Raw genomic sequence first — 57,671 nt, 5'->3', positions numbered from 1 at the left:
CAATCATTTAGCTTATCATGGTACTTTCCCCAGAACTTATCCAAAAATTTGGTTTCTGTATCCTCTTGAGTTTATTCATTAATCCATCACCATAAATAAATCATGATTAGTACATCCTGCAAATCGAAAAGGCTAAATTGTAAAACATATTATATTCCATTCATAGTAACCATTGCATTTCCGGCAGCAGCTACAGAACTATTAATTATATTGGGCAAAATACATAATATCTGCAGAATAAGAAGAATTGCAAACACATACTAATTCTCTTGTTCTATTAATCACCTCCCGAAATATAAATTAATTTATAAAAAGCTAGAACCACACTTATATCAATTACTGTTAGTTTAAACTTATGGCTAGGTTAAAAGCTAAAGCTTCCTTTAATGAACAATAACTTAAAGCCAAAACCAACTTGAAAAGCATGTTATTCAAGCTAATCTCCATTTACCCATACACAAATAATAATTTAAAAGTGTATAGTCATTGCTTGATTGCTTAAAATGCCAAGCAAACAATGCTAAATTAAGTGTAAACTTGGCATATTCAAGCAATGTTCAAACATAGTCTTCAAACAGTAATTGACCTCTGTTATCCCCCCAGTTAACATAGTGCAGTTCTAGCTATTTATTAAAGTAAAGCTTTCTTTAGCAATGCGAAATCAATTGCGTCAATATTTCCATCACTATTCATGTCTGCATTTTCTAATTTGATACTTGTAGCATCTTGGGTTAAAAGATACTTTTTCATTGTAGCCAAATCAATTGCATCCACACTGCCGTCACCATTGCAATCACCTATTTTAATATCAGGGTCCTCTGGATCCTCTGGGTCTTCTGGATTCTCAGGCATCGCTCCCCCAAAAAGCTTATATGCACCTGCTAATGCTCCTACAAGTCCTGCGTTGTAGTCAATTGCAACCTCTGTATATTGGAACTGATTTGCATCGTCTAAAAATCTATCATTTTGATCAGGTCCACCAACTAAAGCTCCTGTCAATAAATGTTTTGCAGGCTTAGCATTATCCCCATTTGCATATGTATAACCATTTGCCGCTCTATGATGAGGATGTATGCACCAATTACTTCCATATCCAATTATGTAGGACATTTTTGCTGGGTTTTCACCTAATATATAATCAATCTGTTTTTTTGCCATATTAAGCAGCTCTGTATTTTGATTTTCTTTGCAATATACGAAAATAAGCATAGATTCAGCTGCTGCATATCTTAAAACACCCCAGTTTGCAAGGTACTTTAATCCACCTGGTGTAGTTGTCAATTCATTTTTCCAATAATTAAAATTAAACATCACAGCGTCTTTATAAATCTGTTTACCTGTTATCTGTGCAAGTCTCAATGCTGCAGGAACATACATATCATCCCAGCACATTGTCCATTTATCTTTTAGCTTATCTTCATTCATAGTGTTGCCTAAAACAATGAATTTTTCAGCATCTGCAATATATGCTTCATCCTTTGTAGCAGTATATAGCCATGTAGCTGCCCATGCTAAATCATCTCCATAGCTAGTTGCCATATAAAAGGACTGTCCTTGTCCAACACCTTGATTTGCTTTTCCCAGTTCATAAAGTTCCTTAGCTGCCTTTAAGCAAGAGTTTGCATATGCAGCATCTTTGTTTTTATAGTTTAAATACATCAAAGCTAATGCTGCAGAAGTTTCCCCTAAAATATCAGATGCTGGATGACTTGGGTCTGCCTTATATAATGCTGGCCTTGGATTTGGCTGAACTTCTGGAGCCCCCCAATAGGTATGATCATCATTACCTTCTCCAATTTGATAATAGAAGGTATTAGCATCTGGATGTGATTTTAGAAAATAATCAGTAAAATACTTTAACTGTTCATACATCTTCGCTGTATTTCCAGTAGCATCAAATGAGTCCTTAAATTCATATAGTGCCCATCCCAATACAGCCGCTGTATAGCCCTGAGGTAATCCAAACTTTACATGGTCACCAGCATCATGGTAACCACCTGTTAAATCCAACCCAACATCTGCACCGTCATTTACATGACAAGCACTTCTCCAATCGAAGAAATTATTATTAGCAACATCTTTTCCGCATTTATTTGCATCGTAAAATACAATGGAATCTTTCAAAGCAATTGAGTAGTCATTTGCACTAGCAGCAAATGCACTTCCTGCTGGTACAAGCGAGGTAGTAAACAATACTCCGCTGAGTAATACAACTCCAATTCTTTTAGCTAACTTTTTCATTTTGCAGTCATCCCCCTTATGATTTTTTTAACTCATTGATAAAAACAAAAATTTAGATGTAAAATTTTCATATTTATCAATATTTTTACTTATCATAGCAAGCAATTTCTAAGATTCATATGGATTTATATAAATCTCAATGAATCTTAGAAATCCGCTTATTCTTAGATATTGATATGATAAAGTAAACTCTAACTACATTTGCTTCCTTGAAAAATAATATAATTATTATTCATGTACGGCTTTTTTAGCCATCAAGTAATATCTTCTTTAATGCAACTAAGTCTAAAACATTAACTTCTCCATCTTTATTCATATCAGCTATTTCAATGTCAATACCTGTAGATGGATCCAGCAAATACTTTTTCATTGCTGCAAAGTCTATAGCATCAATGTTTCCATCCCCATTTAAGTCACCTAAAAGCTTATCAGAAGCACCTTTTGCAGGCTCCTCTCCATAAACTAACTTACCATTTCTGTAAACAGTAATCTTTTTAGTTATTGAATATTCTTTACTAATACCTTCTCTACTCCAGTCATTAGTAGGATCCCAATGTGGTTTCCAATCCTTGTCTAGGTTTGCAACTAGGCCAAAGTGGAACTCTCTGTCACCATAGAATGCATTTCCAGACCAGTCAGCTTCAAAGTATGCAATATTATTTTCTTCATCCCACATATATGGGCCTTTAACTGCTACTGGCTTGTTCTCATTTGCTTTTGCTTCATCGTACATTACATCCACACGAACATCCTCTAATGTTTGTCCTGCTTCAATAAGTTCTGAAATATCAAAGAAATACTTAAATGATAATCCATCAACAAATTGAGGAGGTCTTGAAGTTTCATTATGGATATTTACTGTTATCTGCGTTCTTTCTTTGTTTTCCTGCTCTAGCTTTGCTTCTGCATAGAATTCATCCTCATAAGGCTCTTTTGGAGGGAAATTTTCAAGAGGCTCCATACCTTCACCAAAGTACTTGTACATTCCCGCTAATGCACCTACAAAACCTGCATTGTAGTCAACTGCAACCTCATTGGAAATATAGTCTGTTGTTTCATCATTATGCGAATCATCCGAATCAGGTCCACCAACCAAAGCTCCCCAAAGTGTATGTCTGTGCTGTTCAGGAACATCCATGTTAAGAGTCTTTGATCCATGTGCAGCACGGTGGTGTGGGTGTAAAGCATAATTATCAGAATAACCAACCTCATAGCTTCTGCCTAATGGATTATCTCCTAATATATAATCCATCTGTGTTTTTGCCCAATCAGTGACATCCATATTGCCAGTATATTTTGTATATACTACTGCACATAACTGAGCTGCTGAATTGTAACGAGCAGAACCATAATTGTTAAGCATACTGAAACCTGCAGGGGTCTTTGCTAAGAATGTATTATCCGTTTTGTCAGCATGCGGTATCCCTGACCAATACTCAAGATTCCATCTAAATAAATACCAATCTCTCTCTGTATTTGTTATAGGAGCTAATTTAGCAAAAACTCCTCCCCATACTGTATCCCAGCAATGTACCCAGATATTCTGCCATGTATTCTGTGTGTTCTTAATAATTCTTCCCATATACCCAGTATAAACGCCGTCATCACTAGTAGAAATTATATCATCAATATATGACTGTTCACCTGTAGCAATATTGAGCCATACAGCTGCCCATGATAATTCATCTTCATCAAAACTCGAACCATAGAAACCACCAGAATAACCTAAACCACGATTTTCAACTGCAAACTTGTAAAGTGCTTTTGCAGCTGTAAGGAATGGTGCTGCATACTCTGGTTCAGTATCCTTAAAATTCAAATAATGAATAGCCATAGATGCTGCTGCGCCTGCACATTGGTCACTAGCAGGTGTTTCTTCAGTAGCAAAATAAGCAGGACGTGGAACTAATTCTTTAACATTTAATTCAGGTGGCTGCCACCAGTTATGATCCTCGTTTCCTTCTCCAACCTGATAACAGAAGGCAACAACTTCACCTTTATCATCTAGGAAAGTTGAACGTAGTAAATAATCATTTCCCCATTTTAGAAGATCTATCATGTGATCTTCTTCATTAATTTTTTGATAGGATTCTCTGAACTCATAGAATCCCCATCCTATTGTAGATATTGCATAAGTCTGCGGCAATCCAAATTTAACATGGTCTCCTGCATCATGGTATCCCCCACGTAAATCCAAGGTTCCATTTCCATCTGGATCTAAGAACTTTTTATTTTTGTCTATAAAGGACTGCGACATATTTGTTCCAGTTTTCTTCGCAGTCATTGGAGTAAGTGGTACTTCACAATCCTCAACATGACAATCACCTCTCCACTCAAGCCTTCCTCCTGTTATTCCAGGACCGCACTTATTTGCATCATAAAAATACATTGATTTTTGAAGTGCTTCGGCATAATTGATATATGGAGTTCCTGTTGAAGCAGCTGTTGCAGTATCAATATTTATACCAGTAAACAATGTTGATATAACAGATACTGCGGTAAGAAAAGCTATCGTTTTTCCAATATACCTTTTCATTTTCAAAATTAATTCCCCCTTTTCAATAAATCTATAGATGCAGTGGTACCTACTATTTATTTATAATGAGTAGGTACACACCAAATCTAATAGAAAAAATTATACATATTGCTACATAATGATTTATAAGCCTTAGATAAACAAATAAATATATTCGTTAATATTGGTTAGTTTAAAAGCTTCTTTTTCAATAATGCAAAGTCAATTGCATCTATATTTCCATCACTGTTCATGTCTGCATACATGTGTTTTATTTCAACATTATTATCCAGTAAATATTTCTTTAAGAGAGCAAAATCTATTGCATCAACACTTTTATCATTATTGATATCTCCAATTTCAAAGCCAGTGCTAAATTTGCCCATAACTCTGCCTTCAGATAATGCTGCCTGGTAACTATCAGTACCAGCAAAATTTGCAGTTATATAGCTATCCACACTAACTTCATTATTAAGCATGGTATCTGGTATATTTATATTTACTTTTGCAATACCTTCTCCATCAGTATAAGAAGATCTCATATGAATTACAAAACCAGGCTCAACATCTTTTGAAGACCAATGTATCTGCATTCCCTTAAGTGGACTTCCTGATGCATCAGTAAGCTTGAATTTTGCTTCACAAGATCCCTGTGAAATATCAAAATAGTTTTTCCCTTCAGGGTACACTGGCTTTAATATTGTTTGTGTAACTGAAGCTCCACCTGCTGGTTCTTTTCCAGCTAGTCTTATGAAGTTATCACCTTCATACACTACAAAATTTGGAGCATAGCTTCTAGTTCCACTTACGTAAGTCTTATCCCAATTCATATATGACCAGTCGTTAGTTACATCCCATTGATTAGATGCAGAACTTACAGTAAAGTCTACTTCAGGACCTCCCACTTCCCAGCCATAGCCTGGATAAATGTCTGTACCTGATAAATCGATTGTAAAATAATATACTTTATTTTCTTTATCCCATACAGTAGGTCCAGTTACCTTAGACCATTTTTGAGACTTTATACTTACATCGCTGATGTCATTTGTATCGAGTGTAAAGAAATAGCGTAATTTTAAATTATTCTTAGCACGAGCAGGCCATGCAGAGCGGTTTTCAACTGTCAATGAAAACTGAGTTCCTGATGTACCGTTAAAATATGTCTTTGCAAATACAGGGAATTCATCCTTTTCACTATAAGGCTTATCTGGCAATGGGAAACTGCTGTCTGGAATAGGATTTCCGCCGAATTCTGCATACATTCTAGCAAGAGCTCCTGTTATACCTGCATTATAATCTATTGCAACCTCATTACATATGTAATCGCTTACTAAATCATTAAAGCCATCTGTTGCAGTTGGGCTTCCAACAAGGGCTCCATATAGTATATGACGGTGTTCAGATGGAACATCCATTGTTTGTCCCCATGAACTGTGTGCTGTACGATGATGTGGATGTTGAGGATAATTTTCACCAAAACCAACCATATAGCTTGCTTTACGTGGATTATCTCCTAGTATGTAATTTATTTGCTTTACAGCAAAGTCATGATAGCGAGCCTTTTTAGTAGCATCAGCTAATTTGTCTGAATAAGTAAATGCAAACAATGCTGTAGTTGATGCATATCTAAATGAACCCCAATCGTCTAGTTTTGCATGCCCACCAGGAGTATATGTAATTTTTGTTCCGTCTGCATTATGCTCTGTACCGCCAACTGTCCACCAATTTAACCAGCGTTCAGCGTCCTGTGAATATTCTGCATTAGTAGGGTCTATCTGAGACATCAATACATAACATCCAAAGGATTGATCATCCCAGCAATGTGCCCATTTATATTTATGTACCGATTGATTTGCTTCTTTACCAATTCCGTTATAATACTCTTTTGCCTTATTTAAATAGCTAGCTCCGCTTCCTGCCTTCTGAGCTTCCATTCCTTTATAAAGCCATATAGATCCCCAAACCAATTCATCATTATAACCACTATGAGAGGTATATGCTGCTGCTCCCTGTGGATCAGTTTTTTTGATAACATCGGAGAACTTTCCTCTGTATTTATCACCAAAATCATATAGTTGCTTTGCATGAGTTAAAAGCTTGTCTGCATAAGTGGGATCTGAATCTCTGAAAACTATTGATGATGCAGCCATAGCAGCAGCTGTTCCCATTGCTACTTCTGTTCCAGGATTGTCTTTATCCAGCTTTATTGCAGTTCTGTCATTGGTAATATGTGTAACTTCTATTGGCATCCAGTTATTATGATCCATTGCAGTCATACCAACCTGTGCCCAAAAAACATTTTCACTTGTATGACACTTAATGAAATAATCATTTACCCATCTTAACTGGTTTTGAAGCCATTTCATTTGTCCACTTTTAACATACGCATCCTTATATTCTATAGCACCATATGCAAGTAAGCTGGCAGTATAAGCACAAGTTATACCAAACTTAATATTATCACCTGCATCAACCCATCCACCAGTTAAATCAATACCTTCCTTTTGTCCATCAGTTAACTGAGAATCTCCACGCCATGGAAGTCTTGTTGGAATATCTGATGTTGATATAGCTCCAGAACGTTGAGCCTCATAGAATAAAATTGATTTCTGTAAAGCTTCTCCATAGTTAAATAAAGGAGCAGCTGACGTTGTAGATTGAATTCCAAATTGAGTTACTATCAATGATGCAGCAAGGATAAGGGCATAGATTCTACTTTTTTTTACTTTAGCCATTGTACACCCTCCACTCATTTTACTTTTTAAAACTATATTAAAATCATTATTAAGTTAGCAATTACCTATTGTACATTTATTTCGCCTCTAGTGAATGTAGCAGTAATCTTATTTAAGGAGTTATCTCCAAACGCGCCTGCAGTACCGTTTGTTATTGTTGTTGTACCTTTTTGTGCATCTTTTTTAATTTTGAACTTTATATTCGAAATTATACCAGGCTTAGTTATTGTATCCTTACCATTACTACTACTTGTATATAAGTAACTTACCATACCTGTTGTTTCAATAACTGAATATTCTAAACTTGAATCTATATTTTCTGTAATATCTCCTGGCAATACTTCTACTACCTCAAGTACATTAGTATCATATTTAATATTAAAATTACAACTTCCTATACCAGCTTCAGGAACAGTCTCTACCTTCACAGGGATTATTACTGTTTCTTCTGCTGAAGCAGTAGCAGAACCTATAGTTATCTCTACGTCACCTTTTACTACTTCATTGCTTGCTGCATCTGTGCTACTAGTTGATGCATCATTTGTATCCTTCGTATCTGATTCAGAATTTGATGCTGTAGTTTGATCATCTACAGTAATTGTTGCAGCTGCATTATCAGCTACTGATGAATTATCAGAATTAGATGTTAGCTTCACTATCCCAAATATCGCTAATCCACAAACAATAATAATTGATACGATTAATATAGTTTTTTTCATGTCCTTATCTCCTCATTTGATGATTTTTTTAATTAACAGAATAGACTTTGGTTATATAACCATTTAATCCTTCTGATGTAACTACACATTATATATAGAATAAAATAACTAGTTTTTCTTTCTGCTTATATTCCTATATATTAATTGCTATCTCATAGCGCCTGCTTAATCAGAGCCAGTTCTACAATATGAAATAATACTTTAGCTATTATGCAAATTAAGATAATAAATTCATATTTTAAATGTCGTCGGCGTATATGGAGTTAGCCTTTTAACACCAAAATATATGATTATTATTTTGAAATCAGACTGCCTTTTTCTACAAACTTTTAGGCAGATTGTATACTCATAAATTTTCCATTTGTATTGGAGAATAGCTTAAAACATTAAAAAATAAGATTATGCAAACATAGTGCATTTAAAACACTAAAAAGCAATATACGTTTTATTACATTTTTGAATATGTATGATAAGCTTAAAAAATGCGATGTATAGATTTTGGTGCATTAATCATTCTTATCGCATTTTGAATAAGTTAAGCAATGACCATACACTATTATTATTTTGTGTGTCACTGTCGATACCAGTGAGATATAGATTATTTAGATTTATCTTAAAACCCGACATTCTTTATGCAGAATTCGCACACGTTATTTCATACTTTTTTGAAAAATCAACTTAGAAATGATTTGAAACAAACTACAATGCTTCTAAATTTATACAGATAGGAACTATAGAAATGCATGAAGCATTTCTATAGTTCCATTTTTAAAATCCTAGAATCTTAGAAGCTAGTAATAGCACCTAATAAATACTGCTTAATTCTTGCGAAGTCAAGAGCATTTACATCGCCATCACCGTTAACATCTGCATTCTTCATATTTATTTCTTTACCTGTTAACATGTACTGTTTAACAGCGGCAAAGTCTAATGCATCTACATTGCCATCACCATTAGCATCACCTAATAATCCACCTGGATTTGATCCACCTTCATCGTTTGCTTTTTCATCAAGGTAAGATGTTATCCAAGCTAAAGGAGCATTCCAGTTAATTGTTACTTCGTTTGTTGACCATGATTCGATATGATCCATGAAGCATTTTTGTGGTGGTCTTGAACCTGCAGACCAACCTGATCCCTTAACCCAAGGATCTTGTAATCCAGAGTTAGGTCCACCTGATAAACATCCAGCAGGTGCTGTTGGGAATGAATTATCTGCTTGATAAGCCCAGAAACGGTGATGTGGGTTTTCAAGTGGATTATCACCATAACCTGTTACATAGCTCTGAACATTAGGGTTACGTCCTAAGATATAGTCCATAGCTGTAACTGCACCGTTTAGATATTTTGCATCGTTACTGAATTCATATGCATATGCCATAACAATTGCTTCGTTAACAATAAATGAGTTTGAACCCCATGGATAACCAATTATTTCTATTCCGTTAACAGCAACTCTGCTCTCTTCAATTGGTGCTCCATAACCTTGTTTATTAGATATAGCTATAAAATCATCTGCTGCTTTCTTTATATTAGCCTTAGCTGTAGCAACATCAGCTGCTGGTAAACCATTTGGAACAAGTGCAAGTGAAATTGTTCCAAGACCTGCAGTATTACCCCAGTCAAAACATCCTGTAACTCCAAGAGCTTCTCCACCAGTTAATGAACTTGGTTCTTCAAGATAATGCTTTGAAGTCTTAATATAATCTAAATATTTAGCTTTTCCAGTAGTAACATATAATTCACAAGCTGCCCAGTAGAAATCATCTAGAACATAATCGTCACCGTATGCTCCACCACCGGAACTCTGCTCCATAGGAGCTAATATATTAGGATTCTTAACTGCTGCATCCCATGCTGTTTCTGCTGCTGTTAAGCATGTATTAGCAAAGGAAGCATCAAATTCTTTCCATAGACGTGAACCCTGTGCAGCTATTGCAGCAAGATTCAATGTAGCTGCTGTACTTGGTGGTTGTAACCAACGTGGTTGTTCATCCTGGTCAGGACGTACAGCAAGTGCTGTCCACTTTTCGTCATGTGCTTTATGGTGAACCATACCAGCTAAAGTATTACCAGCTGGAACTTGCATCTTCAATAAAGTCTTTAAGTTGTAACGTGATTCATCGAGAATGTCAGGTAAGCCATTTCCACTCTCAGGAATATTCATTGTATCATCTGCATAAGGAGCTATAGATACATCTCCTAAATACTTTGCGCGCTCATATTGATTTTGTACTGTCCATGTTGAAATACCGCCATTAACAACATATTTACCATGGTCACCAGCGTCGTACCAACCACCAGTTATATCCAATGAATAATTAGCTTGATAATTCTTTGTTGGGTCTGGCTTAAGTACATCGTTTGGATGTCCTGCAGGACGTGTTAAATCTTGACGGTCAGCATATGGCATCTCAATCTTTATACCACTTCTGTTATGATAGAAATATTTAATTGCATCATATTTCAATTTAGTATATAAATCTGTTCCGATATCAAAAGGTAAACTCTCATCAGAACCTACAACCAATTTATAATTTTTGCCTTCAACATTATATGTTGAGAAGTCAATAATATGAACATCATCACCAGATGATTTATCAAAGCCCTTTACAGTTGTTTTTCCTGTAGCAACAACTGTTCCAGAACTGTTCTTTAATGACCAGTTTTGTGGAGTTGTTGAACTTGATACTAAAGTTGCAACTTTAGCTAAGTTAGTGAAATATCCTACCTGATTTACACGAATTGCATTTGTTGGTTCTGGCACTGGCTCAGGATATCCCTTGAACTGAGGATCTGACAAATAAATGTCATCGAATTTTAATGTGTATGGAGTTGCTGAAGTAACACAATCTCCACCTAAATGGAAAGCAAATTCGATAGTATCCTTAGTAGTATTAGCTGTGAAAGTTTCTGTTACAGTCTTCTTAACGCCTGCCTGTAAATCTACTTTAGCCCAGCTTCTGTTATTGTAGTTCCAATATTCCTCATAAGGTTCACCTTGGTCACCTATTTTAGGATATATTTGGCAATTTGCTGTTGAAGTTACTGAGAACTTAACAGTATATCTGTGACCGCTTTCTAGTCTTAGACCTCTATGACGTAACTGAACATCCCATCTGTTAACACCTTTGTTCTTGATTGTTACGTTGTATGTTCCACCTGAAATGTCAAAATCAGCCTTACCTTGGTCTGATTCAACAACGTGCCATGGAAGGCCTTTTCCTGAATCAAATGTGTTTTCTTGAATTAGTTCACCAACACTGAAGTAGTTACCAGTGTACTCTACTGCAAATACTGCTGAACTAAATGCACTTGTTAGTAGCATAACTACTGCTACTAATAATGAAATTCTTTTGCATAGCCTTTTTTTCATACTTACCTCCTATAATTTTTGGTTTTATTTAAAGCCTGATGCTGTTGCAATTCATCACGTAACCACATTCGTTGTGAGATATTCAGCGCATTAACATGCCAAGTTTTGTGGTTGGAATATGTATCGCAACAGTATCATACTTTATAACTGGATAATGTGCTATTTTACTAGCTTACATATTCAATATCAGTCCCTCATTCCTATATGTAAATAGCTAAATTTAAGAAAATAATTTTTGCTATGAAAGGCGGATATTAAGCAATATCTTTTATAAATTTGGATAGCATTAATCCATAGTGGGTTTGAAAATACAGATTTTCTATCCGCTTTTATAAACAGTTACATAACCTTTACTAAGGGACTATAACAATTAACTTTTATCATTTCTACTAATCTAAATTATTATCAAGCTTTTACAGGCAACTCTGTAGTAGTGCCTAGCAAATACTTCTTTAAAGTAGCAAAGTCTAGTGAATCAATGCTACCATCTTTGTATGTATCAGCAGCTTTTAAATTGATTGTTGTACTATTATCTAGCAAGTATTTCTTTAATACTGCTAAATCAATTGAATCAACGCTCTTATCGTCATTAACATCACCATATAAAACATCTTCTACAGGTGGTGTACCTCCTGCTGGCTCTGTACCGAATACTTTAACGCCATTATCATAAACAGGAATGTATTGAGTTAATTCTACTGTACTACCAGCTTTGATTCCCTTATATGAGAAATCATTTGTTGGATCCCAATAATTTGTTCCATCAGGTGCTGATATCCTGAATTGTACTTCTCTTCTATGTGCAGATTGTCCACCTGGATAAATATTCTCACCTGTCATATCTATATTGACATAGTAAATATTTTTTGAAGTATCCCAAGGTAATACTTTGGATATTGTAATTCCTTTACCTTCTGAATAATTCATTCTAACTGCAAGGCTTAATGGGTCAACATTAGCATTTACAACTTCTGTAAGATCCATAAAGTATTTGAATGAAAGCTTGTCTGTCACTCTTGCAGGCCATCCTGTCTGGTTATATACAACAGCCTTTATCTCAGTATAAGTAGGACCAGTTGAATTTAAGCTTGCTTTAATAATTATTTCGTCGTTTGTTATCTCTTCAATTGCCTTAAAGTTTGGAATTGGATCTCCACCGTATTTTTCATACAATTTTGCCAATGCTCCAGTAAAACCAGCATTGTAATCATCTGCTATTTCATTATCTACAAAATTATCTATTTTATCAGAATAAGCATCCTTACTGTCAGGTCCTCCAACTAGTGCACCATATATTGTATGGCGATGATAATCTGGATTAGTCATTTGATCAGTCCATGAACTATGTGCTGTTCTGTGATGTGGATGCTTAGGTGGATTTACACCATATCCTACCACAAAACTTCTTCCTGTACTTCCAAGGGCATAATCAACTTGACTCTTAAGGAAGTCATTATATATGGAAACCTTTGATGGTGTACATAATTCACTTTCTGCCCAAACTCCAGCAAGAAAAGCTGTTGTTGTAGCATGTCTTAGTGAACCCCATTGGAATAACCATGCTAATCCTTTTGGAGTGTATGTAATTCTCTGTCCATCAACTCCAGTTGTCCAATAATCTAAATGTCTTTCAATGCTTTCAATATAAATTGGTTTTTTTGTAATTCTCGCTAGCAGTAATTCAGCACCATAGTGTACATCATCCCAGCATTGTCCCCACTTGTATGCTATAGTTTCTGACTGCTGCTCTCTTCCCCAATTATCCACATAGGATTCTGCTTTAGTTAAGTAAGTGCTATCGTTTGTTGCCATATAAATCCAGGTTGCTGCCCAAGATAATTCATCCCAAAATGCAGAAGAACTATAGAAATTAGCAGCTGCCTTTTGATATCCAGTATCGCTTCTTGTTGCATCAGCAAAAGCAAATAGTTCTTTTGCATGTTTTAAGCATGTAGCAGAATATTCTGGATCACTGTCTTTAAATACTATTGCCGCTGCTGCTAATGATGCAGCTGTTCCAGCTGATACAGCTGTTCCAGGGTTTGAACTGTCTAGCTTATATGCAGGCCTGTCCATCTGCATTACTTCCGCAGGGCCCCACCATGCATGGTCAACTGTACCATTTCCAACCTGATAATAGTATACATTTGGTGAAGGATGACATTTTATAAAATAGTCATTAGCCCATTTTATAGCATCCTTTATGTATTTCAATTGGCCGCTTTTTTCATATGCCTCTTTATCTTCATATAATGACCAAGCTAACATTGTTGATGTATAAGACATTGGTAAATTAAATTTTACGTGATCTCCAGCATCATACCATCCACCAGTTAGATCAAGTCCTACATCTGAACCATCTTTTAATCCAGAGTCACCTCTCCAGTTATCGCGTTTATCAGCTGGGAGAGCTCCAGAACGCTGGAATTCATAAAACATAATTGATTTTTGCAATGCTTCACCATAATTAAAGGTAGGAGCAGCAGTTGCTTGTGGTTTTGGAATCAGTGTTAAAATCAGTGCAGCTGCTACTGTAACAGCCATAATTTTCTTCACTGCATTATTAACTTTGCGCATTATTTTATTACCTCCCTTAAACTCTTACTAGCATTTTTATTTGCTAAGCAAAAATATTTTTAAGTTAGCAAAATCAACAGCATCTATGTTTCCATCTTCATTCATATCTGCTGCTTTTGTGTCTATTTCATTGAATGATTGTGACAAAAGAGCTTTCTTTAATGCTGCAAAATCTAGTGCATCTACTGATCCGTCTTTATTAACATCACCTTTTGTAAATGTAGGAATTTCTACTTTGTAGTTATATAGATTTGGAAAGTTTCCGGTTGTATATAGTAGTACAAGCATTCTTAGTGAATTTCCAAAATATACATAAGAACCTTGATCTTTTACTTTTACATTTTCATTATAAGCACTTTTTGCATATTCACTGTCTGTACCTGTCATAGCTGCTGCAGCTCCGCAAGATACAAATGTAGCTGTGTGATTTGAATTTATCTGATTTCCTGTTATTGTATATCCATCTTTAATATTTGTGATACCTATTTTCTTAAAGAAATTAGATATTTGATCGCAGTTTGTTTTCGCTTTTGCAGTACCGTACCAACTGTAGTCTATTGCTGTTCTCCATTGATAACGGATTGCATCGTATAAGAAGTCGTAACCCATTCCGTTTGCTGGTCCACCTGCTGCAGTACACCAGTCTGGAACAAGACCTGTATTTGGATTTTTAGCTCTGTCTATTATCTCATAGCACTTATCAGCAACTTTAAGCCATTCTGAATTTCCTGTGAAATCTGCGTAAATCCTATACCATGCTGGCGCAAAATATGATGGATTTACACAACTAGTTCCTCCCCAAGTATCACCGTTTTTAATTATATATGTACCTCTTTCAACCATGTGGTTGTAAATCTTACTGATATATGACTTCGCTTCTGATTCATAGTTAACTGAACCGTTTGAACCCCATTTTTTATGAGCAAATACTAGCGCAACTGCAATATCTTCATCAGCATCAGTTGCTGCACCTATTCCATCATTGCCTATTATATTTCCATTTGCATCAATATGCCAAGACATTAATCCATTTGAATTAAAATAACATTTTACATATCCATATAAGTCATTAAATAGTTGCTGCTCTCCGAAATATACTGCAAGTAACATACCATATCCAAGACCTTCTGATACGGTATCATAGTTAGTAGCAGCATCTCTCTGAACTCTTTTAAAACCTCTTGCTCCATTACTTGTTATGTGTGCGCTCTTCCAAGATTCCCACTCTGCTTTTACAAGCTGGTTAGCTGATGATTGGTCATCTGCCAACGAACTGAACGCACCATATGGATACTTTGCATTATATGGGAATGGAGCTGCATCTGCTGCATTTACAAGAATAGTTGGCAATATCAAAGATATTAAAAGTACTACTGTCATTACGAACGTCTTAGCGCTTTTAAATTTCATGCTACTCATCATACTTTTACCCTTATCCTTTATTTTATTTTTAGTAGCCATATAGTCATTTAATTCAATGAATATAAAACTAAAGTCCGGATAGTACCGGGATGGAAATCATTCCAAATACTTATCCGGACTATAATTATTTCTTAAATAAAGACTATATTATCTTAAAGACAATTATAATTATTGGTTAAGAAAGTAATATCTTCTTTATTGCTGCAAAATCGATAGCATCAATTGATCCATCATCATTTACATCTGCATTAGCAGCATTCCATGATGCAACATTATTTCCTAATAGATACATCTTCATTGCTGCAAGGTCTAATGCATCAACTGAACCATCATCGTTAACATCACCTTTTAGTGATGGACCATCAGTTGGGAATAACATTGCATAAACACCACAAGCAACAGCATACTCAGCTTGAGCCCAGAATCTGTGATATGTGATTGTTGGAGCATCTTCATCTCTTCCTGTTTGCAAGTATCTTTCAACCTGAGGCCAGTTAGGATCCTGCTTGTATTTTGAACGAATGTCTATAAACTTAATACCTGGTTGAATCTTGTCACCATTAGGCATTGTTCCTGACCAACCTGCAGGAACATATACTTCCTGATTGAAACGGCTATAGTCTAAGCGTGTTTCTGGTGCTCCTATACCCTTTTCATCTGCATAGTTAACCCATATAGTATCAAGAAGTTTCTTAGCAGTTTCTTTTGCTGCTTGATTTCCTGATGCAGCAGCATAGTAAGTTAATGCATTGATAATTGAAGAAGCAACACCTAAGTCTCTTCCACGAGCTGTTACTATTACATGTAAGTTTGGATTACCAGTGAATGATGAGAATCCATTCCATGTATCAGGTTGTCCTTCCCAATCTATTGTTGTAGGAATTGTAAATGTTCCATCTTCAAATTTAATTTCTGAGATAATCCATGCTGCCCATTTATCAGCTAAGTTCTTAAGTCTTGAATCGCCAGTCTCGTAATATAATTGCATTATACGCTGCATTGACCATGCTTGCATACCAGGCCATGTATTACTACCTGGGTCAGCATATACAGGATTTTCTACATAACCCATACCATAGAATGTAGATGTTCCTGCTGGCCATGTCTCGTAACGACCATTGTATGAGTTACTAGCTCCACCTGCTATAGCACCTTCAGCAGACTGTAACCATTGATAGAATTCAATTTGTCTATCTAAACTCTTAGCCCAGTCAGCTGAACTGTTAGCTGCCTTTGGTTTAAAGTCAGCATCTGCTGATAGAACATAAGCTGCAAATGGATTCTGATATCCGAAGTGGTTGTGGCTTGATCCAATAATCCATGACCATTGTGAAGTAACTCCACCACCCCATGCATAATACCATGAGAGCAAGTACATACAAGCATCATATCCTGTACCTGCTTGTTTTGAATCTCCTACTTTTCTAAAATACTTATCGAACATTGCATATCTTAAATAGTCACCCATCTTAGATGCTTTTTGTACATAAGTGCTTATATTTATACCTTTTGCCTTTGCTACTTGATTTGCAAGGTAAGTAGCTTGAACGGCACGAGCATCTGCATCCGGAGCATTTGTATACTTAAATTGTTGTGCATATGAACTGTCACCTGTAAACAGGTCGAGGAATCCATTTCTACCACCAAACTTCATTGCATCCCAGCATGGTTGTGGTATTGTTTCCCAAGTTGACTCCTGCTCACCTCTTTGGAATGTGTTGATGTATGAATTCTTAGAAGTTCCATCTCCTCTGTTACCAAATCCATACCAGTTATCAACGTCTAGGAGCCAGTGCATACCATATATCATGCTAGTTCCATAAGCTGATTTTAATCCACTATTTATTGGGTCTCTTCCAACAGGAGCACTGGTGTCTAGCTGTGCTGGATACTTGCTTGGGTCCTGCCATTCTGGAGCATATGTAGCTGGTTTGTTAGGATCATATCTGCTCATACTAGTTTCAGGCTGATCCAATTCTGATGGGATTATATACTTTTCAGCTATCTCCCATGATTTTTTAAATCCGGAGAAATCTCCATTTAATCTTCCGTTCATAGCTTCTAACCACATGTAATAACTGAAAGCTTCACTTGTAGTTACGTGACCATAATCAGGAGCTTCTACGTTCATTGTTTCAATTGTATGGTATGGAACTCCATCTGGACTGAAATATCCGCTATTTGGAGCCATTATTTTACTATACATAGTGTTAAAACGTTCAGCATATATTGGGTTCACTGGACCTGTGATTTCATCACCAGGTGCTGCTAATACAGCTGAAGGAACCATTACTGATAATGACATTGAAGCTGCAACGGCCATTGCACTAATTCTCTTAATACCTTTTCTCATCTTTGCATTTCCCCTTTTCTATAATTTTTTGTTGTAACTTATTTAACAATATTCCTTCGCCTTCATGGTTGAAAACAACCATGAAGGCAAGAAATATATTAAATCAGAACTATTAGTTTAGTTTCACACTACCGTTTGTAAATGAAACATCCTTAATTTTTGCCATATTGCCATCACCGAAAGCTCCGCCTTCTGTGAAGGAAACAGCAGCAGTTTTACCTGTTCCCAATACTGTAAATGTAATATTTGCTAATACTCCATCAGTAGTGATAAGCTCATCTCCTATAGTGTTGTCAAGGAATACAAAGCTTATTGTACCAGCTGTAGCGTTTATCTTAGTTGAGAAGTTAACTGGTGCATTTACAACTATGTCTCCAGCAGTTACTTTTGTTGCTGTTAGTAATGTAGGATCATAGTTCATGTAGAAATTGAAAGTACCAACATTTCCAACCTTTGATACGTTCTTCATTGTTACAGGTACTGTAACTGTAGTACCAGCAGTTCCTTGTGCTGTTCCTATTTCTAATGCTAATCCAGTAGGAACTGGTGTTGATGCATCTATAGCAACACTACCATTCTTTAATTCAACATCAGCTATCTTTGCCATGTTACCATTTCCGAAAGCTCCGCCATCGTTGAATTTAACAACTGTTGTTGTCTTTGCAGTTCCAACTACTTCAAAAGTAATATTTGCTAATACACCATCAGTAGTAATTAGTTCGTCACCTATTGTATTGTCTAGGAATACGAAGCTAACTGTTCCCTTAGCTGTATCAATCTTTGTTGAGAAGTTTACAGGTGCATTTACAACTATATCACCTGCTGTTACTTTTGTTGCTTTTAATTGTGCAACGTCATATCCAACATAGAAGTTGAATGTTCCAACGTTGCCTGCTTTTGCAACATTCTTCATTGTTACAGGTACTGTAATAACGTCTCCAGCTTTTCCTGATGCTGTTCCTATTTCAACGCTAAGCTTTGCAGCTGGTGTTGTATCTTTTATAGTTATAGTTAATACAGGGTTTTTATCTGCTGTACCAAAATCAAATGTAAGTGCTTTTGTACCAACTGCTAATGTTGATAAGTAGTTCTTTGATATTGTTACTGTGTTTCCTGATACTGTGTAATCAGTTCCACTTACTAAACCAGTAATACCTTTGAAAGTATTTCCGTTAGCTGTATAAGTAACTACTACATCTGCAGGAGTAAACTTATCAAAGTTTGCAGTTGTTGCGCTTAATGTTGCTGGTACTATTACAGGAGCTCCTTTTATAGCAACACTACCATTATTTAATTCAACATCAGCTATCTTTGCCATGTTACCATTTCCGAAAGCTCCGCCTTCGTTGAATTTAACAGTTGTTTCTCCTTCTTCAGTTCCTATTACTTCAAAAGTAATATTTGCTAATACACCATCAGTAGTAATTAGTTCGTCACCTATTGTATTGTCTAGGAATACGAAGCTAACTGTTCCCTTAGCTGTATCAATCTTTGTTGAGAAGTTTACAGGTGCATTTACAACTATATCACCTGCTGTTACTTTTGTTGCTTTTAATTGTGCAACGTCATATCCAACATAGAAGTTGAATGTTCCAACGTTACCTACTTTTGCAACATTCTTCATTGTTACAGGTACTACAACAGTATCTCCAGCTTTACCTGTAGCTGTTCCTAATTCAACGATAAGGTTTTCAGTAGGAACTGGTGTTGTATCTTTTACAGTTATAGTTAATACAGGGTTTCTACTTGAACCAAAATCAAATGTTAATGAAGTAGTTCCTAAGCTTAATGTTGAAAGGTAAGCCTTTGATATTGTTACTGTGTTTCCTGATACTGTGTAATCAGTTCCGCTTACTAAACCAGTAATACCTTTGAAAGTATTTCCGTTAGCTGAATAAGTAACTTTGATATCATCTGGAGCATACTTATCAAATGTTGCTGATGTAGGATTTATTTCTGATATTGGATCTGCTACACTTTCTTTAATTGTTACACTACCATTTTCAAAATTAACTACAGATATCTTCTTCATGTTGCCATCACCAAAAGCTCCGCCTTCAGTGAAAACTACAGGTGTTGTTACTTCTTGTGTTCCTAATACTTTGAATTTGATGTTTGCTAATACACCATCAGCTGTAATTAACTCATCACCTATTGTATTGTCTAGGAACACAAAGCTGATCTTACCGTCTTTAATCTGTGTTGAGAAGTTTACAGCTGCATTCTTAACGATTTCACCAGCTGTTACTGATACTGCTTCTAATAGATTCTTATCATATCCAACATAGAAGTTGAATGTTCCAACATTACCTACTTTTGCTACGTCTGCAAGAGTTACTGGTACTGTTATTTCATTACCAGCTGATCCTATAGCTGTTCCTATCTTAACGTTAAGTGCTACAACAGGACCTTCTGTTATAGTTACACTACCATTTGTGAAGTTAACTGTTGAGATTTTAGTCATGTTGCCATCACCAAAAGCTCCGCCTTCAGTAAACTTAACTGTTGTAGTTGTAGCTTTAGTTCCTACTATTTTAAATTTGATGTTTGCTAATACACCATCAGCTGTAATTAACTCATCACCTATTGTGTTGTCTAGAAATACAAAGCTGATTTTACCGTCTTTAATCTGTGTTGAGAAGTTTACAGCTGCATTCTTAACGATTTCACCAGCTGTTACTGATACTGCCTCTAATTGAGCAACATCATATCCAACATAGAAGTTGAATGTTCCAACATTACCTACTTTTGCTACGTCTGCAAAAGTTACTGGTATTGTTACTATGTCACCAGCTGTTCCAGCTGCTTTTCCTAATGCTACATTAAGAGCTACAACAGGACCTTCTGTTATAGTTACGCTACCATCTTTGAAGTTAATAGCTGATATTTTAGCCATGTTGCCATCGCCAAAAGCTCCGCCATCAGTGAACTTAACTGCTGTTGTTCCTGCTGTCTTTGATAATACCTTAAACTTGATGTTTGCTAATACTCCATCAGCAGTAATTAGCTCATCACCTATTGTGTTGTCTAGGAATACAAAGCTGATTTTACCGTCTTTAATCTGTGTTGAGAAGTTTACAGCTGCATTCTTAACGATTTCACCAGCTGTTACTGATACTGCTTCTAATTTAGTAGCATCATATCCAACATAGAAGTTGAATGTTCCAACATTACCTACCTTTGCAACATTTCCAAAAGTTACTGGTACTGTTATTACATCACCAGCTGTTCCAGAAGCTGTTCCAATTGTTACATCAAGACCTTCAACTGGTTTTGAATCCTTAATTGAGATAGTTAATGTAGGATTGCTTGTTGTTCCAAAGTCAAATGTTAATGTCTTTGTAGTATTTGTAGTTAAAGTAGCAAGATAACTGCTCTTAATTGTTACAGTGTTTCCTGATACTGTGTATTGTGTACCATTTGTTAAACCAGTAATACCTGCAAATGTATTTCCGTTAGGAGTCATAGTAACTACTACATCCTTAGGAGCATACTTATCAAATGTTGCAGTTGTAGGAGTTATTGATGCTGGCTTAATTTCTGGAGTTGATGTTGGCTCTTTACCAAATACAAGTGTTCCATTTTTGTAAGCTGTAATTGTTTCCCACTCTGTATATGAACCAGCAGCTTTATATGAGTAGTCATTTGCCATGTTGTAGTTGCTCCAGTCAGTCTTAGCTACTCTTGCCTGTAATTCTACTGATCCACCTGCTGGAATACTACCTGAAGAGAAGCTAATTTCAAGGTAAGTATCTGCATTTGAAGTAGTTGTGCTCATCTTAACGAATGAACCCTTTACAGCACTTGTTAATGCAGTGTAGTTTCCACCGTTTGCATCAGTTGCTGCTGCATGGTCACAGTAGAATACGTTTTCTGCTGCAGAATCTGAAGTAAAGTAGTATCTTACTTTAACATCTGCTAGGTTAATTGTGCTTGTACCTTTATTTACTATCTTGTAGCTTCCAGTAATAGTGTTGCCTGTTGCTGCCATGTTGTTGTTGTGGAACATAACAACTAGGTCTTTGCTCTGTTGTGGAGTTGTATCAACATATGTCACTATTAATACTGGGTTGCTTGTTGTACCAAAGTCAAATGTAAGTGATTGTGAACCAATAGCTTGTTTAGCTAAGTAGCTCTTTAAGAGTGTTACAGTGTCTCCTGATACTGTGTAATCAGTACCCTTTGTTAAACCAGTGATACCTACGAAAGTATTTCCATTAGGTGTCAATGTTATTTTGATATCAGCTGGAGCGTACTTATCAAATATTACAGCTGTAGGAGCTATTGTTGCTGGTTTAGAAGGAAGCTCTTCACCATCTATAGCCACGCTACCAGATTCAAATTTGATCTTAGTAATCTTAGCCATGTTGCCATCGCCAAATGCTCCACCTTCTTTAAATGCTACAGGTGTAGTCTGTTTGTAAGCGCCTAATACTTCAAATGTAATGTATGCTACTACGCCATCTTCAGTAATAAGCTCGTCACCTATTGTGTTATCAAGGAATACGAAGCTGATTGTTCCTTCTTTAATCTGTGTTGAGAAGTTAACAGCTGCATTCTTAACAATCTCTCCTGCTTCTACTTTAGTAGCCTTTAGAAGAGCCTTATCATATCCAACATAGAAGTTGAATGTTCCAACATTACCTACTTTAGCTACGTTTGCCATAGTTACAGGTACTGTTATTACATCACCTTTTTTACCTGCTCCATCACCTATTGTTACATAGAGATCTGAACCTAAATCAACTTTAGTAGCATTGATTGTCAATACAGGATTTGAATCCATACCAAAGTCAAATTCAAGTGATGTCTTACCTACTGGAAGAGTTGCAATGTAACTCTTTAATAAAGTAACTGTATTTCCAGATACTTTATAGTTAGCACTTGCTAAGCCTTTGATACCAGCGAATGTGTTTCCGTTAGGAGTAAGTGTTACAACAACATCTGCTGGATTATTTAAATTAACGTTTACAGTTGTAGGAGCTATTGTTGCTGGAAGTTTTCCATCACCATCTATAGCTACACTACCATTTACAAATTCAATCTTAGTTATTTTTGCCATGTTGCCATCGCCGAAAGCTCCGCCTTCGTTGAATTTAACAACTGTTGTAGTATCAATATTTCCTATTATCTTGAAGTTGATGTTAGCTAATACGCCATCAGCAGTAATAAGCTCATCACCTATTGTGTTATCTAGGAATACGAAACTAATTGTTCCATCCTTAATCTGTGTTGAGAAGTTTACAGCTGCATTCTTAACGATTTCACCAGCTGTTACTGATACTGCTTGTAACTGAGCCTTATCATATCCAACATAGAAGTTGAATGTTCCAACATTACCTACTTTAGCTACGTTTGCCATAGTTATAGGTACTGTTACTGTTTCACCAGTTTTACCTGCTGCTGTTCCGATTTCAACTTTTAAATCATCTGTTGGGATTACATCTCCCTTTATTGTTACACTACCATTTGTAAATGTAACGTCGGATATTTTAGCCATGTTTCCATCGCCAAATGCTCCGCCTTCGTTGAACTTAACTGTTGTTACTGTGTCTTTTGTTCCTATTATCTTAAACTTAATGTAAGCTACTACTCCATCAGCAGTAATAAGCTCATCACCTATTGTGTTGTCTAGGAATACGAAGCTGATTGTTCCATCCTTAATCTGTGTTGAGAAGTTTACAGCTGCATTCTTAACGATTTCACCAGCTGTTACTGATACTGCTTGTAACAAAGCCTTATCATATCCAACATAGAAGTTGAATGTTCCAACATTACCTGCACCTGCTACATCTGCGAAAGTTACAGGTACTGTTACTGTATCACCAGTATTACCTGATGCTGTTCCGATTTCTACTTTTAATCCTTTTGTTGGGATTGTATCTCCCTTTATTGTTACACTACCATTTGTAAATGTAACGTCGGATATTTTAGCCATGTTGCCATCGCCAAATGCTCCGCCTTCGTTGAACTTAACTGTTGTTACTGTATCTTTTGTTCCTATTATCTTGAACTTAATGTAAGCTACTACTCCATCAGCAGTAATAAGTTCATCACCTATTGTGTTGTCTAGGAATACGAAGCTAATTGTTCCATCTTTAATCTGTGTTGAGAAGTTTACAGCTGCATTCTTAACGATTTCACCAGCTGTTACTGATACTGCTTGTAATTGAGCCTTATCATATCCAACATAGAAGTTGAATGTTCCAACATTACCTGCACCTGCTACATCTGCGAAAGTTACAGGTACTGTTACTGTATCACCAGTATTACCTGCTGCTGTTCCAATTGCTACTTTAAGTCCTTTTGTTGGGATTACATCTCCCTTTATTGTTACACTACCATTTGTAAATGTAACGTCGGATATTTTAGCCATGTTGCCATCGCCAAATGCTCCGCCTTCGTTGAACTTAACTGTTGTTACTGTGTCTTTTGTTCCTATTATCTTAAACTTAATGTAAGCTACTACTCCATCAGCAGTAATAAGCTCATCACCTATTGTGTTGTCTAGGAATACGAAGCTAATTGTTCCATCCTTAATCTGTGTTGAGAAGTTTACAGCTGCATTCTTAACGATTTCACCAGCTGTTACTGATACTGCTTGTAATTGAGCCTTATCATATCCAACATAGAAGTTGAATGTTCCAACATTACCTGCACCTGCTACATCTGCGAAAGTTACAGGTACTGTTACTGTATCACCAGTATTACCTGCTGCTGTTCCAATTGCTACTTTAAGTCCTTTTGTTGGGATTACATCTCCCTTTATTGTTACACTACCATTTGTAAATGTAACGTCGGATATTTTAGCCATGTTGCCATCGCCAAATGCTCCGCCTTCGTTGAACTTAACTGTTGTTACTGTATCTTTTGTTCCTATTATCTTGAACTTAATGTAAGCTACTACTCCATCAGCAGTAATAAGCTCATCACCTATTGTGTTGTCTAGGAATACGAAGCTGATTGTTCCATCCTTAATCTGTGTTGAGAAGTTTACAGCTGCATTCTTAACGATTTCTCCAGCTGTTACTGATACTGCTTGTAATTGAGCCTTATCATATCCAACATAGAAATTGAATGTTCCAACATTACCTGCTTTTGCTACATCTGCAAAAGTAATTGGCACTGTTACTGTATCACCAGTATTACCTGATGCTGTTCCGATTTCTACTTTTAATGCATCTGTTGGGATAACATCTGCTTTAATTGTTACACTACCATTTGTAAATGCAACGTCAGAAATTTTAGCCATGTTTCCATCGCCAAAAGCTCCGCCTTCGTTGAACTTAACTGTTGTTACTGTATCTTTTGTTCCTATTATCTTGAACTTAATGTAAGCTACTACTCCATCAGCAGTAATAAGTTCATCACCTATTGTGTTGTCTAGGAATACGAAGCTAATTGTTCCATCTTTAATCTGTGTTGAGAAGTTTACAGCTGCATTCTTAACGATTTCACCAGCTGTTACTGATACTGCTTGTAATTGAGCCTTATCATATCCAACATAGAAATTGAATGTTCCAACATTACCAGCCTTTGCTACATCTGCAAAAGTGATTGGCACTGTTACTGTATCACCAGTTTTACCTGATGCTGTTCCGATTTCTACTTTTAATCCTTGTGTTGGGATTGTATCTCCCTTTATTGTTACGCTACCGTTAATTAAGTCAACGCTGTTTATTTTTGACATGTTGCCATTACCAAAAGCTCCGCCTTCGTTGAACTTAACTGTTGTTACTGTATCTTTTGTTCCTATTATCTTGAACTGAATGTTAGCTAATACTCCATCAGAAGTAATAAGCTCATCACCTATTGTGTTGTCTAGGAATACGAAACTAATTGTTCCATCTTTAATCTGTGTTGAGAAATTAACAGCTGCATTTTTAACTATATTACCAGCTGTTACTGATACTGCTTGTAACTGAGCCTTATCATATCCAACATAGAAATTGAATGTTCCAACATTACCTACTTTAGCTACGTTTGCCATAGTTATAGGTACTGTTACAGTTTCACCTGTTTTACCAGTTACTTTTCCTATTTCTACTTTAAGTCCATCTGTTACTACATCACCTTTAACAGTTAATGTATATACAGGATTTTTTGATGCACCAAAATCAAATGTTAAGTTATATGTACCATTTGAAAGTTTTGACATATAACTCTTTAAGATTTTAACTGTGTTGCCTGATACTGTGTAGTCAGTACCATTAATTAAACCTGTGATGCCTTTGAATGTATTTCCATTAGGTGTCAAAGTTATTGATAAGTCAGCAGGAGCTGTCTTGTCAAAAGTTCCAGATGTTGGAGCTATTGCAGGATCCTGTGTTTGTGTTCCGCCTGGCTCTTTACCTGATACAAGGCTACCGCCTAAATAAGCAGTAACTTTCTCATTAGCTACAAATGAACCTGAAGAAAGGTATGAATAGTCGTTAGCTAAATTAAAGTTTGTCCAATCGGTTCTAGAAGTTCTAGTCTGAACTGTTAATGTTCCTCCAGCTGGAAGACTACCGGATGTAAAGCCAACTTCAATGTATGTATCAGCATTTGAAGTAGGTGAGCTCATTTGTACAAACTTACCTGTTACATTGCTTGTAATACCAGTATAATCACTTCCATTAGGACCCATTGTTGCTGCATGGTCGCAGTAGAAATTTAATGCAGTGTCATTGTCCTTAGTAAAGTAATACCTTAATTTGAGATCTGCCAAATTAACAGCTGAGCTACCATTATTAGTCACTTGGAAGTTCGCGTTTATTGTATTTGCTGAAGTTTCTGAACTTCCATTGTTACTAAATTTGACATCTAGACTTGAAGCCGCAAAAGCAGTAAGTCCGGATGCAAATAATGTTACCAACATTGATAGTACCAATAAGATAGACGTTGCCTTTTTACGCATTCGCATTAATAAATACCTCCTGTTATATTATTTTTTTATGAAAACCATCTTTTCCACAAAGCCTGTCGGGGTAACACGCACATTCAGTCACATTATCGAAACAGCACAGTCATTATTATTTGTTCGTGCATGGTTTAAATAATAATTTATCCCCTTTTGCCGTAACGAACTAACTGAATTATTTATTTCACCCCCTTTTTTTATTTTTATTGGCTGAGTGGGTTATCTAAACTCACCAAATTTAATGGTTTTCACAGATACTATTTTGAAGAAATAATCCTAAAAAAGTATAAGAGTATTTCCCAATATAGACATGCGTTAAAATACCCCTCATTTACGCTGGTCAAATAAAAATAAGCTTACCCAATATTTAAAATGAATAGCTTATTTTTATTTCCTAAAAATCATAACATTTTCATAAGTTTTTAAGTCTATTATTATCTTTAGTTTACGCTGGTACCTATGATTTCATATTTTTTTGTCTTTTTTTCTATGTTTATTGAAGATACATTCCCTTTTCATCAGTATTTGTAAAAAAATCTTTAATTCCCTCAAGATTGCTTTTTAAAATTATTGTAACTGCAATGATATATTTTCTATTTCTTTCAACTGTCCGTTTATGTACATTAACTAGTTTCATTAAATCTGATAAAGGTAACATTCTCTTTCTTACCAATTTATCATTTAATATCTCATTCTCAGCTATTATTTTTGCAATTTGAATGCACAAACCACGTGAGTCTTTATGTCTAGGAGAGCATTCGACTAATTCCTCTAAAGTGATTCCGTATTCTCTTAACTGCTGTTCAAATAGCAATATTTCTTCTCTAATTTCAATCTTTTCATATTGATTAAAAGAATCACATATCAGGTATCTTTCTTCGAACCCTTCATCATCCTCAAAATATGAAAATGGAACGTCTTTTAAATACTTTTTGTTGAATCTGATGTAATCTATTATTCTATGTCTTATAACCATCTCTGCATATTTAAAGAAGTTTGAGTTCTTCTTTATATCATAAAGATCAATTGCCTCATTAAACGCTAATAAGCCAATGCTATATTCCTCATTGTTTTCGTCTACATATCTCCCAACCAAATGGGATAATGTTTTCAATATGTATGGCTTATAGTCATTAATGAATTTATTTTTAAGCACATTATCACCATTTTTTATCTTCTCAAAAATAGTGTTAATATTATTTGAATAGTTAACATTTTGATTCAAATATTCTACTTTCAAGCGTTTGTATCCCTCCTAAACTACAAATAATAAAAAATTAATAATAGATTTATGACAAACTAAGTAATTGAAATCAAAGATATTCTATGAGTTAAAGCCCTCTGCTAAAAAACTCATATACCCTGAAGGCGAAGTAGCTTTAGTTTAACGAATATAAGTTAGAATAGAAGAATAGTTGTAGGTAAGGTATATGTTGTTTAATATTAAACTTTCACTGAATCAAATTGAATTCAAATAATCGAAGACAATGAATTTATACTAACACGCAACGATAAATTTGCCTCCTTTATTGAATACATTTAATCCCATATAAGACTATAAGTGCATACTACCATAAGTAGAATATTTTGTATATGTTTTTGTTTTAATCGCCAACAAATTACACATTATAGCAATTTTTTGCACCATAATGGGACAGTTCCATATTTTTTTCTTTATATATTACAGTTTTTATGACAAAATTTTGTGCAATTCTAAAAACAATTTACACCCAAAGTCTTAATACATAGTTAACTTGATTCACTAGTTTATTAATACTACATAAAAGTATCTATCAATATAAGATTATAGCTATTTGTACCGCTTTCAAGGCAATTAACCAGCATAAGCATCCTCTCTTTTCACTTTTAATATTTTAACATACAAAACCCAGTACTATATTTTACCATAATACACGTCCAAATGCCATAGTTTTTGCAAATTCTTTTCATATTTCTCTATATTTTTACATTTTTTACATATAGTCAAAATTATACGCGAAATTAGCGCTCTTTTCAAGCTTATTTTCAAGTTTTTTAAAGAAAATACCGTTGAATTTTCACTCAAACTCTCTGCATATTTAAGCAACGCTGTATTATTCATTCTATTCTATTTTTTATCTGTCGTAAAACATATAAGTTGTGTATAGTATAGAAGAGACATTAATTTGAAAAATGTGAAATTAACATTTGTGCATTCATCGTTTCCTTCGTATTTTAAACTACTAATCGTATTTTTAACTACTACTTGTGTCGATGGCAATACCAGTGAAATGGAAGTTGGCAAAAAAAGTACAATATATACATATAGTACATCAAAGCCTTATTAGTTCTATCTACTAACAACATAACATCATTCCGTAAATTATTTGAAAGAAAAATAGACTTAACGATAGACTTATCCATAATAAGAGTTCAAAAGAAGTTATTACATTTTTTTATAATACATTATCAGACTCAAACCTTTTATTTATATACTTATTCTTCACAGCATACACTGCTAAAGAGGTTCTATCCGAAAGTCCAAGCTTACTTAGTATACTTGTGATAATATTCTTAACTCTCCCCTCTGTAATATTAAGATTAGCAGCTATTTCCTTATTGCTTTTCCCATAAACCACTAACTCTATTAACTTTATTTCTCTATCTGTCAATGCATATTCTGGTTTCTGATTATCAGGCTGGTTAAACTTATTAACTATATTCTGATAAACATTCTCATCAATAACATTAAGACCTTCTACAGTACCTTTTATAGTAGATATCAATTTCTCTGCATTTATATCCTTCAGAATGTATCCATCAGCACCATTTTTAAGAGCTGCCGACACCATTTCATCGTCATCAAACGTTGTAAGAACAAGAACCTTTATGTTAGCTGAAAAAGACTTTATCAATTTCGTTCCTTCAATTCCGTCGCAACAAGGCATTTTCAAGTCCATAAGCACAAGATCTGGTTTGTGTATTTTACACATCTCAAGTGCCTCATAACCATTCAAAGCTAGTCCAACAACATTAATCTCTTCATCACTCTCAATAATAAATTTAAACCCTTCGCCTATTAACCGCTTATCCTCTGTAATCAGCACTTTTATCAATCGCAATGAACCTCCTCTTCTAAAGGAATATAAACATTCAAATTAAATCCACCTTCACCGCTAGAACCATAAATAAGTTTTCCATTAACCGCTTTAACCCTTTGTTCCATTCCAATTAACCCCATGCCTTTTTTTATATGACTACTGCCAATGCCATTGTCTATTATAAAAAGTCTAATAGAATCCTTTTCAATAACAAGTGATATTATTACCTTTTTCGCTTTTCCGTGACGTACAGCATTTGTAATAGCCTCTTGACAAATTCTATATATAATCTCGTTATATTCAGATAAAAATCTAGTTCTATCGTCGTCAATATTCAGGTCTATTTCTATTCCTAAATAACTATAATCTATAACTAGTTTTCGTAGAGAATTAATTAAATTATTTTCTTCAAGATCTTTAGGTCCAAAACCCTTAATCGATCTTCTTAATTCTCTTAGTCCTGCCTTTGCAGTATGATTTACAGCATCTATTTTTTCCACTGCCTTTTTAGGGTCTTCAAGGCATGTCCTGCTGCAAACCTCAAGTTGTGTTATTATTAAGGTCATAGCATAACCTAGTGTATCATGAAGGTCCCTGGCCATCCTATTCCTTTCTTTTTCGGCAGCCAATTCCTCAACTACTTTTGTATACTCTCTTAATTGCTTGATCATATATTCAAGTTCTTCGTTCTTTTTATTTAACTGCTCCGTCCTTTCACAGACTTTTTGTTCAAGGGTAAAACTCCACTTCTCAATCTCCTCGGAATATTTTTTCAAGCGTTTATAAAGGCGCGCATTTTCAATTGATACTCCTGCCTGACTGCAAATCAACTCTAAAGCCTTTTTGTCTTCCTCATCAAATAATCCTGACATTAGCTTATTATCGAGATAAATTACTCCTAAAAGTTCTTTTTTATTTATAATTGGAGCACAAATAACAGATCTAATTTCCTGAGAAATAACACTGTGCTGCATATTTAGTTGACTATCCGCCAATGCATCATAAATGATAATAGGTTTTAACTCCTTTTCAACCTGTGAAATAATTTTTTTACTTAACTCATATGATGAATTTGTTATTTCATAACCATTAATATTTCGTACAACATTTACTTCAAGCTTTTTTTCGCCTTTCTCTGGATAGAGCAGCACAATACCCCTCTGTGCTCCTAATAACTCGATAGCATTATCCATTATTTTTTCAAGCAGTATGTCAATATCTAATATTGAACTTATAACACGGCCTGTCCTAACAATAGCATCAAATTTATTGCTTGCAATCAGCAAATCTATATTTTTGTCTTCATTATGTCCATAGAATTTTTCTAAATTGCATCCTATTGCTTCGTCGCATTTTTTTATGTACTCTTTAGCCCCTATTTCAGCAAATATATCATAGGCTTTTTTGATATTTCTATGATAGTCATTTTCCCTTTTAATGTTTTTAAGAAAACCTGCGTATTCAAACAAACTGTATCCTAGTTCATATCTCCTATTCATTGCTTTATAGTGTCTAATACTTTTTTTATATAACTTTTCAGAAATCCTATTCTTCTTTCTTAAAGCATAGTATCCTGCCATGACTCTTAATGAAGCACCATAAATATTAGGCCATATGCGAGTAATATTCATAGCAACAATACATGCTTTTAAAACTTTGCTTAATTCTTTATTATTAAAATCCTTTCGCAATGTATGCGTTGATTTCAATAACGCCAAGTATGTCTGGGCTAGCATTACATAAGCATTTCCTATACTTTCCTTATTCAGACTATACTTTTTGTCAATCTCAACTGCTCTTTCAAAATACTCTACAGCCTTTTGATATTCTTTCTTTTCACAATGTATAACTCCTACACAATATATCGCTAAACAGTAAGGATACCATAGTTTCTCATTCTCTCCAATCTCAATTGACTGATTAGCAACTACCATGGCCTTTTCATACTCTCCCTTTTCTATATAGCACCATGCAAGCCTTGCTTTCCCAAAGCAAATACCATAATAATTTTCAATATTATTAGACATTTCAATATACTGATTATATCTTTCACAAGCTTTTGCATAGTTGCCAGTATAATGATATATAGAGCCAAGAATGCCTAAGTTTGCAGAATATTCCCATACATCACCAACTTGTTTAAATAACTCCGTAGACTCCATCACCGAGTCCATAGAACGTTGATAGTTGCCTTGCCACAAGTGTACATATGCAATAAGCTGCAAACTATGAGCAATACCATATTTATCACCAAGTTCCTTTTTCATCTGCAAAGCAATTTCATGAAATTTCATTGCTCTTTTATAGTTTCCATTTATGGCATTTTGCATGGCATAGCCCGTATAGAGTACACAAATTTCTCTGTTTCCAGCCAATCTCCTTCTAACTATATTCTTACCCTTTATTGAAATAAGCCTTATTTTACTAGGATTACTAACAGCATATGACCAGCACAAGGGGTAAAATATAATAAGTTTTTCTTTTTCTTCTTCGCTAAAATCCTTTTCACTTCTATTAAATATAGTACTTACAAAAAATATATTGTATAAAACTAACTTTAAATATTCCTTTACAAGCGCAAATCTCAGATTTATCTTATCATTAGGTATTTCTTCTCCAAGAAGATTGAGTGCCTCAATAAGATAGGTTTGTCCCTCTTTAAAATTGCCTTTTTTCAAATAAGCAGAACCAATCTTACTTAAAATTTTTGCTCTATCAAGTACATTTTCATAAAATGGCAGTATTTTCTTTGCAATATGTACAGCCTTATCACTGTCACCAACAATAATATATGCCTCTACCATATCATTATATATGTATATGAAGTCTTTTGGGCTGAGTTGTTTATCTTGTTCCATATATTCCTCAGCTAATTTAAAGTATCGTAATGCATCCTCAGTTGCAAATGATTCTTTTGATTTATAAGCAGCAGGAATAACATATTTTAGAGCCTTTTTTCTATCACAACTCTTTATATAGTGATGTACAATGTCAAAGAAGTAGCGCTCTTTATCACCCTCACTTAAATTCTCCAAGATTTCCGCCAGATTATAATGTAGTTTTCTCCTCTCCTCAACATGCATTTTTTCTAGAACTGCATCTCTTATGCGATCATGAGTAAATTTGTACATGCCTTTTGGGGCTAAAGGTTCTATAATTTGTATTTCACTAATTTTGTCTAAAATATTAACAAGTTCTGTCCATCCTATACCAGAAAGCATCTCTAAAATGCCAGCATCAAAATTTCTTCCTATAATAGCCGCTTTTTCTAGAATGCTGCGCTGATTAGATGATATTTTTGCCAATCTTTTAAGTACAATACCTACAATATTTTCAGGTAAATCAAAATCATTAAGCGCTTCCCAATTTAATATCCATCTATCTTCTTCAAAAACTAATATCGAATTTTCTTCCAGAGTTCTAATCAAATTAGTTGCATATAAAGGATTTCCTCCAGATTTTATATATACGTATTTTGAAAAACCAGGCAAATCATCTATATATTTTCCAATACCTAACTCAACTAGCTTTCCTATCCCCTCGTGGCTTAGAGGATACAGCTTTATAAGCTGAATGGCTTGTGACGTAGCATTTTTCATGTATATTTTTTTGATTCCGCTATTTTCCGCCACCTCATCATCTCTAAAAGTACCAACAATCAAAAGATTTGACTTAAAAACTCTCTTTACAATTTCCTCCAAAATATTTAGTGAACCTGAATCGGCCCACTGAAGGTCATCAATTAAAATCACGCAAAATCTATTTTCAGGAACTAAATTCAAAAAAAAGTCAGTTACTGTTATCAAAAACCTTTTGAGTTCTCGAGCTGGTTCTAAAGAAGATAAATGGTCAGTTTCACCTAATATTCTTACAGCGCGAGGATTTAATGTGGTTATGCATCCACCCAAAGTTCCTAAAACATTTCTTAACCGTTTTGTCTCCGCAAACTGAACATCAGTATCATAATCAATATATTTGTTTATATAATCATCTATTATATCTTTAAAGGGCTGATAAGGATTTTTGTTTTCATTATTTATACATCTTCCCTTTAGAAACAGCCCATTATTTTTATAAACATAGCTTCTTATTTCTCTCACTAATCTACTTTTTCCAACACCTGATTCACCTGCAATTAATACTGTACTTCCCTTTCTATTAGAAGCATTTGTTATCGCCTCTATAAGCATCTGAGTTTCCCGCTCACGTTCTATCATACTGATATAAGAGCTAACTCTTTTCTTCTTATCTTTACAACCAATATTGAAATTTCTTCCACCATTTATGTATCTGTTTAAATCATAAATAAAGCCTGATATCGTTGAATATCGTTGTTCTGGATCCTTAGCTATAAGCCTTAAAATAATCTTTTCTAGGGTACTATCAATCTCCGGATTAACTTCACTTGGATTCGGTGGATTAAAGGCCGCATGCATGTGAATAATTGTATTTATATCATCTCCAGAAATAGGAGCTTTACCTGTAAACATATGATAAACTAATATTCCAAAAGAATATATATCACTTCTCTCGTCTAACACTTTATTTACAATTCCAATAGCCTCAGGTGACATATATGCCCATGTGCCTGCTATGGCTAATGGGGTTTTCAGTTCTGTTGAATCCATTAAAATAGATACGCCAAAATCAAGAACCTTAACACTTTTGGAGTAATCTGCTTCGTTCTCAGTAATAAATATATTAGCTGGCTTAATATCTCTATGGATAATTCCCTTACCATGTACATATTCAAGTGCCTTTGCGATATATAGAGCTATTTCTAAAGCCTCATTTATTTTTATGGGTTTGTTGTCAATTAATTTAGAAGATAGATTATTTCCATTAAGTAATTCCATAATTACATAAGGAAATCCGTTAAATTCTCCAATACCATAGGTTTTTACGATATTGGGGTGATCAAAACTATTGATAATAGCAGCTTCCTTTTTAAATCGTATAATATGTTCTATGTAGTTAGATGTAATCTGAGGCTTTAATACCTTTAAAGCAAATTCCCTGTTCAAATGAAAGTCATAAACCTTCAGAACATAACTGGTTACTCCTTCTCCGATTATTTCCAAAACCTTAAATCTATCATCTACTGTACTTCCAATATCAAACACACTATACCCCATTTCAAGTCAAGATTTCTAAGTTTGGGTATGCTACCTTTAAGATAGAAATAAATAATATCATACAAATATTGCTTACTATAATTGTATTATAGCACGATTATGCACTGTTAACAATATCTGCAAAATATCCTAAAGGTGATATAGGTCACTATATATACAGTGACTTATTTCACCTTTATTTCCTAATTGTTTTAGTATAAACTTTACAAGAGAGTATGTTTCATATCAAAAGAATGTCAGTAACAAAAACACAAAAATGTATCAAAGTAGTGTTTCATAACCTTTATGGGGTGAAAGCTACTTTGATCCCCAACATATTCTTGAGATATACTTTTTTATTACATATATTTTCGGAATGTTTAAATATGCGTTATAAAATTTGTCCTATTTATAGGATGAATTCAGCCTATATATTTTAGACTTCGAAAACTTCAAAGAAAAAGAGCGTCGTGTAAGCGATACTCTTTTTCTTTGTAAAGATACTTGTCTTGTTGTATATATTTTCTTATCTACTCAGGTAACTTATTAATTAGTGTTTAAACTTACCAATTAGTTTCCCGTGATTATAATCTTAATGCATTAATTTTAGAGAATTTTATAAAGAATAGATTTACCTCTAGTCTTATCACCATTTAACCATTGACAATCTTCATGTAGTTCTAATTTATTGTCACTTGTTATTACGGGAACACTATGGCATTTCCCAATAATTCTTATTTTCCCATCAATATTAATATGATGATAGAAAAAGTCCAATGTAAAATCCGTATTTACATTCCCTAAAAGATTTCCTTTTATAATATCCCCGCCACTATACTCGGCCCAAATTATACTTTCATTTTGATGATAGACAAAAATTGTGTCAACACTGACTTCTCCATTATCTGTATTATTCTTAATAGCAAATTTTTTACCATCATATTTAAAAGCTGTTTGTTGTAACTCTTTTTCCATTACTTCATATACTAGAAACACACCATTTTCAACACTTAGTTTATGATGTTCAATAGTTTTATAGCCTCTTGCGAGAATATAACGAACATCCAGGTAATGATGCATCCAGTATAACTCTATCATACTTTTTGCTTATTTCCTTTTCCATACAATCCATTATGTAACTTCCATAGCCTTTCCCTTGAAACTCTGGGGAAACATAGACTCTAGTTATATGGTTATCTTTAATACTGCCATATCCCTTTGTTAAAGTATATAGTAACCATTTTGCCATTTGTACATACTATAGTATTAGTTAACCAGTATTAAAAGGTGGTTTTGTTTGTGCATAACTATGGTTATAGAAATAGTTACTATCCTACTTTATGGGATAATTATTGGAGAAGTTACAGAATTAATGCTGAATCAGCTATTCAGATCGCTTTAAGTCAAGTTCCTGGTCAAGTCCTAAAGGTCGAATTAGATTATGATGATGGATTATTAGTTTACGAAATTTATATTCGTACAACTCATGGTATATACGAAGTAAATGTTAACGCGTTAACAGGACAGATTTTAAAAGTAGAAAAAGAGTATGATTAGACATATAACCTCAGTACTAGAAACCCATTCTCAGTATGCAACTCCAAGGTAAGTGTCCTATATTCAGTTTAATATCTCTTTTATATAAAATAGACCGACAGCTTATACTATCGGTCTATTCGTGACGTGTACTTTTTTCCATCCCTATTGAACTTAAGTTAGAAAGAGTCTTTTTTGATAAATACTCATTATTCAACAAATAAAAAATATCGCTCAAGAGAATTTTTACCTGTACATAGACTAACGTTATGATAATTATTTCTTTAAAATCTCCACTTTCTCTGCATTTAAATCATCAACCATTTTCTTATAAAAAATGGTCTTTTCTTCTTTTACAGCAAGAATTCTTTCAGTACCGTTATCATCTAACCAATATTCTACCAAAGATAAGCCACTTCCACCTTCAAAGTCAGGTGTTATATTTATCTCTTCAAGTTTCTTAAGTGCTGTTTCAAAATCATTATTTTCGATAATTTCCTTTGCTTCAGCTAGACTAACTCTTTTTGCGCCGCTTGGAATTTTACCGGAAATTTGCTGCACCTTCCTCTTAAAAACACCTACGTGCGTTTGTCCTTTTTTCGTCCACTTATCTAGCTCTACTTTCTTTTCTGCGGACAATTCTATAGGAGTTTGAGGAGCCAATTTAACATCAGACTTAACGACTTTTTCATTATTTTCATACATTTCTTTCTTTATCTTTTCATCCATTTCTTTTTCCTTTTCGGAAATTAAATTAGCCTGTATACCTGCTTTAAGATTTGCTTCACTTTCTTCTTGGGAAATCTGAAACAAATTGTTAGCACCAATAGCACCAACAGTTAAAGCCCCAATCACCGTAATAGCTAATACTGTGGTTAAGACACCTGTCTTCAATTTCATATCTCATTCCACCTCTCTAATTAATTTTTTCTAACATACAAAGTATAAGATGTTATTGTGTTATTGTAATCAAAAATTTTAATATAAACTGTTTGTCCTTGTGTTAAACTTACAGTCATATTTATTTGTCCAGCCGCCGCATCAGAGGCAAGTGGAGTAGTTGAAGAATCATCAGACGAATACACATACCCATCTATGTCTGTGGTAGACGTTGTTGTAATATTGTATGTTCCAGCAGAAGGAGCAGTAAAGGCAAAAGTATCAATATCATTTCTTCCGTCAAACACACCATTGCATACTGAATAAGTCGAAGATGTCAGAGTTGTTGCTGTTATTCTTTCCTCCCCTGCCACATCAGTATCAAGCATCATTGACTCACTCGATGAGGATGTTGGAGCCCCAGTATGTGGATAATCAGCAACAGCATCCTTAGTAATAGTAAAGAATTTCAAACTGCCTCCAGCATATGCACCCTGATTAGCTTTTTGTTTAATATTAGAATTAGTTAAAGTTACTGAATCACTAAAAGATAAGTTTGTTACCTTACCTATTCCAGGTTTATGTGACCATGTTCCATTAGAGTGCTGTATGTAAAAATGATAATCTGTGTTTCCAGTGACTACAGCTATTAGCCTTTTACCTCCAGAAATTTGAGCTACGCTGCTTGATGATGTAGTGTATTCCGTCAAAGTATAACCTAGTTTTTTTGCATCTAATTTCATATTTGAAACAACATTAGTCATTAAAAGGGTTGGATTGTTTGAAATAGCAAGTGTTTTTACTGAGCTAGCATCAGAGGCTTTTCTGAACTCCCCAGGCTGTTGTTTGTAAAAATTACTTACCTTTTCCCCACGGTACACTTGTAAAGCATACCCATAACAATTTTGCTTATATTGTAAGTAATCCCAACTAGACAGAGTCACCTCATTTGTGCTTGGGTTGTACTGGTAGTATGGGTCGTTAAATTTTGAAGGGCTGTAAATAGAATAAAAACGGTCTCTAACTATCGTTGCTCCAAATACGGAACTAAATGATAGTGAAGCTATAGTCACAAAAATACATCCAGTTATTAGCAGCTTAAGTACCTTATTCCTTTCCATTATTTTCTCTCCTTTGTAATATTATTTATAAATTGTAATATATTAGCATTCTATAATATCTTATGAATATTTACAATATTTTTTGTATTAATTTTATGTTACATTTAAAAGCGATATGGGATATCAGCATTTTCTAGTCTTTAGACTTTCCATCAATAGATAAAAATCTGGATTAGCCTTTTCTAACATTATACAGAACCTGTTTCACAGATAAATTATAAGATTGCTACATTCTGATTATAGAAAATCTTGTTCAGATGCAGCTATTTTTATTTAGTTATCAGAACGGAAATATCCTAATCGTCAATGTTTTATATTGGTACTACCATATTAGTAATGTATTAATATAGAAGAAGGGTTATATAAATGAAGTTGTAGTCACGCAAAGAAGTATGTAGTGAACTAGAGATTAGATGCGGTAACTTAGCGTACGATTTGTCGGATTATCAAAACTGTTCATAATAAAACTATTATAAATAAAGGACTTTACTGTTGTTTATATATAAATAACATTACTTAATTACACAGAATTATTTTAGTTTTTAACATGTATTCAACGTTAAAAGCTTAATAGCTACTATCACTGTTAACAGCACATTCCAATCAAATAGTCGAATTTTTCTAGTGCATAATATGTTGACATGAATTTTTCAACATTATAGTTGATATTTGCACTATTAAGTGAATGTATAATCTCTGGAAGAGTTCTTGCAACTACTTGTCTTTTTTGCTCATAATTTAGATGTTTAAAATATTATCTTCAGCTTTGCTCGCTTTTTGCTTCGCATGCTCAGGCGGCAGAGCGCCACTTTCATATATGTTTGGTCTCCGTTCTATTTGCTTCAAAAGCCAAAAAGAAATAGGATATCGAAAACCGATATCCTATTTCTTTTTGGAGCTCCCATCCAGATTCGAACTGGAGACCTCATCCTTACCATGGAAAAGGATATAAACCATACAGCCTAGTATCTATAAGGATTGTATGGTTTATTTTTTCTGTGTACCAATTAAGTACCACTTAATTTTTTAATAAAATAATTTTCATAACATTATTAAAAACAAATATTATATTCTAAATTTGTAAATATTATGGTATAATATTGTTATCCCATATTTGAAAAGACGGAAGTGAAATTCTAGGGAATTTTGATGGATGACAAAAAGAGCGAAGCATAGGCATAGGCTTCGCTCTTTTTGTCATTGTTTATATAAATTTATTAGTAGCTATTGTAAACATTATACATTAATAGTATAATAACATTAGAACATATGTTCTGTTTTTTAGTTAAGTATTTGCTTCTAATTTATTGCATTATTATGATTACTACTATAAAATGTAATTATTGTTATATAATAAACTATTATGTAAATTTAGGAGGAATACTATGGCAAAGAAAGATGGAACCATATATTTTTATCAGCTTCAATTTTCAAGAGTAACAACGCAGCTTAATCCTGATGGTTCTTTTGTTGAACATGCATTACCAGCACTTACATTTAAAGAAGAGTTTATAAGACTTTTAAACACTAACTTAAACCAATATCATACCATGACATTTAGAGACGAATTTTCGCTAGAAGTAATAGCAAGTGGTAACCACATAAATTTACTTCCCACTATAGGAAGTCTTGCATTAAATGAGAACACAACTATTATTTTCGGGAAATTGGGTAGAAAGAAGGATATCATAAATTTTCAACGAAGAAATGTTAATACCTTAAAACCGAATGATATTGAAAAATCTATTGATGAGTTTTTTGAATGTTTTACATATTTTTATACATTTTATGAAGAAAACAATGGCAATCCAGTAGTTACTATAGCTTTTTTAAAGGCTCAAGCAGCTCCTGACATAAGAAAATTAGCTTTATTATCATCATTAATGACTTCACCAGATTATAAAATTAAAGTTGAGCCTATTATTACTCCAAATGGTCTTGCACTTTTAATGAATAAGCGCATAATTAATTCCATAAACTATAGTGTTTCTCTTCCTACAGATGATACTTTGGCTCAAAATATTTTTGGTGTTAATCATGAAGATGACTTTGATTCATTTAATAATCTTAAGACTTTAAATTTTACAATCACTCTCAAGGGATCTAAAGGGAAAAATATATTGAATAATAGAAATATTTTGGCAAACATATCAGAAAGGGTTAGAACTTTTACGAATAATCGGAACGGAACTAATGCTTCAATTAGCGCAATGGCAAGAAATGATAACGAGAAAATGATAGAATATGACTTTTTGGATAATCTATTTATATCTAAAACCTCATTTGATTTTGGAACAGAATCAGGCTGGGAAGATATAGTAAAGGCGAAAATGCATGAAAAGTATTTAGATTTAAGGAGCGACTTATTACAATATGTGAGGTGATTTTTGTGGTAATTAAATCCAATGTTCTGCGTTTCTATTGGAGCAATATCTTACTCTTTGTGGTATCAGTTTTTATTACTATTATTTTATTTAAAAACAATTGTTTTAAAATTGATCAAAATAAGGTAATTGATTTAACAAATTATAACGCAGTAATAGCGGGTTTTCTATTTACAGCATTAAGCATATTAATTAGCGCATTATCTAATGAAAGAATTGCAAGATTAAAGAAATACCACTATATAGATAAGTATTTTGCAGCTATAATAATAGCGCTTATATTAAGTATTTCAGCTTTAATATTTAATTTTATGTATTTGTTTTTTACTATTAAGTTTATAACCGACCATATAATAATTTTTCAAAAAATTGTTGTTGCAGAATCATTTGTAAGTTCAATATTTTTTATACAAGGTGTTTATTATGTAATTAAAACACTTAAAAAATACTGAATAATGCCCTCAAGATTTATCCCCTTGTGTAGGTCTTGAGGGCATTAACTTTAATAGTTACTAATTATAACTTCACCATACCTTTTATCCTTGTCAGAATATCTGGCTGTAAGATTATTATTTCTTTCAATCGCTTCAATATGGAAATTCTCATAATGGTTCCAGACATACTCACAATCATTATAGGACAGTATAAATTTCCCTTTAATGTCCTTCAGCACAGCGTAAAGGCGTTCATGATCATCTTGCGTAAACTGAGACTGATAATATTTCTCTGTTCCATAATAAGGTGGATCTAAATAAAAAAGCGCATCTGGCTTGTCGTAAACCTTAACCAAATTTTCAAAATCCTTATTTTCAATAGTTACTTTTGAAAGCCTCTCCTGGATAGCAGACAGATATTGAACTGTTACTGATATATCCCTTTTGACACAACCATATGTACGAGCATTACAACCATAGCTTGATTTTATTATCATAAAGAATCTTGCTGCTCTTTGTATATCTGTCATTCCTCTTGCATTATACTGAGCTTTAAAATCATCAAAGAGCTCTCTTGAATTTAGCATATATGAGAGTTCTCTCTGCAGTTCCTGGCAATGATATTTTATACATCGGTATAAATTTACCAAATCACTATTGTAGTCATTGTATACTTCCATATCTGCATGCTTCTCACTTTGAAACAAGACCCAGCCAGCTCCTCCAAATACTTCTACATACCTATCAAATTTCTCTGGGAATCTGCTTACTATTTCTTTTCTTAAAAGCTTTTTTCCACCAATCCAACCAATAAAACTATTCATATAAATCCTCCAAAATTGTAATATATTTAGCCTCGACTTTTGCTGTAAATTTGAAATAGTAAAGCCCTTATGAGTTTAATCCTAAGGGCATATCATTTATTATTTTGCTTCATCTGCTTTTTTGAAAACTATAGAATTGTTTATCTTTCCATCATCCAGATAATCTTTAACGTCGTTGTACCATTCCTGCAGCTTTTCCTTTAAGGTTTCCTCAGTTATAAATATTTGTAACCATTTAGGCATTAGCAAATATAATTCCTTAATAACAAATTCAAACCTCTCCTGCCCTTTTTTTGTGCCGGTAATCTCTTTTTCTGCTTGCAGTATAAACTTATATGCTAGTTTTCTAAGTTTCTCCCAACGTTTATTTAAAACAAGATAAAACACATAAAAAAATACTGCCAAACCAAGCAGTATAGTTGAAAAGTTACTTACTATAAACTCTAACATTATTTTTTACCTCCCATTTTTCTTACAATATTCATGATAAAATCACTAAAATATGGTATGGTTTTTAGTTTATCCAACCAATTTTCTGGCTTTGTCATGCAATCTTTTATAACCTCTTCCGCTGTCTGATAATTTAAACCTAAAATCTTTTGGCAACACTGTAGAACCTCTTTAGCTTTAGCCTTAGTTTTAGAACCAGCAATTCCATCACATTCTAGACCAGCAAATACTTGAAATTCCTTTACATTCATGTCCTTGCTTACCCCCTTCAAAACTGTATCTCTAATAAATTTTTTCTTGTTTTCGCTTATACCCACCAGCTCAATAAGCGTTACATGCCAAGGCTCATGTGTCATTGTTTTAACTAAGCCAAACTGTTTTAGTTGTGTATTTGCTAAATTCTCAAACCATGAATCGCCTATATCCATAGCGATACAATAGCAATGGTTGGATTTACCATAAGCAGAAGCCCAACACTTACCATCTGGGGTATAAACAGCTCCATTAGGTAATTGATAAGCTCCTTGATTTTTATGTTGAGCTAATACTTGAGCATTAATAATCTTTTGTTTTTCTAAACTTCTGTAACCACTAGTGCATGTACAGCTTTTACCTTTGTATTCACATAGTTTGTTTATTGCGTCAATAAGTTTTGGATATACAAAAGCTTCATCTTGGTATTTAAACTTTACTTCCGGCATCTTTCCCCACCTCCTCTCTTAGTTCATCAATTCTATGGTGAGCTTGCTTCGCTGATTCCTCGACACCCTTTACGCGTTCAACTAGTTTAAAGTGACGTTCTTCGGTTGTTTCTTGTTTACGCTTCAGGTCGTCAACACCAGCTTTTATATATCCTACATCTGACATGAGCGCACCAGAGCTCCTTCCAGAATCTGAACTTTCTTTTTTTAATCCGTTTCTATATCCAATATAAGCAAAAATAATGCTGCTAATAGTTCCAAGAATCCCAATAGCTGCAGCAGCGTTTATTTCCATCTTTTATCCCATCCTTTCTATATTTTTATAAATAAAAAGGACTACCCATCGCTGAGTAATCCTTCTTGTAACATTATTAACTTTCACTTTTTACATATTTATTAATTCTCATGTATTAAGTACCATTGATAACAATAACCTGATATAGTTTTACCATTAGTTGATACTCCAGTTACATATGCCCAGTCACCAGATGATTTACCATCATCATCTTCCCAAGTTACATCAGTTCCATTTGCAAACTTTCCTATTATTGAGTAATTTGTTCCTGGACCACTACGTACATTTAAATTAGAGCCATCTGTGTTAACTGTTAGAACCCATGTTTGAGCACATGCTATTCCTTGTCCAAGTATTAAGGATAAACCTAAAATACTAGCAATTAGAGCAGTACGTATTTTCTTAATGAACATATTTATCACCTCACTAAATTTCTTATACCCATATATTACCATATATTTATATTAATGTAAATATGTTTAATAATCCTGTCCTATTAAGTCTGCATCTAGTAATGCCTGTACGCTTGCCCTCCATCTTTCAGGCACATCATTTATAGTTTTTAAACCGCTTTTTATTAAATCATAATAAATCTTAGCCATTTGATGAACCTCCTACCACCATCTCTGCTAATTCAGCTAATGCTAATTTTATTTCTGTGTTTTCTTCTTTTAATGCTTGCAGTTCTGATTTTGGTAAATCCTCAAGCACAGCTACATTAGGTGTTACACTTACATCAATACTAACTGCATGCTTTCCTATCGGAATTTCTATATCTAAGTATGGTATACCTACTGGAGAATATAAATTGCTTCCTTGTTGCTGACTAAGTATTGTACCATTAGTATCATATATAATTCTTGTAATCATTTTTTTATTCTCCTCTCTAATCATTCAAATGCCCAATATTCATACTCAAAAAAAGTGTACGAATTGTTTTTTACGGAAAAAGTGAAACCGTCATTCGTCACGGTCCATATAGGTATTCTAGTACTATATGCACTGTAATCCCCTGCTGGAGAATACGTAGCTGTGTTGATTCTTGAATATGTTGCAACATTCTGAAAAATCCCATTACAATACTCTGCTACTATCTCATAGGCATTAGAACTAACCGTTACTAGACAGCGTATTATAATGCATGATGGCCTAAAACCTAAACCCGTTATAGAAACTACAGTAACGTCAACATCTGAAAAACCGTGAGCCCACTTTCTTTTTGTGCTAGTTCCTGTAAGATTAATACCGTTTCCACTACTAAAGGTATATCCAGCATCCACATTATCCGCTTTAGCTGTTCCAGTAACAGGCTGTATAGTTTGCACTCCGTTTAAATATTGCCCTGCTGCTATAGTCTGTACCGCTGTGCTAGGGCTATATGTAACAGCTCCTTTACTTGGTATTATTCCTGTTATATCTCCAGTATCTGTACTCGCTGTTTTTCCGGCAAGTAAATCTGCAGGAGTAGCATTGCCGGATGAATCACTACCCTGTAATATAAAATTTCCAGTTTCTTCGTTATATCTGAGAGTATATATGCCCCCACTTTTTAATACTGCTGCATTTCCATTTGGTTTTTTTATAGGTTTTGGTCCTATACTATTCCAATTTAATGTAGGGTTTGCTCCGCTGTCAGTGTGTACTGTAATAACAACTCCTATTTTGTCTACTAATGAAACAGGAGGCGGATCGCTTGTACATGTATATGCTGTAGCAGTGCCTCCTGTAATTCCGCCGTTAGCTGGTTGTCTCACATAATTTGATAAATAAGATTTAAGATTTTCAGTATTTGTGTTTGCTATATTTTGAGCAGCTATTGAAGCACTCACCGCATTATCTGCTGTTGCTTGTACTGCAGCCACAGTTGTAACCAGTTCATCAAATTCCTGAGTAGTAACATATACATTACTTGAATCTATTACAGCTGTAACACTTGAGGCATTGCCTATTATGGTCAGCACACTTATTACCTTTTCTAATATCTGAGAGCCCTCTGCAGGAATGAAGTCTGCTAGTGCTCCTGCATTTCCATAGCAGTACATTATTTCTGCAGAACTATTGTCAGGATCTTCTGCAAATACCGCAAGTTCCCTCCAGTAGAATCCTTCTGTTAACCCTTGATTTGTATATGCTGCTGTTACTTTCGCCCTGCCACCTGCAAATACTTTGAGCCCCGTTATGCTTAAGTTCGCCTTCTCACTTATTACATCTTTCATTTCATCAATAATATGGCTGCCAATTAATCCATCACCCATTTTGATACGGGTAAATCTTATACTAATACCTGTTTGTGCTCTAGCAAGAAGTGCTCTCCCCCTTGCCGTTATTTGTATTGTATTGAAACTCATTTATCACACCACCTGTTCTACTGTATAGAAATCTGCGATTTGAACCGCACAGGCATAATACACTGTCATTTGTGCAGACATATCCACTATTACAGTGTCCATTACTGTGCTTGCTCTTTTTACCTTGTTAACAGCATCAACAAACATCTCTGCCTGTTCTCCTGTAACACTATGGTTGCTCGTAATAACTCTAAAATGGTACTCTTCACCACCATATTCAAACCACTCTTCTACATATCCGTCTCCAAATATATCTGATATAACTCTTGCTACCGCTTCAGCTGTACCTCTTTGTTTATGTGTTCTGAAGCAGTTTTTAACTAAGAGTCTTTTAGCTGTAATATCTAGGTTCGAAGCATACTCAGGTATATTAAATTGCCATGCTAGTTCATCAAGCACATTATTACTAAGCTTATCTATATTTGCATATATCTGAGCCTTAGCAATATTTACAATCACCTTGTTAAGCTGGTTCTGAATTGCGTATGCAAAACCCTGTGCGGTTATATCTTCACGCATGAATACAGGCAGGAATTCCATAAGATTGAGTCCGTTATCTAATTTCACCTTATCTTCCCCCTATAGTATTACTGAATCGTTGAAGTCGTTATTGAATAATGCCAGTACTACAAACTGTCCTACTGTTGCTATATCTGCGGCTCCTTTATGATAAAAGGGCACTGGTGCAGTAACTACATTATCATATTCCAATAAAATAACCTCTGCTGTATTTGCAGAGGCATTAATTGATGATATCTTTCCTTTAACAAGCATTTGTTACTCACCTATTCCTTTATATGTTACTGATGCTGATGTTATCTGAGCAACTTCTCCTACCGACATTGTGACTCTTGTTGGCGAAGTTATATCAACTCTTGAAGCCCCAGCATTAAGCATGTGCTTTCTAAGTTCATCCGGATTTATTGCCCTACCGATTTTTCCTGTCTGCCATACCCTGTATTTATTTACTGAAGATGCTACAGCTGATTGAATAGATGCTGCATTAAACGCATTGTCCGGACTGATATAATATTCAACTTCAATTGTTGTATTTACTGGTGTAGCAGGTACAACAGTCACGTAATCTGTCATTGGTCTACGGGATTTATCATTTACCTCATTATTTACTGCAGCAATAATGGTATCTTCTAATTCAGGAATGGCACCATCTTGCTTTAATACATATATAGTTATATTGCCTGCACTTGGAGAAGTAACTAATACATCCCCTACATCTGGGCTTGCATTTCTTGCCCAATATTCGTAAGCTTGTGTAGGTCCTGCTGTTGAATAACTGTATGGTGCTGCCCTTAGTCTTTCTCTGTATGCATCATCTCTTTCTATATCCGTTCCCCCAGAACTCATATCTATATTTACTACAGATGAAACATATGGATTGCAATCCACAAGTTTGTTTATCTGGCCAGCTGCAAATCCATTATATTCTATACCAGGACTAGTTGCCGTTGCAGTTACTTCTCCATAGGTGCTTCCTCCTGCTATGGTAAGTACTGTATCCGTTGCAAAAAATATATTTCCGTCTGGTGTTACCCTTGTACCTGCTGGTATTGTTACTACTCCGGGCTGGGCCTGTGACAGAGTAAACCTAATTGTTACTTTTGCTTTTTGTGCCTCCATTCGTGGTGTTCCATACAACTCTCCAAGTGCATCCAAAGTATCACCATATGCATATCTTAAGAGATTGCTTCTGCCTGTAGTGTTTATGCTATTTAATAGATTTACAAATACATATGCAAATCCCTGTAGAAACAATCTTCTGGCATCTCCTGCATACAGTATTTCTCCGGTATAGTTCTCAAAATCATTTATGAGTTCAGAAGTTATTTGCTCTGCATCTATATTTACAAAATTTATTTCACTCAAACTTCTATCACCACCTTGATAAGGATATCTCCAATTGCAGTTACCCCTTCTATTTCTATTTCTTTGACAGTTACTCTAGGTTCATAAGATATTACTTCAATTGCATTACTTATTATCTGACCCTTTACTTCTGTAATTGGCATATCCATATAGTCTGAATCTATACCCATGTCTCTCATATATGGAACTTCTGACATTTTCGTTTTTAGAATATTGGCAACATTGTCCGCTATCTTCTCATATCCTTTTGCTTGCCAGTTTATAGACGAGGCTGAATCTACTTTAATTAACATTTTTCATTGCCTCCTCTAATGCTTTTATATCAGCAGCACTCATTCCTTTATCTTTTTTTCCCTTTTTTTTGCTTGTGGCATCTTTTTTGTAGCCTTTCGAAGCAAATTCCTCAAATTGTAGGTCAAGTTTAGCTTTTAAGAATCTTCCGTTTTTCCCTATTATCGTGTCTGATGTGCTCACTGATTTCAGTAAAAATCTATTTTTAGATATTACTTTACCGCCTATGGTGAATATCTCCGGAACTTGTGATAACATCTTTTTATTCCACCAGTCTATTTCAGCTTTCACATCCACAAAACGGGCATCAAGGTTTATGCTGAAACTTAGTGTTATAAGGTTAACCCCTTTTATATATGTACTAGGTTTTCCTCCCTCTACCTCCTGCGTTTCAGTGTTAAGAGACTGCGAAAATGCAAGTTCATCTAATGTATATATTTTTTTATTGGATACTGTGAATGCTTTAGTTCCAAATGTAGCTAATGACATCTAGTCCACCTGCCTTGCGTATACATATGACTTATTATTTACTGTATCAAGTGATACCTTATACACATAATACTTGCCGTCAAATGTTCCAAATTCTTTTATGTTTATCAAACTCCCTGCAGAAATATCAGTTATAAATTTCATTGGTAAATATGTAGTTACAGCATATTTATTTATATTTCTTAGGTATCCATTCGCCCATCTTTCAGCCTCAGCAATTGAATTCAAATACTCTATCTCGAGTCCGCTACCACCTGCATAAATACTTCGAGCAGTATAAGTTATAAGATTTCCAAACGGAGCAGCATATCTGACTGTAAAACTGCTAAACAAGTTATCTGATTTAGTGAATTCATAGTTTTGAAACACATCATTTGGAGTAATTATGGGCTTTGCTGTTTTTCTTTCCATGTACTCTTCACTGAATATTATTATTTTTCCGTCTGATATCTTACAGCTGTAGCCTTCACGTATACAAATCATATTCAGAAAATCTAGGTCAGATTGATTCATCTGAGATATTACTGTATATGCATAGTCTGTAATTCCATATACTTCATAGGTAAGTCCATTTGCATCTGCAATATCTGATATTATCTGAGTAAACTTTATATTTCTCCATATTCTATTTTTAGGCTTCTTTGCAGACAATGGCGTAGAAATTGCATTTAGTGTGAAAGTTCCAGCACATTGACTTACTCCATCAACATACATAAGTCCTGTACTATAATTCCCTGTCTTTACTTCCAAAATATCTCCACGTTCTGGGTTCCATTTTCCCCATAGCTTGTCACTATCAGGAAATGTGATTCTTACATCGTCTGCTCCCCCGCCTGCATAATCATGTAAAACACATGATTTTATACTGATATCCTTAGTTATGTCCTTCCCCTCGTATATCAACTGTGTCATGACGTACCTCTTTTCCATGGTGGCAGTGTATCAGGGCTTTGGGAGTCAAGTATAGGTATACTTAACTCCACACCATCATCAAATATTAATATGTTAGCATATTGGGGATTGCAATCTATAAGGTTGGAAACCTTATAGGGTGTTCCGTAAAAATCCTCGGATATGGTGTCCCATGTTTCACCCTGAGAGGTTATATATTTTGTTTTATATAAACTATAAGCCATAAGCAAATCTCCTCTTACGTGCAAAGTATGCATCCATCCTGCGCTCGAATTCGTCCTCCGCCTCAGATATCTGCTGTTTTATATCATTTCCTCCATGAATAACTGGTGCAAATGTTACGTATATATCTCCTCCACCTGTTACACCCACTCCTGCAGCTGCTTCTGCAAGCAATGCTCTGCTTCGTGGTTTGTTATTGTGTGGCACGACTGTTTCTGGCCCTGCCTCACCTATCATTGCAAGTGTTGGATTATTAACTGTAGCACCTTTGGCCAGCATTGGTATCATAGGAATATTAATGCCTTTACCACCGAATTTAGGAACCCAGTCAGGAATTTTAAGCTTATTCAGCCCCGCTATAAAGCTGTTGTTTATGAACCCTATTAATGTATTTATAGGTGACTTTATTATTTGAACAACACCATTTACCCAATTTCTAAAGCCTTCATTATACTTATATAGAGTTGCAAATATAGCTCCAAATGGGTTTAATATAAAGCCTATAACTAGTGGCCAGTTGCTTTTTATCCAATCTATGGCAATCTTTACTCCTGAAACTATACCGTTCCACAGTCCAATCCAAAAGTTTCTGAAGCCTTCACACTTAACCCATAGAACTGCAAATATAGCAATAAGTGCTGCTATTCCTGCTACAATCAATCCTACAGGATTCAACGACATTGCCAAATTCCACAACTTCTGAGCTACTGTCGCAAGTTTTATTTTCCCTGTAAGTAGTCCAACTATTGTTTCCCACGCCGTAAATGTACCATTTAATACTGCTTGCTGAACAGCAGCACTTGTCTGGCCCATTGAAAATAAGGTAAGTGCAAGTCTAGCTTTTTCAATTGAGCCGATTACATTTTGTACTGTACTAACTACCTTCCACGCTAGAAATGCTGCACCTACTCCGGCTATTAATGGCAATAACCTGTCAAGTAATCCTATTGTTCCCGGTATTCCAGTAAATACTATCCATTTCAAATATGGGATAAATGCTACAACCCCGTTCATTATAGATGTGCCGACATTCCCAATTGCATTTGATATCATTTCTATTTTTTCAGGATCGCTGGTGAAGCTTGCGAGTGCGGTATTTACCTTTTCCAATGCTTTTGTAGCAACCGGTAATAATCCTGTTGCCAATTTGCCTAAAGTCTCATTGAATCTAGTAGTTGCAACTCTCTTCTGGTTTGCATATGAAGTTTCCAATGTTTTATTGAAATCTCCCTGTGCATCTTTAGATTGCTGCATTAGATACAGATACCGTAATTGTGTCTGAGCTGCTTGGTCCATTGAATTCCATGAAGCTTTTATGCCCTTTGAAAGTGCAAAGGCTTCCATATTGGCCACAGACATGTTTATACCAAGTGCTTTTAATGGCTCAGTTTCTCCCGATATTCCAGCTCGTATTTTCTCAAATGCATCGTCTTGAGCCAGATTATAAAAGGATGCAAAGTCTCCGGCCAGTCCTGCCAAATCAGTTGACATTTGAACTAATTTTTCCGATGCAATTCCTGAACTTTTCATCAAGGCTCCAAGGGTACCTGTATACTGTTTAGCCTGAAGCGTAGAAAGACCGTAAGCTTCAAGTGCTTTTTCTGACCAAGCATCTATTTGTTTTGAACTTGCCTTGAAGGTAGTATCTACAACATTTTGCACTTCCGTAAGATCTGAGGCAGTTTCAAGTCCTTTTGCTCCAATACCCCCAACTGCAATCCCTATTGCTAGTGTAGTGGCAGCAGTAACTTTTGCAGCAGTTTTTAGAGCCCCACCAATTTTATTCATTACTTTTGAGGTTGTTTCTGCTTTTTTCTGAGCCGTTTCAAATGCTTTATTTAGTGTAGGAGAAGTCTTTCCACCGATAACAATATCAGTTTTCAATTGCTTTGCCATTATTTCTCCTCCTGTGTCGCATATTTTTTCTTTAGGTAATACTCTAAGTCATCATAGAAGGCACAAAGTTCAAGGACTGGTATCTTATCGCATTCTAAGAAACTTGTTGATGTTTCTGCGGTTATGACGGTTTTTATTTGCCGTACAAAATCCGGGCTTATTACTCCTCCGATTCGAGAAAAAAATCACGTGATATGAGCACCGCCTTTTGATAATCTTTGCTCTTGAGATTAGCCATATCATCAAAAGAGATACCAGCTGCAGCTGCAAATAATGCAGCATGGTAATTTGGATCAAGTTCCATGGTACTAACTACTATCTGTTTTTTTGCCAGTTCTCTTACTGCATTCTGTATGTCCGCTCCAGTAAGAGCATCCAAATCATACTCTATTTCTTGTTTTTCCTCACCGTTTATTTTCACTGGCGTATTTAACTTTAAAATACCCATAATGTAATTCCTCCTCATAATAAAAGAATGACTCTTAAAGAGCCTTTCTAATTGTTTCTGCGTAGTCAATTCCACGTATTTTAAATACGTTATTTAGTTTGTCTATTTCTATTAGTGATTCTCCGTTGACAATGTATTGATAGTAAATAATCTCGTATGTGCCTGTTACTTCATTGGTGGCATTTGCTTCAATACTTCCCAAATCCAATTTCTTAGGTATACACTTGATGATTTCCTTATTAGCATCAGTTTTTATAGAGCCATTTGAACTATTAATAGCATCAGTAACCCATCTAGTTTCAATGTGCTGAGATTTTTGACCGAACAATTCAATTGCCTTAGCATTTGACCTTTTAAAAGTTATCTCAAGTTCCATCGAACCTACTTGACCCAATGAAGGCATATCAATTTCACCCAATATTCCGGCACCTTTTATTGTGTCTGTAAGATTTTCAATTGATGGTCTTTTGTAACTAGAAGTATCACAGATATATTCTGGTCTGCCAGAGCTCCTGTCATATATCGCATATTGTATTGTTTTATTTCCTAAAATCATTATTCTTCACCCCCTGTCAAAGCTGCTAGCCCTTCAGTACTATACTGCACTCTAAAGGTTAATGCTTTTGCAATCGGAGTAGTTGTAGTAGCAACATCAAATGTAAAATCACCATTCACCATATCTTCAGTACTGTTACTAACTTCTACGAAATTAATTGTTCCATATAGCAGCTTTCCTTCATTCACAAGTCCGTTAAGCCACTGCTGAATTGAAGCCTTTATACTATCAATATCTCTCCTGCTTAACGGCTTGTCTATGCTGTCAAGGTAATCATACTGTAGCGTATTAAGTAAATAATGCATCATTCTGACACTTGAATCTGATCTATCTTCTGGAAGTATATCATCAATAGTTCCATGATTGTAATTAGCCATATGAGAGCCCCATAATCTCAATGAACCTCTTACCATGTTTACTGTTGTAATACCTACTTTATTTAGACTGTTGGCAGTTAATTCGTCAAAGGTAATTGCTTTTCCATCTTTGAGTACAGTTGAAGTTGCATTTATAGACTTGTTTGACGGACTTATATATGGTACTCCATCAGCTATTGTATCCTGTTGCTGCATTGTCAAAGCTGCTATAGTTGACAGATGGTAAAGGTATCCTCCGTACTTAATCATTGGCCAGCAAACTTTATCTAACTTGCTAGTATAATCATTTGTTGTTTTCAGAGAAATAGCTTTAGACACACTATTTCCGTCTATATCTGAGGATATATCAGATACACATATAGCAAACCACTTTTGAGATATCTTTGACAAAGCCTTTGAAATCATCTTTTCATGATAAGCTGGTTTTTCTGAATATCCTGGGGCTACAATTATATTAGGAATCACTCCAAGTAAGCTCTCAGATAAGTCGATGGCTGATAACGCCTTTTCAAATACTGACACTGTCAGTGCTGTATCTGATACATCAATTCTTTTATATATTGCTTCAGCCGTTGCTTCTGTAAAACCCTGCTTTGTAATTACTACCTTTATCCATTCACCGTCATACTCAAGCTTGTAGTCACCTTCAGCTAGTTCTGTTTCAGCCGTAATTGCTACATCTTCAATCGAAGCCAAACAATCCTTTATATATCCGACTTTGTTACCACTCACTCCTGAAAGTGTAATTGATTGCGTTGTATCAGTCGCTTCTTTTAAATCTGGACTTGCCATGTTAACTACAACAATAGGGCCTATACTGGATACTCCATTATCAAAATGAGCCTTTATTACCTCTCCCAATGTGTATTTATCCCAACTATCCGAATATCCTATCTTTGCCTTTGCATCAGCTAGACTTGATATAAGGATAGGAGTATTAATTAACTCTGAATAATCAAAGTCTGGGGAGCCTAAAGTATTAATTTGCTGTATAGGTGCCGTTCCAATATATACAGGTATTGTTCCTAATGTTTTAGTTGACAAAGTTCCTGTAAACGGAATCTGTTCACCATACACGCCATGTTTATATACCATGGTTTTTTACCTCCATTCTTTAAAAATTCAGCAAGCACTCAGTTGACTGAATACTTGCTGTAAATGTTATATATCCATACCAATACGGATATATTAGTTCTGTATCATAAATTCCGTAGTTGACAGGTCTTTGAACTGTTCCTAGTTCATTTATTACTGACTTGTTTATCAGAGCCTGCCGGGTAAATTCAATAAAATTGATGAGATCTATATATCCCTTTGCATCTGGAATTTTTGTATCCTCATAGAAACCACCACCGTATGTAGCAAGTATCAACCTTATGCTTAATTCATGTTTATCAGCTCCATCTGAGCCATCATCAAGAGTTATTAATAAAAGTGGTACCTGGAAATCATATGGAGCAAAATTCTTATGGGGAAGGTAGCAAATCTCCACATATGGATTTACGTATTCAATAGGATTTGTTTCTTCTTTCTGCAATTGAATCTTATTTGCTACCTCCGTTTGTAGAAATTCCTTTAAGCCTTTTAAAAAATCAAGAGTTACCATTCACTTCACCTGCCAACTTATCCAGTCTATATTCCAGTTCATGTTCTATTCTTTTTTCTAAAGTTTCTACAGCGGTTTGCTCTGCGGATTTGAGTACTTCTTTATTACTTGCCATTTGTGCAACGGAAAGTGTATGAAGCATTTTTAGTTTTCCATTATGATCTCTCGTAAAAATACCTACCGCACCTCTAGACTTCTGAACGAATGTTTTAGCAATATATTTTGATTTTCCCTTTTTAACTTGTACTTTTGCAGGTTTCCTTCTCCTAATAGCTGCCTTTTTCATACCTTTAGTTGATACTGGACCTTTAGGTGTCTGTAGAAATCTAGCAAGGTTCAATGTCCTACCTCTTACTTCAATCTGGCCGGAAGGATTTTTTACGGAGGCTTTTTTTATATTGATTAGATTGTTACTACTTTCACTCTTATATTTTTTCCCTCCGCTTAAATCACTTTTTTTAATCTTATATATTTTAGTAATTCCTTTTTGAATCTTTGTATTTACAGCAGATAGGGTTCTATTTATTGCAGGCGGTAATGATTTCTTAGCTAATTCAGGGAAATCCCTCATTGCCCTTGCTACATTTTTCAGATTAGAAGTATCAAGTTTTATCTCCATTGTCTTCCCCCAGTAAACTGCAGAATTATTTTATTTACACCATCCTCTGTAGAAACTTTTGTAATTGTTGCAGGCTTTCCGTTATACATTAGCACATCCCCTACTTCTGGAGGGTAGCTTACTTTTGGTATCTTTTGATACTCAGAATCAGTTATAAAAATAAGGATATCCCCGGTAATTAGTCCCGAAGTATCCTTATTCTTAATCAATTCAAGTTCATATTCATCATTTACCACAACTACTGATATTCCATTGATTTCAACTAAATCGGCAAATTCATCAACATTAAAAAAGGTATTTAGATCCTGCTGCAACAAATCCTTAAAGTTACTCATGTTCTTCAATCCTTGAAATGATTTCATTTTTTGACAACTTATCAGTTATGCCTTCTATGCCTTTACTTTCTGCATATTCAATCAACTGTGCTTTTGTCAATTCTGATAAATCATTCAAACTATTCTCAGCATTTGATTCGGGAATATACTTTTCAGCATTACCATTTTGAATAATTTTTTCTTCTAAATCACCTAAATTCAAAACTGCTCCTGCTTCTAAAATATCGCCTTTTAGGTTTATTGGATTAAGAAGTTTAATCATTTTTACACCTCTATCCTATTTTTAATTTTGCCGTTACGCTTGAAGTTGCTTTTGGTTCTGTACACCACCCGGCAGGAATATTACTATTAGCTGTTTTTGTAAGCTTATTATTTGTACTATCCCAATATAGCTGTTCTCCTACTGCAAAAGCAGCTGTATTATCTGCAGGCAATTCAATAACACCCGTCACTGCCACCGTTCCAGTTGCTCCAATTGCTATATCCTCTTGAGCAATTCCTATTCTAGTAACTAAAGGTATAATATCCTTGTATCCAATAGCACCTGAAGTACTATTGGTATAATCAATTCTTTCACCTTTTTGAATAAATGTTCCTTTGGCCATCTACTTAACCCCCAATCATATTTTATATATTAGTAATTTCTTACTGCCCGGCATTCTTAGAGAGTCCTCTGTAATCAAGTATATTTACACCATAATCTATGTAAATTCTCCATTCCATACCGAGGAAGTCAAATCCAATTCTGCTTTCAAGTTTTGGCATATCATCACCATTCAAATATGTTACTTCAATTGTATCAATATCTCCTGGATCTGCTGCGAAATAATAAGCTGATATGCTATATGTATCAAGTTCAGCATCAACAACAAGATTTAGTGAATTTCTAAATACATTTGCAACTCCTGAGTTATTACCGCTAGGATCAGCAATGGAATTTAAGAACTGTGCTGCCTCTGTCTCTTTTTCTGCAGGTGTAATAAGGAATTTAGGTGCAATGTTTAATGTTTCTTTTCCTCTTATATTTTTTTGCTTTCTCATAAGCTTTCTTGCTTCACCCACTGTAGCTGTTCCAATAGTCCCAGGTGTTCCAATATTTTTATGATTAGCATGGAACAATGTTACTCCATCATAGATAGTTGGATTACTACCAATCATTTTGTAAACTAAAGTATTTATTCCTCTTCCTGCTGCTCTTACATATGCTTCAGGTATTTTGGTGAGTACTCCGATATCATCATTTATAAATGCCTGTCTGCTGATACCAAATTTCTTACCAAATGTAGCAAGTGCTTTTGTAACACCATTATCAGACATTTCATCCATTTTAAACTCACCCGATTGAGTCATTTTTTCAAGATCTCCAGCTTCTGAAATCTGATATACTGTTGCTGCTTTAAAATCGGGATTGCTACCCTTCTTTGTCCATACCTGATATGTAGTATTTTGAGCTTTATATGCAGTTGCCATACTTTTGTTAACAGTGTTTGACATTATAGAAGCAAATTGTCCATCCGGACTAAGAGCTTCTCTAAATAATCGTTCGCTGTCCCAACGGTGTGCATTAACTACTCCACTTCTTTGCAAACAGTCTATTGCAATATCCCTTAATGTCATTCCTCTAAAATCCCTTGCACCTTCTGCTGGCTTTTCAACTGACATTCCTGCTCTTAATATAAGACCATCAGATGCAGCTTCTCTTACTTTATCAGCCTCTTCTTTTGTTACTTCAATATTAATTTCTCTTGAAGCATTTTTAGGAGTCCTTTGTTCTTTTAACGATTCAAGTACTTTAGCTCTAACTTGATCCATTGAAAAACCTTCTCGAACATATTCATCTGGTGAAACTTCAAACTCCCTGCAAAGTGCTGTTATGTCAGAAACTCTTTGCCTTTCCATTTGAATAGCTCTTTGCAAGTCTTCACTTCCTTGCGGTTGTTCTCTAGTAGCACTTTGTTCATGTGTTCCTGCGCCACCCCCTTCATCTGGTGCAAACATTGGTGAATTTCTTTTTCTTCTCATGTTCTCAT

43 protein-coding genes (1 of these 43 cut by a window edge) are annotated in these 57,671 nt (G+C 34.8%); 2 read left to right on the top strand and 41 right to left on the bottom strand.

All coding sequences use genetic code 11. The features are described 5' to 3' along the window. Positions 1–630 precede the first annotated feature (630 nt). From EHE19_RS01760 to EHE19_RS20090, 14 genes are all read right to left on the bottom strand, one after another. Positions 631–2,241, bottom strand: coding sequence for a glycoside hydrolase family 9 protein (locus tag EHE19_RS01760; RefSeq protein ID WP_137699052.1), 1,611 nt, complete (start codon positions 2,239–2,241; stop codon positions 631–633). A 247-nt stretch (positions 2,242–2,488) separates the two neighbouring features. Next, a complete protein-coding gene (locus tag EHE19_RS01755) occupies positions 2,489–4,777 on the bottom strand; it encodes a glycoside hydrolase family 9 protein (protein WP_171003657.1) in 2,289 nt (762 codons plus the stop codon). Positions 4,778–4,944: 167 nt separating this feature from the next. Further along, complete coding sequence (locus EHE19_RS01750) at positions 4,945–7,491, bottom strand: glycoside hydrolase family 9 protein (protein WP_137699050.1); 2,547 nt, start codon at positions 7,489–7,491, stop codon at positions 4,945–4,947. Positions 7,492–7,556: 65 nt separating this feature from the next. Beyond that, positions 7,557–8,210, bottom strand: a complete 654-nt coding sequence (locus EHE19_RS01745) for a cohesin domain-containing protein (protein ID WP_137699049.1) — start codon at positions 8,208–8,210, stop codon at positions 7,557–7,559. 784 nt (positions 8,211–8,994) lie between these two features. Next, positions 8,995–11,586: a glycoside hydrolase family 9 protein gene (locus EHE19_RS01740; RefSeq protein ID WP_137699048.1), complete on the bottom strand. Its 2,592-nt coding sequence runs from the start codon at positions 11,584–11,586 to the stop codon at positions 8,995–8,997. Positions 11,587–11,991: 405 nt separating this feature from the next. After that, entirely contained in the window at positions 11,992–14,130 is a 2,139-nt protein-coding gene (locus tag EHE19_RS01735; RefSeq protein WP_137699061.1) for a glycoside hydrolase family 9 protein, read from the bottom strand. Positions 14,131–14,199: 69 nt separating this feature from the next. Continuing rightward, positions 14,200–15,573, bottom strand: a complete 1,374-nt coding sequence (locus tag EHE19_RS01730; protein ID WP_483313995.1) for a glycosyl hydrolase family 8 — start codon at positions 15,571–15,573, stop codon at positions 14,200–14,202. A gap of 187 nt (positions 15,574–15,760) precedes the next feature. Continuing rightward, on the bottom strand, positions 15,761–17,938 hold the full coding sequence (locus EHE19_RS01725; RefSeq protein WP_137699047.1) for a glycoside hydrolase family 48 protein: 2,178 nt from the start codon (positions 17,936–17,938) through the stop codon (positions 15,761–15,763). 112 nt (positions 17,939–18,050) lie between these two features. Further along, positions 18,051–26,843 (bottom strand): cohesin domain-containing protein, encoded by an 8,793-nt coding sequence (locus EHE19_RS01720; RefSeq protein WP_190530455.1) that lies wholly within the window; start codon positions 26,841–26,843, stop codon positions 18,051–18,053. 490 nt (positions 26,844–27,333) lie between these two features. Beyond that, positions 27,334–28,080 carry an RNA polymerase sigma-I factor gene (sigI, locus tag EHE19_RS01715; RefSeq protein WP_137699005.1) on the bottom strand — a complete coding sequence of 249 codons (747 nt, stop codon included), beginning with the start codon at positions 28,078–28,080 and terminating at the stop codon, positions 27,334–27,336. 1,195 nt (positions 28,081–29,275) lie between these two features. Next, complete coding sequence (locus EHE19_RS01710; protein ID WP_342343344.1) at positions 29,276–29,926, bottom strand: response regulator; 651 nt, start codon at positions 29,924–29,926, stop codon at positions 29,276–29,278. 5 nt (positions 29,927–29,931) lie between these two features. Beyond that, on the bottom strand, positions 29,932–35,043 hold the full coding sequence (locus EHE19_RS01705; RefSeq protein WP_171003650.1) for a protein kinase domain-containing protein: 5,112 nt from the start codon (positions 35,041–35,043) through the stop codon (positions 29,932–29,934). Positions 35,044–35,640: 597 nt separating this feature from the next. Further along, positions 35,641–36,114 carry an avidin-fold protein gene (locus EHE19_RS01700; RefSeq protein WP_244648310.1) on the bottom strand — a complete coding sequence of 158 codons (474 nt, stop codon included), beginning with the start codon at positions 36,112–36,114 and terminating at the stop codon, positions 35,641–35,643. Next, positions 36,068–36,283, bottom strand: a complete 216-nt coding sequence (locus tag EHE19_RS20090; protein WP_171003649.1) for a GNAT family N-acetyltransferase — start codon at positions 36,281–36,283, stop codon at positions 36,068–36,070. Before EHE19_RS20090 ends, EHE19_RS01700 begins: the two co-directional genes overlap by 47 nt. A 50-nt stretch (positions 36,284–36,333) precedes the next feature. On the opposite strand from EHE19_RS20090, the gene EHE19_RS01690 reads away from it, so the two are divergent. After that, positions 36,334–36,591: a PepSY domain-containing protein gene (locus tag EHE19_RS01690; RefSeq protein ID WP_137699008.1), complete on the top strand. Its 258-nt coding sequence runs from the start codon at positions 36,334–36,336 to the stop codon at positions 36,589–36,591. A gap of 255 nt (positions 36,592–36,846) precedes the next feature. On the opposite strand, the gene EHE19_RS01685 is transcribed toward EHE19_RS01690, so the two are convergent. Continuing rightward, on the bottom strand, positions 36,847–37,470 hold the full coding sequence (locus tag EHE19_RS01685; protein ID WP_137699009.1) for a hypothetical protein: 624 nt from the start codon (positions 37,468–37,470) through the stop codon (positions 36,847–36,849). Positions 37,471–37,490: 20 nt separating this feature from the next. Then, positions 37,491–38,570: a hypothetical protein gene (locus tag EHE19_RS01680; protein WP_137699010.1), complete on the bottom strand. Its 1,080-nt coding sequence runs from the start codon at positions 38,568–38,570 to the stop codon at positions 37,491–37,493. Positions 38,571–39,955: 1,385 nt separating this feature from the next. On the opposite strand from EHE19_RS01680, the gene EHE19_RS01675 reads away from it, so the two are divergent. After that, positions 39,956–40,954: a hypothetical protein gene (locus EHE19_RS01675; protein ID WP_137699011.1), complete on the top strand. Its 999-nt coding sequence runs from the start codon at positions 39,956–39,958 to the stop codon at positions 40,952–40,954. Positions 40,955–41,456: 502 nt separating this feature from the next. Here the strand turns inward: EHE19_RS01675 and EHE19_RS01665 are convergent. The 25 genes from EHE19_RS01665 to EHE19_RS01550 all read right to left on the bottom strand — a co-directional run. Next, the gene (locus EHE19_RS01665; protein WP_137699013.1) at positions 41,457–42,212 is read right to left on the bottom strand and encodes a DNA adenine methylase; all 756 of its coding nucleotides are present in this window, start codon (positions 42,210–42,212) and stop codon (positions 41,457–41,459) included. A 99-nt stretch (positions 42,213–42,311) separates the two neighbouring features. Beyond that, entirely contained in the window at positions 42,312–42,662 is a 351-nt protein-coding gene (locus tag EHE19_RS01660; RefSeq protein ID WP_137699014.1) for a hypothetical protein, read from the bottom strand. Next, positions 42,662–43,363, bottom strand: a complete 702-nt coding sequence (locus EHE19_RS01655; protein ID WP_137699015.1) for a M15 family metallopeptidase domain-containing protein — start codon at positions 43,361–43,363, stop codon at positions 42,662–42,664. The genes EHE19_RS01660 and EHE19_RS01655 overlap by 1 nt, the downstream gene beginning before the upstream one ends. Beyond that, positions 43,344–43,658 carry a hypothetical protein gene (locus tag EHE19_RS01650; protein ID WP_137699016.1) on the bottom strand — a complete coding sequence of 105 codons (315 nt, stop codon included), beginning with the start codon at positions 43,656–43,658 and terminating at the stop codon, positions 43,344–43,346. Before EHE19_RS01650 ends, EHE19_RS01655 begins: the two co-directional genes overlap by 20 nt. 101 nt (positions 43,659–43,759) lie before the next feature. Beyond that, on the bottom strand, positions 43,760–44,071 hold the full coding sequence (locus EHE19_RS01645; protein WP_190530454.1) for an SH3 domain-containing protein: 312 nt from the start codon (positions 44,069–44,071) through the stop codon (positions 43,760–43,762). Positions 44,072–44,137: 66 nt separating this feature from the next. Beyond that, positions 44,138–44,260 carry a CD1375 family protein gene (locus EHE19_RS19900; RefSeq protein WP_280513958.1) on the bottom strand — a complete coding sequence of 41 codons (123 nt, stop codon included), beginning with the start codon at positions 44,258–44,260 and terminating at the stop codon, positions 44,138–44,140. After that, positions 44,253–44,528: a hypothetical protein gene (locus EHE19_RS01640; RefSeq protein ID WP_137699018.1), complete on the bottom strand. Its 276-nt coding sequence runs from the start codon at positions 44,526–44,528 to the stop codon at positions 44,253–44,255. The genes EHE19_RS19900 and EHE19_RS01640 overlap by 8 nt, the downstream gene beginning before the upstream one ends. Positions 44,529–44,548: 20 nt before the next feature. Continuing rightward, positions 44,549–46,006, bottom strand: a complete 1,458-nt coding sequence (locus tag EHE19_RS01635; protein WP_137699019.1) for a hypothetical protein — start codon at positions 46,004–46,006, stop codon at positions 44,549–44,551. 3 nt (positions 46,007–46,009) lie between these two features. After that, positions 46,010–46,573 (bottom strand): phage tail protein I, encoded by a 564-nt coding sequence (locus EHE19_RS01630; RefSeq protein WP_137699020.1) that lies wholly within the window; start codon positions 46,571–46,573, stop codon positions 46,010–46,012. Between the two features lie 12 nt (positions 46,574–46,585). Then, positions 46,586–46,780, bottom strand: a complete 195-nt coding sequence (locus tag EHE19_RS01625; protein WP_137699021.1) for a hypothetical protein — start codon at positions 46,778–46,780, stop codon at positions 46,586–46,588. 3 nt (positions 46,781–46,783) lie between these two features. Continuing rightward, positions 46,784–47,890, bottom strand: coding sequence for a baseplate assembly protein (locus EHE19_RS01620; protein WP_137699022.1), 1,107 nt, complete (start codon positions 47,888–47,890; stop codon positions 46,784–46,786). Continuing rightward, positions 47,887–48,183, bottom strand: a complete 297-nt coding sequence (locus EHE19_RS01615) for a GPW/gp25 family protein (RefSeq protein ID WP_137699023.1) — start codon at positions 48,181–48,183, stop codon at positions 47,887–47,889. Before EHE19_RS01615 ends, EHE19_RS01620 begins: the two co-directional genes overlap by 4 nt. Then, complete coding sequence (locus tag EHE19_RS01610) at positions 48,173–48,670, bottom strand: phage tail protein (RefSeq protein ID WP_137699024.1); 498 nt, start codon at positions 48,668–48,670, stop codon at positions 48,173–48,175. Before EHE19_RS01610 ends, EHE19_RS01615 begins: the two co-directional genes overlap by 11 nt. Further along, complete coding sequence (locus EHE19_RS01605; protein ID WP_137699025.1) at positions 48,671–49,582, bottom strand: phage late control D family protein; 912 nt, start codon at positions 49,580–49,582, stop codon at positions 48,671–48,673. Beyond that, on the bottom strand, positions 49,579–49,806 hold the full coding sequence (locus EHE19_RS01600; protein WP_171003651.1) for a tail protein X: 228 nt from the start codon (positions 49,804–49,806) through the stop codon (positions 49,579–49,581). Before EHE19_RS01600 ends, EHE19_RS01605 begins: the two co-directional genes overlap by 4 nt. Beyond that, on the bottom strand, positions 49,796–51,700 hold the full coding sequence (locus EHE19_RS01595) for a phage tail tape measure protein (protein ID WP_137699027.1): 1,905 nt from the start codon (positions 51,698–51,700) through the stop codon (positions 49,796–49,798). The genes EHE19_RS01600 and EHE19_RS01595 overlap by 11 nt, the downstream gene beginning before the upstream one ends. A 160-nt stretch (positions 51,701–51,860) precedes the next feature. Then, the gene (locus EHE19_RS01590; RefSeq protein WP_137699028.1) at positions 51,861–52,148 is read right to left on the bottom strand and encodes a phage tail assembly protein; all 288 of its coding nucleotides are present in this window, start codon (positions 52,146–52,148) and stop codon (positions 51,861–51,863) included. A gap of 34 nt (positions 52,149–52,182) precedes the next feature. After that, positions 52,183–52,704, bottom strand: coding sequence for a phage major tail tube protein (locus EHE19_RS01585; RefSeq protein ID WP_137699029.1), 522 nt, complete (start codon positions 52,702–52,704; stop codon positions 52,183–52,185). Beyond that, on the bottom strand, positions 52,704–54,176 hold the full coding sequence (locus tag EHE19_RS01580) for a phage tail sheath family protein (RefSeq protein ID WP_137699030.1): 1,473 nt from the start codon (positions 54,174–54,176) through the stop codon (positions 52,704–52,706). The genes EHE19_RS01585 and EHE19_RS01580 overlap by 1 nt, the downstream gene beginning before the upstream one ends. Before the next feature lie 19 nt (positions 54,177–54,195). After that, a complete protein-coding gene (locus tag EHE19_RS01575; RefSeq protein WP_137699031.1) occupies positions 54,196–54,687 on the bottom strand; it encodes a hypothetical protein in 492 nt (163 codons plus the stop codon). Beyond that, positions 54,674–55,306 (bottom strand): hypothetical protein, encoded by a 633-nt coding sequence (locus tag EHE19_RS01570; protein WP_137699032.1) that lies wholly within the window; start codon positions 55,304–55,306, stop codon positions 54,674–54,676. Before EHE19_RS01570 ends, EHE19_RS01575 begins: the two co-directional genes overlap by 14 nt. Then, positions 55,297–55,641 (bottom strand): hypothetical protein, encoded by a 345-nt coding sequence (locus EHE19_RS01565; RefSeq protein ID WP_137699033.1) that lies wholly within the window; start codon positions 55,639–55,641, stop codon positions 55,297–55,299. The genes EHE19_RS01570 and EHE19_RS01565 overlap by 10 nt, the downstream gene beginning before the upstream one ends. Then, positions 55,634–55,903: a hypothetical protein gene (locus EHE19_RS01560; RefSeq protein WP_137699034.1), complete on the bottom strand. Its 270-nt coding sequence runs from the start codon at positions 55,901–55,903 to the stop codon at positions 55,634–55,636. The genes EHE19_RS01565 and EHE19_RS01560 overlap by 8 nt, the downstream gene beginning before the upstream one ends. Positions 55,904–55,913: 10 nt before the next feature. Continuing rightward, positions 55,914–56,246, bottom strand: coding sequence for a DUF2190 family protein (locus EHE19_RS01555; RefSeq protein ID WP_137699035.1), 333 nt, complete (start codon positions 56,244–56,246; stop codon positions 55,914–55,916). Positions 56,247–56,286: 40 nt separating this feature from the next. Next, positions 56,287–57,671, bottom strand: the 3' portion of a protein-coding gene (locus tag EHE19_RS01550) for a prohead protease/major capsid protein fusion protein (protein WP_244648309.1). It continues 577 nt past the right edge of the window; only the last 1,385 of its 1,962 coding nucleotides appear in the window; its start codon lies off the right edge, out of view; the stop codon is at positions 56,287–56,289.

The organism is Ruminiclostridium herbifermentans (assembly GCF_005473905.2).
Classification (GTDB): domain Bacteria; phylum Bacillota; class Clostridia; order Acetivibrionales; family DSM-1351; genus Ruminiclostridium; species Ruminiclostridium herbifermentans.
This window is presented reverse-complemented; position numbering and strand designations above follow the sequence as displayed.

Excerpts from the sequence above, each read along its gene's own strand:
- EHE19_RS01760 (WP_137699052.1), bottom strand. The coding sequence starts at position 2,241 with ATGAAAAAGTTAGCTAAAAGAATTGGAGTTGTATTACTCAGCGGAGTA.
- EHE19_RS01755 (WP_171003657.1), bottom strand. The coding sequence starts at position 4,777 with ATGAAAAGGTATATTGGAAAAACGATAGCTTTTCTTACCGCAGTATCT.
- EHE19_RS01750 (WP_137699050.1), bottom strand. The coding sequence starts at position 7,491 with ATGGCTAAAGTAAAAAAAAGTAGAATCTATGCCCTTATCCTTGCTGCA.
- EHE19_RS01745 (WP_137699049.1), bottom strand. The coding sequence starts at position 8,210 with ATGAAAAAAACTATATTAATCGTATCAATTATTATTGTTTGTGGATTA.
- EHE19_RS01740 (WP_137699048.1), bottom strand. The coding sequence starts at position 11,586 with ATGAAAAAAAGGCTATGCAAAAGAATTTCATTATTAGTAGCAGTAGTT.
- EHE19_RS01735 (WP_137699061.1), bottom strand. The coding sequence starts at position 14,130 with ATGGCTGTTACAGTAGCAGCTGCACTGATTTTAACACTGATTCCAAAA.
- EHE19_RS01730 (WP_483313995.1), bottom strand. The coding sequence starts at position 15,573 with ATGAAATTTAAAAGCGCTAAGACGTTCGTAATGACAGTAGTACTTTTA.
- EHE19_RS01725 (WP_137699047.1), bottom strand. The coding sequence starts at position 17,938 with ATGAGAAAAGGTATTAAGAGAATTAGTGCAATGGCCGTTGCAGCTTCA.
- EHE19_RS01720 (WP_190530455.1), bottom strand. The coding sequence starts at position 26,843 with ATGCGAATGCGTAAAAAGGCAACGTCTATCTTATTGGTACTATCAATG.
- EHE19_RS01700 (WP_244648310.1), bottom strand. The coding sequence starts at position 36,114 with ATGCATCATTACCTGGATGTTCGTTATATTCTCGCAAGAGGCTATAAA.
- EHE19_RS20090 (WP_171003649.1), bottom strand. The coding sequence starts at position 36,283 with ATGGCAAAATGGTTACTATATACTTTAACAAAGGGATATGGCAGTATT.
- EHE19_RS01685 (WP_137699009.1), bottom strand. The coding sequence starts at position 37,470 with ATGAAATTGAAGACAGGTGTCTTAACCACAGTATTAGCTATTACGGTG.
- EHE19_RS01680 (WP_137699010.1), bottom strand. The coding sequence starts at position 38,570 with ATGGAAAGGAATAAGGTACTTAAGCTGCTAATAACTGGATGTATTTTT.
- EHE19_RS01675 (WP_137699011.1), top strand. The coding sequence starts at position 39,956 with ATGGCAAAGAAAGATGGAACCATATATTTTTATCAGCTTCAATTTTCA.
- EHE19_RS01665 (WP_137699013.1), bottom strand. The coding sequence starts at position 42,212 with ATGAATAGTTTTATTGGTTGGATTGGTGGAAAAAAGCTTTTAAGAAAA.
- EHE19_RS01660 (WP_137699014.1), bottom strand. The coding sequence starts at position 42,662 with ATGTTAGAGTTTATAGTAAGTAACTTTTCAACTATACTGCTTGGTTTG.
- EHE19_RS01655 (WP_137699015.1), bottom strand. The coding sequence starts at position 43,363 with ATGCCGGAAGTAAAGTTTAAATACCAAGATGAAGCTTTTGTATATCCA.
- EHE19_RS01650 (WP_137699016.1), bottom strand. The coding sequence starts at position 43,658 with ATGGAAATAAACGCTGCTGCAGCTATTGGGATTCTTGGAACTATTAGC.
- EHE19_RS01645 (WP_190530454.1), bottom strand. The coding sequence starts at position 44,071 with ATGTTCATTAAGAAAATACGTACTGCTCTAATTGCTAGTATTTTAGGT.
- EHE19_RS19900 (WP_280513958.1), bottom strand. The coding sequence starts at position 44,260 with ATGGCTAAGATTTATTATGATTTAATAAAAAGCGGTTTAAAAACTATA.
- EHE19_RS01640 (WP_137699018.1), bottom strand. The coding sequence starts at position 44,528 with ATGATTACAAGAATTATATATGATACTAATGGTACAATACTTAGTCAG.
- EHE19_RS01635 (WP_137699019.1), bottom strand. The coding sequence starts at position 46,006 with ATGAGTTTCAATACAATACAAATAACGGCAAGGGGGAGAGCACTTCTT.
- EHE19_RS01625 (WP_137699021.1), bottom strand. The coding sequence starts at position 46,780 with ATGCTTGTTAAAGGAAAGATATCATCAATTAATGCCTCTGCAAATACA.
- EHE19_RS01615 (WP_137699023.1), bottom strand. The coding sequence starts at position 48,183 with ATGTTAATTAAAGTAGATTCAGCCTCGTCTATAAACTGGCAAGCAAAA.
- EHE19_RS01610 (WP_137699024.1), bottom strand. The coding sequence starts at position 48,670 with ATGTCATTAGCTACATTTGGAACTAAAGCATTCACAGTATCCAATAAA.
- EHE19_RS01605 (WP_137699025.1), bottom strand. The coding sequence starts at position 49,582 with ATGACACAGTTGATATACGAGGGGAAGGACATAACTAAGGATATCAGT.
- EHE19_RS01600 (WP_171003651.1), bottom strand. The coding sequence starts at position 49,806 with ATGGCTTATAGTTTATATAAAACAAAATATATAACCTCTCAGGGTGAA.
- EHE19_RS01595 (WP_137699027.1), bottom strand. The coding sequence starts at position 51,700 with ATGGCAAAGCAATTGAAAACTGATATTGTTATCGGTGGAAAGACTTCT.
- EHE19_RS01590 (WP_137699028.1), bottom strand. The coding sequence starts at position 52,148 with ATGGGTATTTTAAAGTTAAATACGCCAGTGAAAATAAACGGTGAGGAA.
- EHE19_RS01585 (WP_137699029.1), bottom strand. The coding sequence starts at position 52,704 with ATGATTTTAGGAAATAAAACAATACAATATGCGATATATGACAGGAGC.
- EHE19_RS01580 (WP_137699030.1), bottom strand. The coding sequence starts at position 54,176 with ATGGTATATAAACATGGCGTGTATGGTGAACAGATTCCGTTTACAGGA.
- EHE19_RS01575 (WP_137699031.1), bottom strand. The coding sequence starts at position 54,687 with ATGGTAACTCTTGATTTTTTAAAAGGCTTAAAGGAATTTCTACAAACG.
- EHE19_RS01570 (WP_137699032.1), bottom strand. The coding sequence starts at position 55,306 with ATGGAGATAAAACTTGATACTTCTAATCTGAAAAATGTAGCAAGGGCA.
- EHE19_RS01565 (WP_137699033.1), bottom strand. The coding sequence starts at position 55,641 with ATGAGTAACTTTAAGGATTTGTTGCAGCAGGATCTAAATACCTTTTTT.
- EHE19_RS01560 (WP_137699034.1), bottom strand. The coding sequence starts at position 55,903 with ATGATTAAACTTCTTAATCCAATAAACCTAAAAGGCGATATTTTAGAA.
- EHE19_RS01555 (WP_137699035.1), bottom strand. The coding sequence starts at position 56,246 with ATGGCCAAAGGAACATTTATTCAAAAAGGTGAAAGAATTGATTATACC.